The 56001-nt window shown below is 62.2% G+C and carries 52 protein-coding genes and 5 tRNA genes (2 of these 57 cut by a window edge); 46 read left to right on the top strand and 11 right to left on the bottom strand.

Going from position 1 to position 56001, the window contains the following annotated elements; translation table 11 throughout:
• The 4 genes from NGJ21_RS05215 to NGJ21_RS05200 form a co-directional block, all read left to right on the top strand.
• Nucleotides 1-67 carry the final stretch of an RHS repeat domain-containing protein gene (locus NGJ21_RS05215; RefSeq protein WP_251961907.1) on the top strand. The gene continues 3650 nt to the left of window position 1, outside the view, so only the last 67 of its 3717 coding nucleotides appear in the window; its start codon lies off the left edge, out of view; the stop codon is at nt 65-67.
• Nucleotides 68-340: 273 nt separating this feature from the next.
• Nucleotides 341-2341, top strand: coding sequence for a hypothetical protein (locus tag NGJ21_RS05210; RefSeq protein WP_115275604.1), 2001 nt, complete (start codon nt 341-343; stop codon nt 2339-2341).
• A gap of 170 nt (nt 2342-2511) precedes the next feature.
• Nucleotides 2512-4704, top strand: a complete 2193-nt coding sequence (locus NGJ21_RS05205) for an autotransporter outer membrane beta-barrel domain-containing protein (protein WP_119688510.1) — start codon at nt 2512-2514, stop codon at nt 4702-4704.
• Nucleotides 4705-4770: 66 nt separating this feature from the next.
• The gene (locus NGJ21_RS05200) at nt 4771-6234 is read left to right on the top strand and encodes a hypothetical protein (protein WP_251961906.1); all 1464 of its coding nucleotides are present in this window, start codon (nt 4771-4773) and stop codon (nt 6232-6234) included.
• Between the two features lie 14 nt (nt 6235-6248).
• On the opposite strand, the gene NGJ21_RS05195 is transcribed toward NGJ21_RS05200, so the two are convergent.
• The 3 genes from NGJ21_RS05195 to NGJ21_RS05185 all read right to left on the bottom strand — a co-directional run bounded on the left by NGJ21_RS05195 (nt 6249) and on the right by NGJ21_RS05185 (nt 8212).
• The gene (locus tag NGJ21_RS05195; RefSeq protein WP_174141829.1) at nt 6249-6986 is read right to left on the bottom strand and encodes a fimbrial biogenesis chaperone; all 738 of its coding nucleotides are present in this window, start codon (nt 6984-6986) and stop codon (nt 6249-6251) included.
• A 57-nt stretch (nt 6987-7043) separates the two neighbouring features.
• Nucleotides 7044-7583: a fimbrial protein gene (locus tag NGJ21_RS05190; protein ID WP_115275608.1), complete on the bottom strand. Its 540-nt coding sequence runs from the start codon at nt 7581-7583 to the stop codon at nt 7044-7046.
• A 218-nt stretch (nt 7584-7801) separates the two neighbouring features.
• The gene (locus tag NGJ21_RS05185) at nt 7802-8212 is read right to left on the bottom strand and encodes a PA2817 family protein (protein WP_115275609.1); all 411 of its coding nucleotides are present in this window, start codon (nt 8210-8212) and stop codon (nt 7802-7804) included.
• Between the two features lie 211 nt (nt 8213-8423).
• Between NGJ21_RS05185 and NGJ21_RS05180 the strand changes: the two genes are divergently transcribed.
• Nucleotides 8424-9953 carry a hypothetical protein gene (locus NGJ21_RS05180; protein ID WP_119688511.1) on the top strand — a complete coding sequence of 510 codons (1530 nt, stop codon included), beginning with the start codon at nt 8424-8426 and terminating at the stop codon, nt 9951-9953.
• Nucleotides 9954-10013: 60 nt separating this feature from the next.
• Here NGJ21_RS05180 and NGJ21_RS05175 read toward each other — a convergent pair whose 3' ends face one another.
• Nucleotides 10014-12461 carry an acyl-CoA dehydrogenase gene (locus NGJ21_RS05175; RefSeq protein ID WP_115275611.1) on the bottom strand — a complete coding sequence of 816 codons (2448 nt, stop codon included), beginning with the start codon at nt 12459-12461 and terminating at the stop codon, nt 10014-10016.
• A gap of 199 nt (nt 12462-12660) precedes the next feature.
• Between NGJ21_RS05175 and NGJ21_RS05170 the strand changes: the two genes are divergently transcribed.
• The 3 genes from NGJ21_RS05170 to NGJ21_RS05160 all read left to right on the top strand — a co-directional run bounded on the left by NGJ21_RS05170 (nt 12661) and on the right by NGJ21_RS05160 (nt 15125).
• On the top strand, nt 12661-13284 hold the full coding sequence (locus NGJ21_RS05170) for a glutathione S-transferase (protein WP_046786572.1): 624 nt from the start codon (nt 12661-12663) through the stop codon (nt 13282-13284).
• Nucleotides 13285-13416: 132 nt separating this feature from the next.
• Nucleotides 13417-14349, top strand: a complete 933-nt coding sequence (locus NGJ21_RS05165; protein ID WP_039601023.1) for an ABC transporter ATP-binding protein — start codon at nt 13417-13419, stop codon at nt 14347-14349.
• On the top strand, nt 14346-15125 hold the full coding sequence (locus tag NGJ21_RS05160) for an ABC transporter permease (RefSeq protein WP_012313417.1): 780 nt from the start codon (nt 14346-14348) through the stop codon (nt 15123-15125). Before NGJ21_RS05165 ends, NGJ21_RS05160 begins: the two co-directional genes overlap by 4 nt.
• Here NGJ21_RS05160 and NGJ21_RS05155 read toward each other — a convergent pair.
• Complete coding sequence (locus tag NGJ21_RS05155) at nt 15009-15635, bottom strand: DUF2062 domain-containing protein (protein ID WP_119688512.1); 627 nt, start codon at nt 15633-15635, stop codon at nt 15009-15011. The two genes, NGJ21_RS05160 and NGJ21_RS05155, sit on opposite strands and share 117 nt — an antisense overlap.
• A gap of 141 nt (nt 15636-15776) precedes the next feature.
• Between NGJ21_RS05155 and NGJ21_RS05150 the strand changes: the two genes are divergently transcribed.
• The 8 genes from NGJ21_RS05150 (at nt 15777) to murB (ending at nt 22649) form a co-directional block, all read left to right on the top strand.
• Entirely contained in the window at nt 15777-17990 is a 2214-nt protein-coding gene (locus NGJ21_RS05150; protein ID WP_119688513.1) for a DNA internalization-related competence protein ComEC/Rec2, read from the top strand.
• A gap of 111 nt (nt 17991-18101) precedes the next feature.
• Nucleotides 18102-18737, top strand: coding sequence for a flagellar polar localization protein PocA (pocA, locus tag NGJ21_RS05145; protein WP_039601022.1), 636 nt, complete (start codon nt 18102-18104; stop codon nt 18735-18737).
• Nucleotides 18734-19168 (top strand): flagellar polar localization protein PocB, encoded by a 435-nt coding sequence (gene pocB / locus NGJ21_RS05140; RefSeq protein ID WP_012313421.1) that lies wholly within the window; start codon nt 18734-18736, stop codon nt 19166-19168. The genes pocA and pocB overlap by 4 nt, the downstream gene beginning before the upstream one ends.
• On the top strand, nt 19168-20178 hold the full coding sequence (gene lpxK / locus NGJ21_RS05135) for a tetraacyldisaccharide 4'-kinase (protein ID WP_119688514.1): 1011 nt from the start codon (nt 19168-19170) through the stop codon (nt 20176-20178). The genes pocB and lpxK overlap by 1 nt, the downstream gene beginning before the upstream one ends.
• Nucleotides 20179-20222: 44 nt before the next feature.
• Nucleotides 20223-20408: a Trm112 family protein gene (locus tag NGJ21_RS05130; protein ID WP_003247142.1), complete on the top strand. Its 186-nt coding sequence runs from the start codon at nt 20223-20225 to the stop codon at nt 20406-20408.
• Nucleotides 20405-21169 carry a 3-deoxy-manno-octulosonate cytidylyltransferase gene (gene kdsB / locus NGJ21_RS05125; RefSeq protein WP_046786568.1) on the top strand — a complete coding sequence of 255 codons (765 nt, stop codon included), beginning with the start codon at nt 20405-20407 and terminating at the stop codon, nt 21167-21169. Before NGJ21_RS05130 ends, kdsB begins: the two co-directional genes overlap by 4 nt.
• Complete coding sequence (locus tag NGJ21_RS05120; protein ID WP_115275614.1) at nt 21169-21633, top strand: low molecular weight protein-tyrosine-phosphatase; 465 nt, start codon at nt 21169-21171, stop codon at nt 21631-21633. Before kdsB ends, NGJ21_RS05120 begins: the two co-directional genes overlap by 1 nt.
• Entirely contained in the window at nt 21630-22649 is a 1020-nt protein-coding gene (gene murB / locus NGJ21_RS05115; protein ID WP_115275615.1) for a UDP-N-acetylmuramate dehydrogenase, read from the top strand. Before NGJ21_RS05120 ends, murB begins: the two co-directional genes overlap by 4 nt.
• A gap of 81 nt (nt 22650-22730) precedes the next feature.
• Here the strand turns inward: murB and rne are convergent, their stop codons facing one another.
• A complete protein-coding gene (gene rne, locus NGJ21_RS05110) occupies nt 22731-25943 on the bottom strand; it encodes a ribonuclease E (protein WP_251961905.1) in 3213 nt (1070 codons plus the stop codon).
• 810 nt (nt 25944-26753) lie between these two features.
• Between rne and rluC the strand changes: the two genes are divergently transcribed.
• From rluC to NGJ21_RS05095, 3 genes are read left to right on the top strand one after another with little or no spacing between them, the layout of a single operon-like run.
• Nucleotides 26754-27710 carry a 23S rRNA pseudouridine(955/2504/2580) synthase RluC gene (gene rluC / locus NGJ21_RS05105; RefSeq protein WP_115275617.1) on the top strand — a complete coding sequence of 319 codons (957 nt, stop codon included), beginning with the start codon at nt 26754-26756 and terminating at the stop codon, nt 27708-27710.
• A gap of 3 nt (nt 27711-27713) precedes the next feature.
• Complete coding sequence (locus tag NGJ21_RS05100; RefSeq protein ID WP_046786563.1) at nt 27714-28394, top strand: HAD family hydrolase; 681 nt, start codon at nt 27714-27716, stop codon at nt 28392-28394.
• 2 nt (nt 28395-28396) lie between these two features.
• Nucleotides 28397-29422, top strand: a complete 1026-nt coding sequence (locus tag NGJ21_RS05095; protein ID WP_046786562.1) for a S49 family peptidase — start codon at nt 28397-28399, stop codon at nt 29420-29422.
• A 78-nt stretch (nt 29423-29500) separates the two neighbouring features.
• Here NGJ21_RS05095 and NGJ21_RS05090 read toward each other — a convergent pair whose 3' ends face one another.
• Nucleotides 29501-30079: a Maf family protein gene (locus tag NGJ21_RS05090; protein WP_115275619.1), complete on the bottom strand. Its 579-nt coding sequence runs from the start codon at nt 30077-30079 to the stop codon at nt 29501-29503.
• 96 nt (nt 30080-30175) lie between these two features.
• Here NGJ21_RS05090 and NGJ21_RS05085 point away from each other — a divergent pair, with 96 nt between their 5' ends.
• The 12 genes from NGJ21_RS05085 (at nt 30176) to NGJ21_RS05030 (ending at nt 39978) form a co-directional block, all read left to right on the top strand.
• Nucleotides 30176-30703 (top strand): YceD family protein, encoded by a 528-nt coding sequence (locus tag NGJ21_RS05085; protein ID WP_012313431.1) that lies wholly within the window; start codon nt 30176-30178, stop codon nt 30701-30703.
• 13 nt (nt 30704-30716) lie between these two features.
• On the top strand, nt 30717-30899 hold the full coding sequence (rpmF, locus tag NGJ21_RS05080; protein ID WP_010223221.1) for a 50S ribosomal protein L32: 183 nt from the start codon (nt 30717-30719) through the stop codon (nt 30897-30899).
• Nucleotides 30900-30902: 3 nt separating this feature from the next.
• Nucleotides 30903-31913 carry a phosphate acyltransferase PlsX gene (gene plsX / locus NGJ21_RS05075; protein ID WP_080952128.1) on the top strand — a complete coding sequence of 337 codons (1011 nt, stop codon included), beginning with the start codon at nt 30903-30905 and terminating at the stop codon, nt 31911-31913.
• 127 nt (nt 31914-32040) lie between these two features.
• Nucleotides 32041-32979: an ACP S-malonyltransferase gene (gene fabD, locus NGJ21_RS05070; RefSeq protein ID WP_046786559.1), complete on the top strand. Its 939-nt coding sequence runs from the start codon at nt 32041-32043 to the stop codon at nt 32977-32979.
• Nucleotides 32980-32995: 16 nt separating this feature from the next.
• Nucleotides 32996-33736 (top strand): 3-oxoacyl-ACP reductase FabG, encoded by a 741-nt coding sequence (fabG, locus tag NGJ21_RS05065; protein ID WP_008096412.1) that lies wholly within the window; start codon nt 32996-32998, stop codon nt 33734-33736.
• A 203-nt stretch (nt 33737-33939) separates the two neighbouring features.
• A complete protein-coding gene (acpP, locus tag NGJ21_RS05060) occupies nt 33940-34176 on the top strand; it encodes an acyl carrier protein (protein ID WP_039603098.1) in 237 nt (78 codons plus the stop codon).
• Nucleotides 34177-34350: 174 nt separating this feature from the next.
• Entirely contained in the window at nt 34351-35595 is a 1245-nt protein-coding gene (fabF, locus tag NGJ21_RS05055) for a beta-ketoacyl-ACP synthase II (RefSeq protein WP_046786557.1), read from the top strand.
• On the top strand, nt 35595-36410 hold the full coding sequence (pabC, locus tag NGJ21_RS05050; RefSeq protein WP_251961904.1) for an aminodeoxychorismate lyase: 816 nt from the start codon (nt 35595-35597) through the stop codon (nt 36408-36410). Before fabF ends, pabC begins: the two co-directional genes overlap by 1 nt.
• Nucleotides 36411-36414: 4 nt before the next feature.
• Nucleotides 36415-37545 carry an endolytic transglycosylase MltG gene (mltG, locus tag NGJ21_RS05045; protein WP_046786555.1) on the top strand — a complete coding sequence of 377 codons (1131 nt, stop codon included), beginning with the start codon at nt 36415-36417 and terminating at the stop codon, nt 37543-37545.
• Nucleotides 37546-37554: 9 nt separating this feature from the next.
• Nucleotides 37555-38187 (top strand): dTMP kinase, encoded by a 633-nt coding sequence (tmk, locus tag NGJ21_RS05040; RefSeq protein WP_046786554.1) that lies wholly within the window; start codon nt 37555-37557, stop codon nt 38185-38187.
• Nucleotides 38180-39166 carry a DNA polymerase III subunit delta' gene (locus NGJ21_RS05035; RefSeq protein ID WP_115275623.1) on the top strand — a complete coding sequence of 329 codons (987 nt, stop codon included), beginning with the start codon at nt 38180-38182 and terminating at the stop codon, nt 39164-39166. Before tmk ends, NGJ21_RS05035 begins: the two co-directional genes overlap by 8 nt.
• 29 nt (nt 39167-39195) lie before the next feature.
• A complete protein-coding gene (locus NGJ21_RS05030) occupies nt 39196-39978 on the top strand; it encodes a TatD family hydrolase (protein WP_125924768.1) in 783 nt (260 codons plus the stop codon).
• Nucleotides 39979-40251: 273 nt separating this feature from the next.
• Here NGJ21_RS05030 and NGJ21_RS05025 read toward each other — a convergent pair whose 3' ends face one another.
• Entirely contained in the window at nt 40252-41385 is a 1134-nt protein-coding gene (locus NGJ21_RS05025; RefSeq protein WP_174141821.1) for an aminotransferase class V-fold PLP-dependent enzyme, read from the bottom strand.
• Between the two features lie 71 nt (nt 41386-41456).
• On the opposite strand from NGJ21_RS05025, the gene NGJ21_RS05020 reads away from it, so the two are divergent.
• The 4 genes from NGJ21_RS05020 (at nt 41457) to NGJ21_RS05005 (ending at nt 44410) form a co-directional block, all read left to right on the top strand.
• On the top strand, nt 41457-42092 hold the full coding sequence (locus tag NGJ21_RS05020; RefSeq protein ID WP_046786550.1) for a TetR/AcrR family transcriptional regulator: 636 nt from the start codon (nt 41457-41459) through the stop codon (nt 42090-42092).
• A 107-nt stretch (nt 42093-42199) separates the two neighbouring features.
• Entirely contained in the window at nt 42200-43168 is a 969-nt protein-coding gene (locus tag NGJ21_RS05015; protein ID WP_046786549.1) for a GTP 3',8-cyclase MoaA, read from the top strand.
• A 65-nt stretch (nt 43169-43233) separates the two neighbouring features.
• Nucleotides 43234-43839: a DUF4823 domain-containing protein gene (locus NGJ21_RS05010; protein ID WP_012313444.1), complete on the top strand. Its 606-nt coding sequence runs from the start codon at nt 43234-43236 to the stop codon at nt 43837-43839.
• Between the two features lie 10 nt (nt 43840-43849).
• Nucleotides 43850-44410: a DUF1285 domain-containing protein gene (locus NGJ21_RS05005; RefSeq protein ID WP_046786547.1), complete on the top strand. Its 561-nt coding sequence runs from the start codon at nt 43850-43852 to the stop codon at nt 44408-44410.
• Nucleotides 44411-44471: 61 nt separating this feature from the next.
• Here the strand turns inward: NGJ21_RS05005 and NGJ21_RS05000 are convergent.
• Together NGJ21_RS05000 and NGJ21_RS04995 are read right to left on the bottom strand one after the other, a co-directional pair.
• Nucleotides 44472-44547 (bottom strand) — tRNA-Asn (locus tag NGJ21_RS05000).
• A gap of 74 nt (nt 44548-44621) precedes the next feature.
• Nucleotides 44622-45818, bottom strand: coding sequence for an amino acid aminotransferase (locus tag NGJ21_RS04995; protein WP_039604031.1), 1197 nt, complete (start codon nt 45816-45818; stop codon nt 44622-44624).
• 287 nt (nt 45819-46105) lie between these two features.
• On the opposite strand from NGJ21_RS04995, the gene uvrB reads away from it, so the two are divergent.
• From uvrB to NGJ21_RS04940, 11 genes are all read left to right on the top strand, one after another.
• On the top strand, nt 46106-48121 hold the full coding sequence (gene uvrB / locus NGJ21_RS04990; protein ID WP_251961903.1) for an excinuclease ABC subunit UvrB: 2016 nt from the start codon (nt 46106-46108) through the stop codon (nt 48119-48121).
• Between the two features lie 146 nt (nt 48122-48267).
• On the top strand, nt 48268-49749 hold the full coding sequence (gene gltX / locus NGJ21_RS04985; RefSeq protein WP_119688524.1) for a glutamate--tRNA ligase: 1482 nt from the start codon (nt 48268-48270) through the stop codon (nt 49747-49749).
• Between the two features lie 246 nt (nt 49750-49995).
• Nucleotides 49996-50071, top strand: a tRNA-Ala gene (locus NGJ21_RS04980).
• A gap of 72 nt (nt 50072-50143) precedes the next feature.
• Nucleotides 50144-50219, top strand: a tRNA-Glu gene (locus NGJ21_RS04975).
• Between the two features lie 52 nt (nt 50220-50271).
• A tRNA-Ala gene (locus NGJ21_RS04970) sits at nt 50272-50347 on the top strand.
• Between the two features lie 42 nt (nt 50348-50389).
• A tRNA-Glu gene (locus tag NGJ21_RS04965) sits at nt 50390-50465 on the top strand.
• Nucleotides 50466-50814: 349 nt separating this feature from the next.
• On the top strand, nt 50815-51354 hold the full coding sequence (locus NGJ21_RS04960; protein WP_115275628.1) for a TetR/AcrR family transcriptional regulator: 540 nt from the start codon (nt 50815-50817) through the stop codon (nt 51352-51354).
• 23 nt (nt 51355-51377) lie between these two features.
• Nucleotides 51378-52211, top strand: a complete 834-nt coding sequence (locus NGJ21_RS04955) for an alpha/beta fold hydrolase (protein WP_119688525.1) — start codon at nt 51378-51380, stop codon at nt 52209-52211.
• Nucleotides 52212-52254: 43 nt separating this feature from the next.
• Nucleotides 52255-52689: an acyl-CoA thioesterase gene (locus NGJ21_RS04950; protein ID WP_251961902.1), complete on the top strand. Its 435-nt coding sequence runs from the start codon at nt 52255-52257 to the stop codon at nt 52687-52689.
• 51 nt (nt 52690-52740) lie between these two features.
• Nucleotides 52741-53712 carry a tRNA dihydrouridine synthase gene (locus NGJ21_RS04945; RefSeq protein WP_046786541.1) on the top strand — a complete coding sequence of 324 codons (972 nt, stop codon included), beginning with the start codon at nt 52741-52743 and terminating at the stop codon, nt 53710-53712.
• A 149-nt stretch (nt 53713-53861) separates the two neighbouring features.
• On the top strand, nt 53862-54305 hold the full coding sequence (locus tag NGJ21_RS04940; protein WP_012313453.1) for an Hsp20 family protein: 444 nt from the start codon (nt 53862-53864) through the stop codon (nt 54303-54305).
• A gap of 119 nt (nt 54306-54424) precedes the next feature.
• Here the strand turns inward: NGJ21_RS04940 and NGJ21_RS04935 are convergent, their stop codons facing one another.
• Nucleotides 54425-56001, bottom strand: partial view of a PAS domain S-box protein gene (locus NGJ21_RS04935; RefSeq protein ID WP_115275631.1) — the 3' portion only. 1720 nt of this gene lie beyond the right edge of the window; 1577 of the gene's 3297 nt are visible here — the last part of the coding sequence; its start codon lies off the right edge, out of view; the stop codon is at nt 54425-54427.

Here is a 56001-nt window from a genome sequence, read left to right as displayed (position 1 = left end):
CGGTACAGCCAGCGCGAACTATGCGTATGACCCGCTGGATCGCCTGGCGATGCAGGAAACCCTTTGAGCGGTGCGCACGGTGTAACCGGTGTTTCTGGGCTTTGGCGATGCGGTTAGGCGCATATCCGGAGTGATCTGGTGCCCTTGAGATCGAGCGCCGCCCGCGCGGCGCTCGATCTTGTTGATAACTCGATAATTACTCGGCGGTTTAAAAGGCTGATGCAAGAAGTCAACTGTCAGTTCTGCCAGTTGTTCGTGTTGAACAGGGGCCTTTAAATAACGGTATGCAACTCGCTTAGTTTCGGCGTCCTTAACCCTCCAGCGCGACAGGATAAACGTAATGAGCACGTATGAAAAAAGGACCATGACGGCCGAGCAAACCCGCCAGGCCGTGCGTCAGCAGCGGGCGCAGGCTTCTGTGTCCACTGCATTGGAAGCCCCGTTGATCGACCCGAGCCTATTGGCCGATCCCGCTGATAACACGCTGAAAAGCCAAGTGTTGCTCAGCGCTGATGGGGAACTGACAGTCAGCATCCCGGCATGGGACACGTTTGCGCCGCCCGGCTTCGGCGTTTACGACACTTTATATATTTATCATTTAAGTGAGAACGGGGGGCGGGAAGAACTAATCAATAGGGAACTTGACGAAAGTAATAGAGACGAGTTCCCCCTGCCGTATACCGTGCCCAGGGAAAGAGTTGAGGCGTGGGGTGAAGGTACACAGACATTCACTTATGAGGTTTTACCTTACAGTGGGGGCACGAGGCTTCAGGGCGGAAGGCTCGCGCTGATCTTTGACCGCATTGCGCCCAACCGAGGTAACGTCCCGCCCGCTTTTGCGCCGATTGCAGATGTCACCGACGCCAACGTGGCAGATGTTGAGCTGACGTTGGGTTCGTACCCTGATCATGCCGCCGGCGACAAGGTTGCCGTCTACTGGTTGAAGGATGTACCCGAGGACCTCACCGCGGTATTACCTGCCGTGACTGTAGATGTCGGAACGTTACCACAGCAATTGAAGGTGCCCCGAACTGCCATCGAAGCCGCAGGCGATGGTGGCCTTTACGCCCTCTATCTGCTGGTTGACAAGGCCGGCAACATCAGCCGAATCGCCCCTCCTACCGCGGTGGGTGTTGCGCTTGGGCCATTGCCTTCGGGTTTGAAGGCTCCTGAAGTGCCGCTGGCTGGCGATGGAGTGATCGACCAGGAGGATGTGTTCACGGGTGTGTCGGTGCATATCCCGGCATTCGAGCACTTCAAGCCCACAGATGAGTTACAGGTGACCTGGGGCTCCCTCGAACTGGGTTGGCAGCCGATTGGCAACGCGCCATCTTTCCCACTGGCAATCAACCTGTTGCCGCTGCAAGTGTGGGGCGAGTATGCGGCCGCAGGCAGCGGGGCGATGTCGACACCTGTCAGCTATGCACTGCGACGGGGGGCGGTGCCAGCGGGCACCGAGCGGACGGCTGTGGACGTTAACCTTGAACGTATCGGGCCGGTCGATCCAGGCCCAGACCCAACCTGGCCAGACCCGGTCAACCCGAAGTTGGACAACGTCACGGTCAAAGGTGAGGTTTCGGGCAAAAACAATGAACTGACGCCCGACGATCAGTTCAAGCCTGCGACCCTGACGTTCGTGCTCGATAGCACCTTTATCGAGGGCGATAAAATTACCTTCCATTGGGGTGGAACCCATATCACTGAAGCGGATCATGAGGTGCTGGACACCGATCCCGGTGAGCAAGTCACGGCAACGATCCCTTGGGCTTACATCGAAGCCCACAAAAACGGCGTAGTGCCGGTGCATTACAGGATCACTCGGGACGGTGTTCCCAATGCCTCAGTGTCGCCATCGACCGATGTAACCGTAACGGCCATTGTCTTGGTCCCGGACGCCCCTGAGTTTCTTGGTGGCAATACCGAGGCTCCCGTGGGCTGGCTGACCTGCCGATCATTGTATGACCCGGATGACGATAGCGGTGCCGCAGCGGCCATTCGTGTTCAGGTGCCGGACCTGGCGGCATACGGTTTAGTGACGGGTGCCAAAGTTACGATGCATTGGACGGCAGTGCATGGCTTTACCGGTGAAACGCCAATACCGGACATTGACAAGGTCGAGGAAATTACCCTGACAGCGGAAAGTTTGAATGGGTTTGTATGGCGTGTGGAGCCCTATGACACACACATACTGCCCATACCTAACTTCAATGCTGCCCTTAAAGACGGGCGCGCCCGTGTTTGGTACACCTTCGAACTGGACGGTACGACGTACACGTCCGGTACTGAGGAACGCATCATTTCAATGCATCAACTGGGAGCAGCTTGCCCACTCAAACCGTAAGCAGGCAACGCATGAAGATGGCGTCAGCCATCTTCATCTCCCGTCAGATGTCTTTTGCTCAATTGACGAATATTCCTACAGAGGTTTCGGGTAGTGCCACGTAACTTGTACGAAATTTACCCCCTAATCCGTGGGTGATTTCAGTTAATACGACGGAGACCTTTGATTCAATGGCGACTGTGCTTAAAGAACGCTCGTACCCTTCAATGCAGGCGGTGCTCATGTTACCTGTACTCTTGCTGGCTAGCCCGGTTACCGAGGCGTTGACCGTCGTGGAGGGCAAGCGAGCGATCGACGCCACCACGCCGGTCGACAGCTATCAGCTCAACCCTGGCGCCTGGCTTGAGGCGGTCGATGCATCGACCCTGCAGTTGGATATCGGTAGCGGTGCGCAGTTGCAGATGCAACGCAGTAACGTGGATGCGCAAGGCGCTGATGGCATCGCCCTGCGTGGTGGGGCGAGGGTGACCATAGCGGACAACTCGCGTGTGGTCAGTGACCGCTATGGCCTGCGTTTGGAGTCTGACGGCACTGCGGGGGCTTCGGCCACGATCAGCGACAGTCATGTTGAAGGTGCCCGCGGCGGCGCATTGGTGTCATCAGCTGCCACCTTGAGCCTGCAACGCAGCGAGTTGATCGGTACCGGGACCGCTGCGGCAGCGAACATGTTTGGCGGTGCGACACTGACGGCTCAAGACAGCCGCTTGGTAGGTGCGCAAGCTGGGGTGCGTATCTTCTCCGATGCTGCTTTGCCGGGTACAGCCACGCTGAACCTGGTGGGCTCTGATGTGCAAGGGCTGGACGGCTCGGCCATCATTGTCGGCAATCCGTTGCTCGGCCCTGCCAATGGGGTAATAAACGTGGCAGGCGGCTCCACGTTGCGCGGTAGCAACGGTACCCTGCTGGAAGTGGTGGGCCGGTCGACGGCGAGCATGACTGTCGACAACAGCCAACTTGTGGGAGATGTACGCGTCGAAGCCGGCTCCAGTGCCTCGTTGACGCTGGACAACCAGGCCAGCCTGACAGGCCGCCTGGAGAATGTGTCCGGCCTGTCCATTAACGACCAAGCGCGTTGGAACATGGTCGAAGATAGCCAGGTCGGCAGCCTGGCTCTCAATGGCGGCAGTATCAGGTTCGGTGAACCCGACCAGTATCAACGTTTGGCCTTGGGGACTCTGGCAGGCAGCGGAACGTTCATCATGGACAGTGACTTCAGTACTGGCCAGACCGACTTCCTTGATATCACCGGAACTGCCACCGGTAGCCATAGCTTGCTGGTGGGCAGCAGCGGCGCTGATCCCTCGGTTGAAAACCAGCTGCATCTGGTGCACGCCGCGGCGGGTGATGCGCAGTTTTCATTACTCAACGGGCCAGTCGACCTGGGGGCTTTTTCCTATGACCTGGTGCAGCGAGGCAACGACTGGTTCCTCGATGGCTCGCGCAAGGTCATCAGCCCTGGCACTGCTTCTGTGCTGGCTCTGTTCAACACGGCGCCGACTGTGTGGTACGGCGAGCTGACGACGTTGCGTAGCCGCATGGGCGAGTTACGCCTGGATGAGGCAAGTGCCGGTGGCTGGGTTAGAGCCTATGGCAACAAATTCAACGTGTCCGATGCATCGGGTAGCCCTTACCGGCAAGTTCAGCAGGGTTTCTCGTTGGGTGCCGATGCGCCGCTTCCGGTAGGCGATGGCCAATGGTTGATCGGGGTGATGGCGGGCCACAGCGGTTCTGATCTGGACTTGGTCCGGGGCGCCTCGGCAGAGGTCAAGAGCTACTACCTGGGGCTTTATGCAACCTGGCTCGATGCCCAGAGTGGGTACTACCTGGACGGTGTGGTGAAGCTAAACCGTTTTGACAACTCATCAAAAATCGCCTTGAGCGATGGCACGCGGACCAAGGGCGACTACGACAACCTTGGCGTGGGGGCATCCGTGGAGTTTGGTCGGCACCTGGAGCTGGGGGCTGGTTACTTCATCGAGCCCTACACGCAATGGTCGGTGGTCAATATCCAGGGCAAGGACTACCAGCTGGACAATGGCTTGCAAGCCCAGGGTGATGATACCCGTTCGCTGCTCGGCAAGGCCGGTGCCACCGTTGGGCGGACCTTCGAACTGGGCGAGGGGCGATTGCTGCAGCCGTATCTGCGCGCAGCCTATGCGCATGAGTTCGTTCAGAACAATCAGGTGAAGGTCAACAATAATCGATTCGACAACGATCTGTCGGGTTCGCGAGGCGAGCTTGGGCTAGGGGTTGCCGCGACCCTTAATGATCGCTTGCAGCTGCATGCAGACTTTGATTATGCCAATGGTGAAAAGATTGAGCAGCCTTGGGGGGCTAACGTCGGGCTGCGTTACAGCTGGTAGGTCGGTCGCAACAGGGAAGGTTCAGCCTTCCCGTTTTTGTGCACGGTAACAAACGTAAGGGGAAGCATGATGCAACGATCAGCGAGAGGCCTGCCCACCGATACGCTCCTCGAACCGCCTGTTTCGCCAGATGTTCTGCCCAATATCCCAGGAGGGCAGGACAACTTGCTGCCCGTATCGGCGCTTGCACGTCCATTGCGGATTGAAGTGCCTATGTGGGACTACTCGAACCCTTCACCCGACTACCCGGAAAAGCTTTTCCTGTATTGGGGCGCGCAGTTGGTCGAGGAGAAAACCTGGTTCGACACCATACCGCCGCAAGACCTGTACGCCGATGTCCCGGTAGCGCTATTGGCTCACGGCCAGGTGCTTGTGAGCTACCGCGTCCATGGTTACAACGGAAGTCAGGTGGTGTCTGAGCCGCTGACACTGACGATCGACAAGATCGCGCCGTTGCTGGGGGGCGAGGACGGTGCCTTGATTGTTGAGGAGCAGGTCCTGGACGAGGGCGTTACGGTGAGCTACCTGGAGTCTCATGGTGATCGTTTGTTGGCCACTGTGCCGGGGTACGACAGCCCGGCAGTGGGCGATATGCTGACGTATTACTGGGACCGAGCGCCCTTTGCCAACGAGCAGGTTGCCGAGCTTGAGGTGACAGATCAGAACGTCGGGCAGCCGTTGGTACTCGAATTTCCCGGAGACATGATTCGCGAGCGTGAGGATGGTGCGCGTTATATCCATTATCGGGTACGTGATCGCGCGGGTAATGTCAGTGCACGATCGCAGCCCGTCACACTGGCGGTAACGGCCACGCCGGTGCCCAGGAGCTTGAGCCCGGTGCTGATCGCCCAGGCTGAGGGTTCAGGGCCACAACTGACGCTTGCGCTTGACGACTTTGACGCTCCCTTGTTGATCGAGGTTCCGGCCGAGGTGATGGTGTATCCCGGTGAAACGATCACTGTCGTGTGGGGGGAGCCGGGAAGCGTGGGGCACTATTCAACCCGGACCCCGTACGAGGGGCGCGACCGGCACTTTGAAATTCCGGTGCAGAAGGTTTTGGCGCAAAGCAAGCGGACCCTGCCGGTCATCTACCAAGTCGATGGTGGTGACAGTGCTCTGGACTCTGATCCGATCAGGTTGGAGGTGAGGGCGATGACGCAAAGGCTGCCTCAGGTAAACCTGGTGGGTGCCGACAGTACAGGCTTTCACTTGGCTTCTGCGCCTGCCCATGTACCGATCAAGCTGGACACGTGGCGGATGATCGCCGAAGGGCAGCGGGTCAGCATCCAGGTGACGGGCGTATTGCAAAGTGGCAATGAGGCGCCCGCCCATGATGCACTTGTCGCACATCCGGTATCGGCTACGCAAGCCAGGCAGGGGATTGGCATGGATAACGCTGTGACGGTGCCAAAAACCTATCTGGCAAGCCTCAGGCTCAATGAACGGTTTACTGTCAGCGTTCAGGTGAGTTTCGATGAGGGCGGCAACTGGGTCCGTTTCCCCTCCATCAACCTTACGTTGCGCGCCTGAGGGTATAGGTTGGCTCACTCTGGTTTCACCGGGCTGGAGCGTTCGGCTGTAATGCCGCTGTAGTCATTGATCGTGGTGAAGTTGACCTGAAGGCCCTGGGTTGTCGGTAACCGCTTCAGCGCATACGTCTGACGGCTCAATGGCAGGGCCATGTCGTGGGCCGTAATGGTTTCACTAAACCCAGCGCCGCTGATGACCAGTCGGTTGAAAGTGAAGTGGTAGGGCGAAGGGTTGTCGACAACCAGGTGCGGTTTGCCGTCTATCAGTTGTACCGACCATGCCAGGTCCTTGAGCCGGTCTTGCGGGCGGTCTTTCAGATGGCTGGGGCGATAGAACAGCTTGATGCGCGTACGCAGGGCAATGTTCAGAATATTTTGCCGGGTATCGGCCGTCGCCTGCGGAATTTCCTGCAAGTTGAAATAGAACAGCGACTCACGGTCTTGCGGCAGGTCATTGGGTAGTGCGTTGATCTGCACTGTCTGCTCATTGCCGGGGTCCAGACGGAACAGCCCAGGCGAGGTTATGAGGGGGACAGCAGTGGTTGCATCGTCGGCTTCGGTATTGACCCAAGCCTGAGCGGCGAACGCCGTTTTCGAAGGGTTTGCGACAATCACTGAGGCGCTGCGTTTGGCGCTCTCATGGACGATACGGGTATGGCTGATGGTAAGTGCCGCATAGGCAATTGGCGTGTTGGCGCCGAGCAGCAGCAGGCAACTGCACACAACAGCCAGGGGGTGACGGAAAAACAGCATGGCGTTGGACCGGGTGTAGTTGGAATCGACTCCAGGTGCAGGCACCTGGAGTGCGTGTCAAGGCAGGTTCACCACGAAAGAAACTTCCGCCTCGGCCAAGCCTTCGCTAACGGTGGCGGCAAAGGATTCATACGCCGCGTAGAACATCAAGTCTGTCGGGCGGGTTTCATACAGGTCGTATTCTTTGGATTCGGCATTGGGGTTGATCTTGGTGCGAGCCTGGTCCTTGATCACAAGACCCAGGCCCGTGGCGCCGCCGCCGCGAATACCGTAGAGGTTTGTGCCCACTACACCGTGCAATGGAGTAAAGGTGATCTTGGTTTTTGCGCCGGGTGCGATGGTGCAAGTAGCGCTAGGCGTTACGCGCAACGCAAATGCCACGTCTGGGGTAACGGTGCCGCTGGCGCTGAAGTACTTGGTGGTGAAGTTGCCGAGCGATACACGAGGGATAACGCTTCCGCCGGGGTTGACCACTTCGATCGGGCAGGTGCCGCCGCCATAGACCGTACCGTAGAAGTTGATCTGGCCGGTTTCGGGGGCTGCGAATACGTTGCTGCTGGCCATTCCCAAGGCAAGCATGAGTAAAGTCTTTTTCATTGGCAGTTCCTTGAATCCTGTTCGTATGTGGGGCAGTCCCGGAATGCTCCCAGACGGCTAAGCGCCTGTTGGGGGGAGCGGCGAACAGGTTAAAGGGGGGGGGATAAGCGGGATGTAGGAATAATTAGCAAGCCTGCATGGATTGCGGGATGGCAGCCGCCGCAAGGCGCGGCGCGTCGGCCTGTCGCGCCCCCCCCTGATGCGGCAGGGCGTATCGCTTAGTGCGCTGATCGTCGATTCGACAGGCTGAGCATTTCTTTGTGTTGATGCCAATCGAATGTTTCGCCCTGTTGTTCGGCTTCGTAGCGCATTTCTTCCAGCTGTTGATACAACTCGAGTTCTTCATCCGGCATGAAGTGCAGGCAATCGCCGCCAAAGAACCAGAGCAGGTCACGGGGTACCAGGTGGGCAATCTGCGGATAGCGCTGGATGACCTGGCAGATCAGATCCTGGCCCAGGTACTGGCTTTGCAGCGGATCGGTTGGCAGATGGGTAAGCAGCTCGTCGAAGCGTTCCAGGAACAGCACGTGGCTTTCTTCGGGAACCTGCTCGCTTTCTCCGAGCGCCACCAGAATGGTACGCAGGTGGTGCAGCAATTGCAGGTGGTGTGCCAGGTAGGATTGGGCCATGAACGTAACTCGATTGCGTAGACAGTGCTGAATCATACGCTCCCGGCCACTTCGTGTCGCGACCGAGCGCACACAGGCTATCTCCTGGCTGGAGGCTGGTTCGGCTCAAACCAGCTTCTGCAAGCGAGTGCACTGTCAACTGCAATTACTGCCAGTTGCCGCTGTACGTTCGGGATGTTCACATGAACCCATTGAAACAGGAGATATTGCAATGGCTGATGGTATACCCGACAGCGCGCAACCCCCGACCCGCGGCGATACGCTGAATACTGTTTTGGTCGACCCGCTCACACTGGTGGTCGGTGTCTTGAGTCGCCAGATCGTCAATGCGTCATGGGTTGACTACGCCCGGCGTAATTCGCGCCGCGTGAGTGAGCAGGTGCAGTACGACCGGATGGTCGAGGGCGCTATATGGCGCGTGGGCACCCTGAGCTTGGGTGCACCATGCGTTACCTACAACGAACAGCACATCACGATAACGAACACCATCGTAAAAGATTCACAGTTTGCTTTGCGCGCGGTGTTGGGGCGTGTTGGGCGACGAGTTCATGAAATGCTGGAAACATTACCGGCTTCGAGAACGGCATTCACAGTCAAGGTGCCACTTGCCAACGGCTACCTGCGTTACAAGTTGCTAGAGGGGTCGTTCCTTCGGCTGCAGTGGTCCGGTGAGGCACTGTTCGAACATACGGACGGTGACTTTAGTTGGGCAGCGCTTACCGAGCACTATAAAGAAACGGCGCGTGTCAACCTGTATGGAGTGTTGCCGCCTATCAGCCCGTTACTGCACGATGTGAAAGGCTCTTTCAAGCTTCGAGAAGCGTCATTGGACCTGACGTTGTCCAGTGGGTCGAGTGAACTTGCGCTGGGGGGGACCAACTCGCTGAGTGCCCCGGAAACGGCGGGGGATGCGGGCGTATTGTCTTTTTTGAGCGTTCTCTTTCCCGAGGTTTTACTGGGGTTGCCTCCGGTTGACAACGCTTGGCTCGCCGGTTTTTGCACACCGCCAGGATCGCTGCGTTTTACCGCCGGGCAATTGATTCCGGAGTTGCTACTGTATTGGGCAATGTACGACGCTAACAGCGTGGCTGACCAATACCGCCATCAGGCACACGTCGAACAACCGCTCGCCATTACCCCACGGCTTCGATTGGTTGGAGTCAGTGATGAGAAACAGGCATTGACGTTGGCGCCAGCCGCGGCAAATGTGCAATGGGCGTTCGAGGGTGCAGCATCAGGGCGCCTGATGAGCGAGAGGGATGAGATGTTTTATTATCCAGCCAGTGCACCTACGCCAGCATTCGCGCTTGACTCCAACAACAAGACCAAACGTGAGGTGGCACTACAATCTGGCCCGCGTACGCTTATCAGTGCAGATGTGATCAAGGCCACGGCAGGTAGTGAAACAGCCATATCCACCTTCGTTACGTTGCACACCATAGAATCCCACTACCTGAAAGCAGAACTGGTAAACAACAAAGTCAGGCTGCTGCTTTTTTATGACAGTTGGGAAGGTGAGGTGGAGGTGCGAGCCGCTGACACTCGATGGACTGTCATTAGTGGCAACGGCACAGTGTCCGCAACGGGTGTTTTTACGCCACATCCGACGGCGCCTTCACCGTTCACGGTGCTATTGGCTGAAGATACTCAAGACCAAGCCCGGTTTCATTATTGGGCCTCGATTGTAATACCCGTGCCAACACTGACTGCCGCCCGCTTCGTTGAGCTGACCAACGGTTGAATGTGGAGTATCGAAGAGCAACCCGAGGCCGGCGGCAGGCCCCGGGCGCTGACATTGACGTTAGCGAATATGCCCTTCAGCGCGCGTAAGCTGCGCTTTTTCAAAGGCATCCACATCGATGACCTGGCGGCGAGCGTGCTGCGCATCGAGCAAACGCTGGCCTTCGTGCGGCTGCAGTACGCCAGCATCCACAGCCGCATCGATGGGCGACTCCCCGGGTGCTGGTCGTACGGTACCGTCCTTCACTGACTGGTGCAGCGTTCGTTGCAGTGGCGCGACCTCATCGAGCAGGTCGCTGGCGCGTTGCAACGCAGCCACAGGGTCGCCTTCGGCCTGGGGCCGGAAGCACCCTGCCAGCAATTCTTCCAGCGCTGGGTCGCCTTTGCTTCTGCCAATCAGTTCGGCCACCTGCGCATCCAGTTCGTCGCTCGGCCCGGTATGCCTGCGACCGAACGGGAATACCAGCACCCGCAGGGCGCAGCCGACGAAGCGGTTGGGGAAGTTGTCCAACAGCCGGTCCAGGGCGTTTTCAGCCTGGCCAAGGCTTTCTTCCATGGCCCAGCGCAGCAGGGGGCGCATGTGCTCGGGCGAGCCAAGGTCATGGTAGCGCTTGAGTGCAGCCGAAGACAGGTACAGGTAGCTGAGCACATCGCCGAGCCTTGCACTGAGGCGTTCGCGGCGCTTGAGTGCGCCACCGAGCAGCATCATCGACAGGTCAGCCAGCAAGGCAAAGGCCGCAGCCTGGCGGTTCAGGCTGCGAAAATATCCCTGGCTCAGGGCGTCGCCTGGCACCTTCTCCAGATGACCCAGCCCCAACCCGTGCACCAGTGTGCTCGCCGCGTTACCTGCGGCGAACATGATGTGCTTCATCAGCAGTTCGTCGAACTCCTTCAGGGCCTGGCCGTGGTCCTCGCGGCCTGCCAGGGCCATTTCCTCGAGCACGAACGGGTGACAGCGGATGGCACCCTGCCCAAAGATCATCAGGTTGCGCGAGAGAATGTTCGCGCCTTCGACCGTGATGAAAATCGGCGCCCCTTGCCAGTTGCGCCCCAGGTAGTTGTTCGGGCCCATGATGATGCCCTTGCCGCCATGCACGTCCATGGCGTGCTGAATGCATTCGCGGCCCCGTTCGGTCAGGTGGTACTTGAGGATCGCCGACAGCACCGAAGGCTTTTCGCCCAGGTCCACGGCCTTGGCGGTCAGCAGGCGGGCGCTGTCCATCAGCCAGGCGTTGCCGCCGATGCGCGCCAATGATTCCTGGATGCCTTCGAAAGCCGCCAGTGGCACATTGAATTGCTCGCGGATGTTGGCGTACTGGCCGGTGACCAGGCTGGTGTATTTGGCAGCACCTGTGCCGACAGCAGGGAGGGAGATGGAGCGGCCCACCGACAGGCAGTTCATCAGCATCATCCAGCCCTTGCCAAGCATGGCCTGGCCGCCGATGAGAAATTCAAGCGGGATGAACACGTCCTTGCCGCTGTTGGGGCCGTTCATGAAGGCCGCGCCCAGTGGCAGGTGGCGTTTGCCGATTTCCACACCGGGGGTGTCGGTGGGGATCAGCGCCAGGCTGATGCCCAGCTCTTCTTCTTCGCCCAGCAGGTGATCCGGGTCGTAGGCCTTGAAGGCCAGGCCGAGCAGGGTGGCGACCGGGCCGAGGGTGATGTAGCGCTTTTCCCAGTTCAGGCGCAGGCCGATGACCTCCTCACCTTGCCATTGGCCTTTGCAGATGACACCGGTATCCGGCATTGCGCCTGCATCGGAGCCGGCCAGGGGGCCCGTGAGCGCGAAGCACGGAATGTCGTCGCCCCGGGCCAGGCGTGGCAGGTAGTGGTTGCGTTGCTCGTCGGTGCCGTAATGCAGCAACAGCTCAGCCGGGCCGAGGGAATTGGGTACCATCACCGTGGAGGCTAGGTCACCACTGCGCGTGGCGAGCTTCATGGCGACCTGAGAATGAGCGTAAGCGGAGAAACCTTTGCCGCCGTATTCCTTGGGAATGATCAGGGCAAAGAAACCCTGCGATTTGATATGGGCCCAAGCCTCGGGCGGCAGGTCGAGATCCTGACCGATTTGCCAGTCGCTGACCATCGCGCACAGCGCCTCGGTCGGGCCATCGATGAAGGCCTGTTCTTCTTCGGTAAGTGTTGGCGCAGGGTAGTCGAGCAGCGTGCGCCAGTCGGGGCGGCCGCTGAACAACTCGCCGTCCCACCATACGGTGCCGGCGTCGATGGCTTCGCGTTCGGTCTGCGACATGGGCGGCAGGGTGCGCTGGAACCACTTGAACACAGGGCCGGTGAATACCTTGCGCCTCCACTCGGGTAGTAACAGCAGGGCAGCCTTGGCGGCCAGAACCAGCCAGATCAACGCCAGCAGCCAGCCGGGCGCCGAGCTGAAGATGCCCATCAGCAAGGTATAGCCGGCAACGATGGCGAGTATCTGCAGCGGTGGCAGACGCCGGTGGGTGAGGTACGCCGTGCCGATCACCAGGACCAGCAACCACAACAGCAACATAATCCTTCCTCCTTGGAACCAGGGGCTTGGGCCGTCTCACAGAGCTTAGACGCAACACAGTGAACGGCAGTATCAGAACAGTGACAGGGTGTGGCTGTGGGAGTTTCAGCTCATTGTTCGTCTATATCGACCCACTCGCCGATGCAGGCGACAGAGGCCTGGAGTAGACTCACCCCTTCGCATTCATAAGGACGTCGTCATGCTGAAGATCTGGGGTCGCAAGAATTCGAGCAATGTGCGCAAGGCGCTGTGGATCGCCCACGAGCTGGGCCTGGATTTCGAATCCATCGACGCCGGCGGCGCCTTCGGTGTCGTCAACGAGCCGCACTACCGCACCCGCAACCCCAATGGCCTGGTGCCCATGCTCGAAGACGGCGACCTTACCCTGTGGGAGTCCAACACCATCGTGCGCTACCTGTGCGCCGAGTACGGCGCAGAGCAGGGCTGGTACCTGAAAGACCCGCGCCAGCGCGCCTTGGCGGACAAGTGGATGGACTGGACCACCTCGTCCTTTGCAGGGGCGTTCCGCCCGTTGTTCTGGGGCCTGCTGCGCACCCCCGAAGACCAGCGCGACTGGGTCGCGATCAATGCCGCGCACAAACAGTGCGCGCAGTTGCTGTCGATCGCCGATGAAACCCTGGCGCACCAACCGTACCTTTCCGGTGACCAGATCGGCATGGGCGACATCCCACTGGGGAGCTTCGTGTACGCCTGGTTCGAAATGCCCATCGAGCGCCCGGCCATGCCCCACCTGCAAGCCTGGTACGAGCGGCTGAAGCAACGCCCGGCCTACCAGGCGGCGGTGATGACGGCACTGACCTGAACCTGCTTCGATAGTCACTATCAATACACATGACTGTACTTGTGCGGCCAGGCCTTGCACCATGGCCGCACTCACTGCGCCAGTGACTTGCCCTGGCGTGTCCTGACCTTTTCACTCGGTACGTGACCCGCTATGAGTTCTGCCCTGTCCATCCGACAGCTGACCAAAACCTACGGCAACGGCTTCCAGGCCCTCAAAGGCATCGATCTGGACGTCGCCGAAGGTGACTTCTTCGCCCTGCTGGGCCCCAATGGCGCCGGCAAATCCACCACCATCGGCATCCTCTCGACCCTGGTCAACAAGACCAGCGGCACGGTGAACGTGTTTGGCCATGACCTGGATCGCGAACCCTCGGCGCTCAAGCGCTGCCTGGGCGTGGTGCCCCAGGAGTTCAACTTCAACCAGTTCGAGAAAACCTTCGACATCGTCGTGACCCAGGCCGGCTATTACGGCATCCCGCCGAAACTGGCCAAGGAGCGCGCCGAGCAATACCTGACCCAGCTGGGGCTGTGGGACAAGCGTGACGTGCAGTCGCGTTCGTTATCCGGTGGCATGAAGCGCCGCTTGATGATCGCCCGGGCGTTGATCCACGAACCGCGCCTGCTGATCCTCGATGAGCCGACAGCGGGGGTGGATATCGAGCTGCGCCGTTCGATGTGGAGCTTTCTCACCGAGCTCAACCAGAAGGGCATCACCATCATCCTGACCACGCATTACCTGGAGGAGGCCGAGCAGTTGTGCCGCAACATCGGCATCATCGACCACGGCACGATTGTCGAGAACACCAGCATGCGCAAGCTGCTGGGCAAGCTGCATGTCGAGACCTTCGTCCTCGACCTCAGGCAGGACCTGGCCCAGGCGCCCACGCTGCAGGGCTACCCATGCCGCCTGCTGACACCCCACACCCTTGAGGTGCAAGTGGACAAGGACATCGGCATTACCGCGCTGTTCGGCCAGTTGGCCCTGCAGAACATCGAAGTGCAGAGCCTGCGCAACAAGACCAACCGTCTCGAGGAGCTGTTCGTGTCCCTGGTTGAAAAGAACCTGTCGAAGGTGGCCGTATGAGTGTGGAACTGCGCACCAACTGGGTCGCCCTGAACACCATCGTTTACCGCGAAGTGCGGCGCTTCCTGCGTATCTGGCCGCAGACCTTGCTGCCGCCGGCCATCACCATGGTCTTGTACTTCGTCATCTTCGGTAACCTGATCGGCCGGCAGATCGGCGACATGGGCGGCTTCACCTACATGGAGTACATCGTTCCCGGGCTGATCATGATGTCGGTGATCACCAACTCCTACGGCAACGTGGTGTCGAGCTTTTTCGGCAGCAAGTTCCAGCGCTCGATCGAAGAGTTGATGGTGTCGCCGGTATCGCCGCACATCATTCTGGTCGGCTACGTGCTGGGCGGGGTGCTGCGAGGCCTGGCGGTGGGGGTGATCGTGACCATCCTGTCGCTGTTCTTCACCCACCTGCAGGTCCATCACCTGGGCGTGACGGTGGTCGTGGTGTTGCTGACGGCGACCATTTTTTCGCTGCTTGGCTTCGTCAACGCCGTGTTTGCACGCAACTTTGACGATATCTCGATCATCCCGACGTTCGTGCTGACGCCGCTGACCTACCTGGGTGGGGTGTTCTATTCGATCAACCTGCTGCCGCCGTTCTGGCAGACCGTGTCGCTGGCCAACCCGGTGCTGCACATGGTCAACTCGTTCCGCTACGGCATCCTAGGGGTGTCGGATATCAGCATTGGTACGGCGATCACCTTCATGCTGGTCGCCACCGCAGTGCTCTACGCGCTGTGCGTCCGCCTGCTGGTCAGTGGCCGCGGCATGCGCGCCTGAGACCCTGTGCTTGCGCCGGCGCCATTGCCGGCCAATCCACCAGCGCCAGTACAGAAGGGTGGTGAACCAGGCGATGATGCCCAGCACCACACCACACACTACCGAGCCCAGCAGGAACGGCTGCCAGAGCGTTGCCAGCTGGCCGGTGATCCATTCGAAGGTAAGGTCTTCGGGCAGGCTGCGCGGCGGCGTGCCCAGCAACCAGGCGCCGGTCATGTAGGTGACGAAGAACACGGGCGGCATGGTCAGCGGGTTGGTCAGCCACACCAGGCTGACGGCGATCGGCAGGTTGCCACGCACCGGTATCGCCAGCGCTGCCGCCAGCAGCATCTGCATGGGGACGGGAATCAACGCCGCGAACAGGCCCACACCCATGGCCCGGGCCACCGAGTGGCGGTTCAGGTGCCAGAGATTCGGGTCGTGCAGCAACTTGCCGAAAAAGCGTAAGGACTTGTGTTCCCGAATGCTGGTCGGGTCCGGCATGTAGCGTTTGAAAAGGCGGCGCGGCATGTAGGCTCCCCGAGCGGTCATCGGGGAAGTATGCCTTGATTCCATCTCAGCCTCGTTCAGAGTTTGTGACAATTGTTGAGCGAGCCTTGGCGTCATTTCGTCTATGCCTGAGGGGTAACTGCGTTTCTGGAGCTCTAACTCATGCGCACAGGGATGTTTGCGCTGGCGCTCGGGCTGTTGTGCTTGGGCGTTCTCCCCGAGTTGCCATCGGTCGGGTGGCTGTGGCTGCTGTTCGGCGGCGGCCTGGTTTGCCTGGGCACACGGCTGTGGCCGCTGGGCTGCTGCGTGCTGGGTATGTGCTGGGCTTGCTGGTCGGCGCAGCAGGCACTGGATGATCGCCTGGCCCCAGGCCTGGATGGCCGAACGCTGTGGCTGGAGGGCAGGGTGGTCGGCTTGCCGGCCCATACGCTGAGTGGTGTGCGCTTTGAGTTGGAGCAACCTCGCTCGCGCCGCGCTGCGTTGCCCCAGCGCCTGCAATTGCACTGGTTCGATGGCCCGCCGGTGCGGGCTGGCGAGCGCTGGCGCCTGGCCGCTACCTTGCAGCGCCCGGCCGGGCTGCTCAACCCGCATGGTCCGGACCGGGAGGCGCAGTTGTTGGCCAGGCGTATCGGCGCCACTGGCACGGTCAAGGCGGGCCATGTGCTGGACGCCGCGCAGCCGGGTTGGCGTGACGCACTGCGCCAGCGCTTGTTGAGCGTCGCCGCGCATGGCCGGGAAGCGGCCCTTGTCGCATTGGTGCTCGGCGATGGCGCCGGCCTGGCCCGTGAGGACTGGCAAGCGCTGCAGGCCACGGGCACGGTACACCTGTTGGTGATCTCGGGGCAGCACATCGGCCTGGTCGCCGGCCTGCTTTACGCCTTGGTCGCCGGCCTGGCGCGCTGGGGCCTGTGGCCACGGGCGCTACCCTGGTTGCCGTGTGCGTGCGGCCTGGCACTGGGCGCGGCGCTGGCCTATGGCTGGCTGGCCGGTGCGGGGGTGCCGGTGCAGCGCGCCTGCCTGATGCTGGCGGTGGTTCTGCTCTGGCGCCTGCGCTTTCGCCATCTTGGGGCGCTGTTCCCTTTGCTGCTGGCCCTCATCGGGGTGCTGGTCGCCGAGCCGCTGGCGCCGCTGCTGCCAGGGTTCTGGTTGTCGTTTGCGGCGGTGGCGACCCTGGTCTACTGCTTCAGCTCACGTCTGGGCCGCTGGCGGCCCTGGCAAGGATGGACCCGCGCCCAGTGGGTGATCGCCATCGGCTTGCTGCCGGTACTGATCGCCACCGGTTTGCCAGTCAGCCTGAGTGCGCCACTGGCCAACTTGCTGGCAGTGCCCTGGGTCAGCCTTGCGGTATTGCCCTTGGCGCTGCTTGGAACGTTGCTGCTGCCCTTGGCAGGGGTTGGTGAAGGCCTGTTGTGGTTGGCGGGTGGGCTGCTGGATGTCTTGTTCCGGTTGCTGGCTTGGGTGGCGCACTGGCGCCCGGCGTGGATACCGCCTGCTTTGCCGGTCTGGGCCTGGCTGATGGTCTGTTTGGGGGCGTTGCTGGTGCTGCTGCCGTCCGGTGTGCCCCTGCGCAGCCTGGGCGGGGCGATGCTGCTGGCGTTGTGGGTGCCCAGGGAGGCTGTGCCGCAGGGGCAGGTGGAGGTCTGGCAGCTGGATGTCGGGCAGGGCTTGGCGGTACTGCTGCGCACGCAAAACCATAGCCTGCTTTACGACGCCGGCCCGGCGCGGGGCGAGAGCGATCTGGGTGAGCGGGTGGTGTTGCCGACCCTGCACAAGTTGGGCGTAAAGCGCCTGGACATCATGCTGATCAGCCATGCCCATGCCGACCATGCAGGTGGCGCGCCGGCTGTCTACCGTGGGTTGCCGGTGTTGCGTGTGCTGGGCGGCGAAGTGTTGGAGGACCTTGCACTGCAGCCTTGTGCCAGTGATGAGCAGTGGGAATGGGATGGCGTGCGCTTTTCGCTGTGGCATTGGGCCCAAGGGCAGAGCAGCAACGACCGCTCTTGCGTGTTGCTGGTCGAGGCGCAGGGGGAGCGGCTGCTGTTGGCAGGCGATATGGAGGCGGGCGCCGAGCGCGCGTGGTTGGCGGCCCACGCGACGCCACGTATCGATTGGTTGCAATCACCGCACCATGGCAGCCGCAGTTCCTCGACAGAGGCATTCATCCGCGCTACGGCGCCGCGCGGCGTGCTGATTTCACGGGGGCGCAACAACGGTTTTGGGCATCCGCATGTGCAGGTGGTCGAGCGCTATCGGCGGCATGGGATGGCCATTCACGATACGGCGGTGGAGGGGGCGTTGCGGTTGCTGCTGGGCAACCATGGCGAAGTGGAAGGGGTGCGGGCGCAAAAGCGCTTTTGGCGGGGCAGCGCGCCGTGATGGTTGATGAGCCTGCCCTGGGTATAGCCACACAATTCCCTGACCTTCGGCAGATGAGCCCCCCGCGCGCCTATGTTAGAGTGGCGGCCTTTTTCCGAGGGGGCGTTTACTGTGTGGGAATTGGTCAAGTCCGGTGGTTGGATGATGCTGCCGATCATTCTGAGCTCCATCGCTGCCATGGCTATCGTCGTCGAGCGCCTGTGGACCCTGCGCGCCAGCCGCGTTACCCCGCCGCACCTGCTGGGCCAGGTGTGGATGTGGATCAAGGACAAGCAGCTCACCAGTGACAAGCTCAAGGCCCTGCGCGCCGATTCGCCGCTGGGTGAAATCCTCGCTGCGGGCCTGGCCAACTCGCGCCATGGCCGTGAAATCATGAAAGAGTGCATCGAGGAGTCTGCCTCGCGGGTCATTCATGAACTGGAGCGCTACATCAGCACCCTCGGTACCATCGCCGCGATGGCCCCACTGCTCGGCCTGCTGGGTACCGTGCTGGGCATGATCGATATCTTCAGCGCCTTCATGGGGTCGCAGATGACCGCCAATGCGGCGGTGCTGGCCAGTGGTATCTCCAAGGCCCTTGTCACTACGGCAGCCGGCCTGATGGTCGGCATCCCGGCAGTGTTCTTCCACCGCTTCCTGTTGCGCCGCATCGACGAACTGGTGGTGGGCATGGAGCAGGAGGCGATCAAGCTGGTGGAGGTCATCCAGGGCGACCGCGAAGTCGAAGTGGCCGGAGGCAAGGCGTGAAGTTCCGGCGCAATCGCCAGCGGGAGAACGTCGACATCAACCTGGCGTCGTTGATCGACGTGGTGTTTGTCCTGCTGCTGTTCTTCGTGGTCACCACCACCTTTACCCGTGAGACCCAGCTGCGTGTGGAGCTGCCCGAGGCCGTCAGCGCCGAACAGCCCGTCGCAGACCCGGAAAAGCTGGTGGAGGTCACCATCAGTGCAGACGGCGTGTATTCGGTGAACAATCACCTGTTGCCCAAGAGCGACCTGGCGACCCTGACCGAGGCGATCCAGCGCGAATCGGGCGGTGACAACACGCTGCCGCTGGCCATCAGTGCCGACGGCAAGACCCCGCACCAGGCCGTGATCACTGCGATGGATGCCGCCGGCAAGCTCGGTTTCAGCCAGCTGCGCATGACCACCGTCGAGGCCGCCCAGGGGACACCTTGATGGCGCTCGCTGACCGTCTGCTAGCCGCCTGGTACGCCGGGCACCCGGCCCTTGCCCTGCTGCGCCCGCTCGAGGCGCTTTACCGGCGGGTAGTGACGCGCAAGCGCGCACGGTTTCTCAGTGGCGAAAGCGCCAGCTACCGCGCCCCGGTACCGGTCATCGTGGTGGGCAACATCACCATTGGTGGCACCGGCAAGACGCCGATGATCCTCTGGTTGATCGAGCATTGCCGGCGCCAAGGGCTGAAGGTGGGGGTGGTCAGCCGCGGCTACGGTGCAGAACCGCCTCGCTTGCCCTGGCGTGTCGAAGCCTCGCAGAGTGCCGAGCAGGCCGGCGATGAACCGTTGCTGATCGTTCAGCGCACGGGTGTGCCGCTGATGATCGACCCCGACCGCTCCCGCGCCGTGCAGGCATTGCTGGCCAGCGAGCCGTTGGACCTGATCCTGTGTGACGACGGTATGCAGCACTACCGCCTGGCACGCGACCTGGAACTGGTGCTGATCGACGCTGCGCGTGGCCTGGGCAATGGCCGCTGCTTACCGGCCGGGCCCCTGCGCGAGCCTGCCGAGCGCCTGCAAGAGGCTGATGCGGTGCTGTTCAACGGCGCCAGCGCCGACCGCCCGGAGGGCTTCGCCTTTCGTCTGCAACCCAGTGCGCTGGTCAACCTGCGCAGTGGCGAGCGCCGCGCGCTCGACTTCTTCCCGGCGGGCCAGCGCCTGCATGCGGTAGCCGGTATCGGCAACCCGCAACGTTTCTTCAATACCCTGCTGGGGCTAAACTGGCAGCCGGTGCCGCATCCGTTCGCCGACCACGCCCAGTTCAGCGCTCAGAGCCTGGCTTTCAGCCCGCCACTGCCGTTGGTGATGACCGAGAAGGATGCGGTGAAGTGCCGCGCCTTCGCTGCCGATGACTGGTGGTACCTGGCCGTGGAGGCCCTGCCTACGCCGGCCTTCTGCGACTGGTTCGACAGCCAGCTGCAACGCTTGCTGCCTGGGCATCGAACGCCCTGAGCCCGTTTTTCAATTTCCGGCCATCTGGCCTCAAGGACGCTTCCATGGACACCAAACTGCTCGACATCCTGGCCTGCCCGATCACCAAGGGCCCGCTCAAGCTCAGCGCTGACAAGACCGAGCTGATCAGCAAGGGCGCAGGCCTGGCCTATCCGATTCGCGATGGCATCCCGGTGATGCTGGAAAGCGAGGCGCGTACCCTGACCGACGACGAGCGTCTGGACAAATGAGCTTGAACTTTACCGTGGTCATTCCCGCCCGTCTGCGCTCGACGCGCCTGCCGGGCAAGCCGTTGCTGCTGATCGCCGGCAAGCCGATGGTTCAGCATGTCTGGGAGCAGGCGCGCAAGAGCGGTGCCGGCCGTGTGGTCATCGCCACCGACGACGCCGGTATCGTCGAGGCTTGTCAGGCCTTTGGCGCTGAAGTGCTGATGACCCGCGCCGACCATGAGTCGGGTACCGACCGCCTGGCTGAAGTGGCTGCGCAGCTTGGCTTGCCTGCCGACGCCATCGTGGTCAACGTCCAGGGTGACGAGCCGCTTATTCCGCCGGTGATCATCGATCAGGTCGCAGCCAACCTGGCGGCGCATCCGGAGGCAGGTATCGCGACCCTGGCCGAGCCGATCCACGACCCTGAAACCGTGTTCAACCCCAATGCGGTCAAGGTGGTCAGCGACAAGAACGGCCTGGCCTTGAGCTTCAGCCGTGCGCCGCTGCCGTGGGCGCGTGACGCTTTCGCCAAGGACCGCGATCAACTGCCGCAGGGCGTGCCCTACCGTCGCCATATCGGCATGTACGCCTACCGCGTCGGTTTCCTTCAGGACTTCGTCAGCTGGGGCCCGTGCTGGCTCGAGCAGACCGAGGCGCTTGAGCAGCTGCGTGCGCTGTGGCATGGCGTGCGTATTCACGTGGCGGACGCCATCGAGGCGCCAGCAGTGGGTGTCGATACTGCACAAGACCTCGAGCGCGTGCGGCGCTTGCTGGAGGCCTGATGCGCGTCCTGTTCGTTTGCCTGGGCAATATCTGCCGGTCGCCCACCGCCGAAGGTGTGCTGCGTCATCAGTTGCAGGCCGCAGGCCTGGCTGGGCAGGTTCACGTGGCCTCTGCCGGTACCGGTGACTGGCACGTGGGCAAGGGGCCTGACAGCCGCACCTGCAAGGCCGCCCTGGCGCGGGGCTATGACCTGTCGCGACAGCGTGCCCAGCAAGTCAAGGCTGAGCACTTTGCCGAGTACGACCTGATTCTGGCCATGGATGAAAGCAACCTGGGCCACCTGCGCGCCATGCGTCCGTACAATGCGACTGGCGAGCTGGACCTGTTCCTGCGCCGCTATGAGGCGGCTGTGGATGAAGTGCCGGACCCTTACTACGGCGGTGCAGAGGGCTTCGAGCAGGTGCTGGACCTGATCGAGGCGGCCTGCCGTGAGCTGGTTGTCGAAATCAAGGGGCGGTTATGACGGCGCACTGGCAGGAGCAGGTTTCGCTCAAGCCTTACAACACCTTCGGCATCGATGTTAAAGCCCGCTACTTCGCCCAGGTACATACCGACGATGAGGTGCGCGAGGCCCTGGCGCAAGCGCGCCAGCGAGGGCTTGCGGTGATGGTGATCGGCGGCGGCAGCAACGTGCTGCTGACCCGTGATGTCGACGCGCTGGTGCTGCACATGGCCAGCCGTGGCCGCCACGTCCTTGGCGATGACGCGGGGTGTGTGCTGGTGGAGGCCGAGGCGGGTGAGCCCTGGCATCCCTTCGTGCAATGGTCGTTGCAGCAAGGCCTTTGTGGCCTTGAAAACCTCAGCCTTATCCCGGGCACGGTGGGCGCGGCGCCAATGCAGAATGTGGGTGCCTATGGGGTAGAGATCAAGGATGTGTTCGCCGGTTTGACGGCACTGGACCGGCAGACGGGCGAGCTGCGTGACTTCGGGCTTGAGGAATGCGCCTTCGGTTACCGCGACAGCCTGTTCAAGCGTAACCCTGGGCGTTGGTTGATCCTGCGGGTGCGTTTTGCCCTGAGCCACCGGCTGCAGGCCCATCTGGATTACGGCCCGGTGCGTCAGCGTCTGGCCGAGCAGGGCGTGCAGGAGCCGACGGCGCAGGCGATCAGCGACGCTATTTGCAGCATTCGCCGCGAGAAGCTGCCCGACCCGGCAGAGTTGGGCAATGCCGGCAGCTTTTTCAAGAACCCGGTCGTTGCCGTCGAACAGGTGGCGCGCATCCGCGCTGAGTTTCCAGGTGTGGTGGCTTATCCCCAGGCTGACGGGCAGGTGAAGCTGGCCGCAGGCTGGTTGATCGAGCAGGCCGGCTGGAAGGGTTATCGGGATGGCGATGCCGGCGTACACCGCTTGCAGTCGCTGGTGCTGGTCAATTATGGCCAGGCGAGCGGGGCGCAGTTGCATGGCCTGGCGCAGCGCATCCAGGCGGATATCCTGGCGCGGTTCGGGGTTGAGCTGGAGATGGAGCCCAACCTGTACTGAGGCCGGTGCAGGCACGACAAACGGCCAAGAAAAAGCCCCGCCAGTTCACACTGGCGGGGCTTTTTCATTCAGCCGTGGCTATCAACCGTGATGAGGCTTGTGCTCATCGGCGGTCTCCAGCGCTGGCGTGCCAGCAGCGGCCGCTTCCTGCGCAGCCTTGGCTGCCGCTTCGGCCTCACGCTTGCGACGACGCACTTCGCGTGGGTCGTTAGGGGCGCGGCCGTTAGGCAGCATGACGGTGGCCGCTTCGACCGCTGCCGGTGCTTCTACCGGGGCAGGCTCGGCGACTACAGGTGCTGCTTCAACTACGGTTGCTACAGGCTCGGCAGCCACTTCTGGCTGGGTTTCGACGACAGCAGAAGGCAGCTCGGCAGCCGGCGCTTGTTCAGCGGCGACCTGGGCTTTCTCTGCTTCACCTGCTTCGATGGCCGGTGCTTCGACAGGTGCCTCTACAGGCGCCTCGGCAACCACTACCGGCTCGACCGCAGGGGCCTGTTCGACTACCGGCTCAGGCGCAACTTCAACCACAGGCTCGGCACTGGCTTGGACCGCGGCGACCGGCTCGCTGAGCGGCTGCTCGACCACCGGTGCAATGGCGATTTCCTCGGCCTTGGCGACGGCTTCGACCTGCTCGGCCGGCTGAGCGACTTCGCTGTTGTCGGTGGTCGCGGCTTCGGCACTGGCGCGTTCAGCCTGCTGGTTGGCTTGCGCTTCGGCGCCGGCACTGATGTTGCTGCTGGCGACAGCGGCGGTGACGGCCAGGCCGGCAGCCAGTTCGGCACCCAGCTCGGTGGCCTGGTGCTGTTGCGGTTGCTCGTCGCTGCCTTCTTCCTCGCTGCCTTCGATCAGCTCGCCATTGGCGTTGCGCTGGCGCTCACGACGGTTGCTGCGGCGACGCTGGCCGCGGGAGCGGCGGCGCGGACGCTCGTCATCGGAACCTTCCTGCTCGTCCTGTTGCAGCTCCTCGTTCGGCAGTTGCTCATCGGCGAGCTCTGCAGCCTTCTCGGCAGCCTGCTCAGCTTCACGTGGCTGGCGCTCTTCGCGTGGCGGGCGAGGCTGACGTTCTTCGCGCGGTGCGCGTTCTTCGCGAGGTGCACGCTCTTCACGTGGAGCGCGTTCTTCGCGTGGGGCACGCTCTTCACGAGGCGCACGTTCTTCGCGAGGCGCACGTTCTTCGCGAGGCGCACGTTCTTCGCGTGGAGCACGCTCTTCACGTGGCTGGCGCTCTTCACGAGCGGCCGGTGCTGCATCCAGAGGCTCACGCAGTTCGCGGACGCGCTCTTCGCGGTTGCCGCGGCGGTCTTCGCGTGGCTGGCGAGGTGCGCGCTCTTCACGAGGTGCGCGCTCTTCACGAGGGGCACGTTCTTCACGAGGGGCGCGCTCTTCACGCGGCTGGCGCTCTTCACGCGGCGCACGCTCGGCGCGCTCTTCACGAGGTTTGCGCTCTTCGTCACGGCGGCCGTTGCGGTTGCGGCTCTGCTGGCGGCCGTTGCGACGCTCCTCGTTACGCTGAGTGCGCTCGGTGGCAGGCTTCTCGGCGGCGACCACCGGGGCGGCGGCAGGCTCTTCCTTGCCGGCGAACAGGCTGACCAGCGACTTCACCAGGCCTTTGAACAGGCTTGGCTCCGGTACGCTGGGTGCCGGGGCTGCCGGTGCGGCAGGCTGCTGTTCTTCGACAGCGCTCGGTACCGGAGCGTTGGCGCGGGCCGGTGCAGTCTTGACCGCTGCTTCCTGGCGCACCAGGGTGCGCGTGGCGGTCGGCTGCGGCGCTTCTTCGGTTTCGGTGGCGGCGATTTCGTAGCTGGACTGGTTGTTCAGCACTTCCGGGTTGTCGTCGCGCAGGCGCTGGACTTCGAAGTGCGGGGTTTCCAGGTGGTCGTTCGGCAGAATGATGATGCGGGCACGGGTGCGCAGTTCGATCTTGGTGATCGAGTTGCGCTTCTCGTTGAGCAGGAAGGCGGCCACCGGAATCGGTACCTGGGCGCGTACTTCGGCAGTACGGTCCTTCAGGGCTTCTTCTTCGATCAGGCGCAGGATGGCCAGGGACAGCGACTCGACATCACGGATGATGCCGGTGCCGGAGCAGCGCGGGCAGACGATGCCGCTGCTTTCGCCCAGCGACGGGCGCAGGCGCTGACGGGACATTTCCAGCAGGCCGAAGCGCGAGATGCGGCCGACCTGCACGCGGGCGCGGTCTGCCTCGAGGGCTTCGCGTACACGCTCTTCGACGGCGCGCTGGTTTTTCGCCGGCGTCATGTCGATGAAGTCGATGACGATCAGGCCGCCGATGTCACGCAGGCGCAGCTGGCGGGCGATTTCCTCGGCCGCTTCCAGGTTGGTCTGCAGGGCGGTTTCCTCGATGTCGCTGCCCTTGGTGGCGCGCGCCGAGTTGATGTCGATGGAAACCAGGGCCTCGGTCGGGTCGATCACGATCGAGCCGCCCGATGGCAGGTCGACGACGCGCTGGAAGGCGGTTTCGATCTGGCTTTCGATCTGGAAGCGGTTGAACAGCGGCACGCTGTCTTCGTACAGCTTGACCTTGCTGGCGTACTGCGGCATCACCTGGCGGATGAAGGTCAGGGCTTCTTCCTGGGCATCGATGCTGTCGATCAGCACTTCGCCGATGTCCTGGCGCAGGTAGTCGCGGATGGCGCGGATGATGACGTTGCTTTCCTGGTAGATCAGGAAGGGTGCAGCGCGATCCAGGGATGCTTCCTTGATGGCGGTCCACAGCTGCAGCAGGTAATCGAGGTCCCACTGCATTTCTTCGCTGCTGCGGCCAAGGCCAGCGGTGCGCACGATCAGGCCCATGTCGCCTGGCACGGTCAGGCCGTTGAGGGCTTCACGCAGTTCGTTGCGCTCTTCGCCTTCGATGCGGCGGGAGATGCCGCCAGCGCGTGGGTTGTTGGGCATCAGCACCAGGTAGCGACCTGCCAGACTGATGAAGGTGGTCAGGGCGGCGCCTTTGTTGCCGCGCTCTTCCTTCTCGACCTGGACGATGACTTCCTGGCCTTCGCTCAGGACATCCTTGATGTTGACGCGGCCTTCAGGGGCTTTCTTGAAGTACTCGCGGGAGATTTCCTTCAGCGGCAGGAAGCCGTGACGTTCGGAGCCGAAGTCGACGAAGGCGGCTTCGAGGCTGGGCTCGATCCGGGTGATCTTGCCTTTGTAGATGTTGGCCTTTTTCTGCTCACGCGCGCCGGACTCGATGTCCAGGTCGTAGAGACGTTGGCCGTCCACCAGGGCTACACGCAACTCTTCGGGTTGAGTTGCGTTAATCAGCATTCTTTTCATGTTGTACCGTCGGTTTCCGGGCTGCCGGAAACGGCGTTCGGCACACACGACTTCTCATGGTCGGTGCCAAGGTGCGCAAAGGGTGGCCGGGCCACCCCCGTGTCGAGCGACGTTCGGCACCAGCCGGTTTCCCAGCCTGCCGTTGTCGCGACGACGCGTCCTGTTTGCTGCGGTGCCAAGAGGCCCCTGCGGTATCTGCAGAGATATCCGAATCGATATCCGAATCAACCCAGCAGGCCTCGTGCACTCAGTCAGGAGGAGGAATCAACCGTCAGCCGTGGACGCCCATGGGGCATCTGTTCAGGACCTTATCCGCTCGCCGGCCATTCACTGGGCCGGTGGCCGGACGCGGTGCTACACGGTCTGAGGGCTGTGCATCTCCACCCTGCACGTATCCCTGATAATTCGGGTGCTGCCGCGCGCTGAATCCGCAACGGGTTGCATTTTTCGCCAGCGCAGTTTCCGCGCTGACGCCATTCATGTCCAAGGCAGGTATTTCCGAAGCATTCGCCGTGCGTTGCGTGCAAGCGTCGGGCGGGCAGAGGTGCAGCGAAAAGAAGCGGGTAAGCAGGTGAAACACCGCACTTGTCGTTTTTTTTCGGTCTTCTCTACACAGCGCTGGTGGCGATTCCAGGCAATTCGGTAAACTGGCGAAAACCCCGTAGGACGGCCTCGCGTCCTGCAGAATTGCGTTGGTCAGGGACCGGCCAAGGGCCTGGTTCCGCTGGCCTGCCGCTTTTGGCGGCGTTCGCGACTATAGCAGTAATGATTAAGTGCTTCAATTCCATAAAAAATTGTTATGATCCCTTGATGACGACCAATACCCCTCCGACTTCCGGCGTTCAGCTGATCGAAGTCGCGCCGGAGCTTGCCGGCCAACGCATCGACAATTTCCTCATCACGGCGCTCAAGGGTGTACCCAGAACGCTGGTCTACCGCATCCTGCGCAAAGGCGAGGTTCGGGTCAACAAGGGCCGTGTCAAGCCTGAGTACAAGATCCAGGCGGGTGACATCGTCCGTGTGCCCCCTGTGCGCCTCCCCGAGCGTGACGAGCCGGCCCCGGTTGCCCAGGGGCTGCTGCAGCGCCTGGAAGCTGCCATCGTCTACGAGGACAAGGCGCTGATCGTGATGAACAAGCCGGCCGGTATCGCCGTGCATGGCGGCAGTGGCCTGAGCTTCGGTGTGATCGAGGCGCTGCGCCAGTTGCGCCCCGATGCCAAGGAGCTGGAGCTGGTGCACCGCCTGGACCGCGACACCTCGGGCCTGCTGATGATTGCCAAGAAGCGCAGCATGCTGCGCCACCTGCATGCCGCGCTGCGTGGCGATGGGGTCGACAAGCGCTACATGGCGCTGGTGCGTGGCCACTGGCCTACCTCGAAGAAGCAGGTCAATGCTCCGTTGCTCAAGAGCAACCTGCGTTCGGGCGAGCGTATGGTCGAGGTGAACGAGGAGGGCAAGGAGGCGCTCACCCTGTTCCGTGTGCTTCGCCGTTTCGGCGAGTTCGCCACCATTGTCGAGGCGCGCCCCATCACGGGGCGTACCCATCAGATTCGCGTACATACTCTGCACGCTGGCCACATGATCGCTGGTGACAGCAAGTACGGCGACGAGGATTTCAGCCGCGAAATTCGTGACTTGGGAGGCAAGCGCCTGTTCCTGCACGCCTATGCGCTCACGGTGCCGCTGCCTGATGGTGGTGAGCTCAAGCTCGAAGCGCCTGTGGACGAAGTCTGGGCGAAAACCGTGGAGCGTCTGGGGGCGTCCTGATTCATGAAAAAGTCTTACGAGTTGCTGATCTTCGACTGGGACGGCACCTTGGCCGACTCGATCGGGCGGATCGTCGAGGCGATGAATGCCGCCGCCGAGCGCGCCGGTGAGGCGCCAAGCCCGGAGGAGGCGGTCAAGGGCATCATCGGCCTGGCGCTTGGTGAAGCCATTTCAACCCTCTATCCGCACCTCGATCCTGTGCAGGTCGAAACCTTCCGTCAGCACTATGCCGACATCTATACGGCGCTTGATCAGCAGCCTTCTCCGTTGTTCGAGGGGGTGGTCGAGTCGCTGGATGCCTTCCGGGTCGAGGGTTATCGCCTGGCTGTGGCGACCGGCAAGGCGCGTCGTGGTCTGGACCGGGTGCTCAAGGCCAATGGCTGGGAGCGGTTTTTCGACATCACCCGCGCCGCTGATGAGACCCGTGGCAAGCCGCACCCGCTGATGCTCGAGGAAATTCTAGGGCATTGCGGTGTCGAACCTGGGCGGGCGCTGATGGTCGGAGATTCGGCATTCGATCTGCTGATGGCCAATAACGCCGGTATGCATTCTGTGGCCGTGGGCTATGGTGCCATGTCGCTGCAGGCGTTGGCCGAGTTCGGTCCGCAAGTGTGCATCGATCACTTTTCCCAGCTGCGCGAGTGGCTGGCAGGTTCTGCGCAAATCCAATTCCAAGGTAGGTGAGCATGGTTGACGAGTGGAAAGCACCCGGTTCCGAGACTGAAGAAGAGCGCCTGGCGCGCGAAGACCGTCAAGAGGATGAGCGTGTAGAGCGCAAAAGCTGGAAGCTGCTGGAGAAGACCCTGCTGGCCGGTGTCCAGGAGCAGCGCAGGGCGCGTCGCTGGGGGATCTTCTTCAAGCTGCTGACCTTCGTCTACCTCTTCGGCGTATTGGCCCTGTTCCTGCCTTGGACGGATATGGACAAGGCCGCTTCGCGCAGCACCAGCCATACCGCATTGGTGGAAGTGCGCGGGGTGATCGCCGATCAGGAAGCTGCCAGTGCCGACAATCTGGTCAAGAGCCTGCGCGAGGCGTTCAAGGATCCAAAGACCAAGGCCGTGGTCATGCGTATCAATAGCCCCGGAGGCAGCCCGGTGCAGGCAGGTTATGTCTATGACGAGATTCGCCGGCTGCGCGGTGAGTATCCGGACATCAAGCTGTACGCGGTAATCGCTGACCTGGGTGCGTCGGGTGCCTATTACATTGCCAGTGCGGCGGACGAGATCTATGCCGACAAGGCTAGCCTGGTGGGGTCCATTGGTGTGACGGCGGCCGGGTATGGCTTTGTGGGGTCGATGGAGAAGCTTGGTGTGGAACGGCGCACGTATACCGCCGGTGAGCACAAGGCCTTCCTGGATCCGTTCTCGCCGGAGAAGCCTGAAGAGCGGGCGTTCTGGCAGGGCGTGCTGAATACCACCCATCAGCAGTTCATTGCCATGGTCAAGCAGGGCAGGGGTGATCGCCTGAAAGACAAGGAGCACCCTGAGCTGTTCAGTGGCCTGGTGTGGTCGGGTGAGCAGGCCAAGGCGCTGGGGCTTGTCGATGGCCTGGGCAGTGCGAGCTATGTGGCGCGTGAGATCGTGGGGGAGAAGGAGCTGGTCGACTTCACGGTCGAGGAGTCACCGTTCGATCGCTTCTCCAAGCGCATTGGTGCCAGCGTGGCGGAGAAGTTGGCCATGTACATGGGCTTCCAGGGGCCTGCCTTGCGCTGAGTGCTTGCCTGGCCCCATCGCCGGCAATTGCTGCATAAGGCTTGCGGGTGATGGGGCGCAAGACCGCCTCTGGTGGTCTCAGGGCACTGTCACGCCTTCCGTGCTCAGCATATCCACCAGCCGGATCAACGGCAGCCCGATCAGGCTGGTGGCATCGCACCCGTGGGTGCTCTTGAACAAGCTCACACCCAGCCCCTCGGCCTTGAAGCTGCCTGCGCAATCGAGCGGCTGCTCGGCCGTCACGTAGCGCTCCACGCGCTCCCGGTCCAGTTCCCGCATCGTTACGGTAAACGGCACGCAATCGACCTGGCATTGCCCTGTGGCGGTGTTCAGCAGTGCCACCCCGGTCAGGAAGGTGACGTGCTGTCCGCTGGCCTCCAGCAATTGCTCGCAGGCGCGCTCGAAACTGTGCGGCTTGCCCAGGATCTGCTCGCCCAGTACCGCGACCTGGTCGGAGCCGATGATCAGGTGCTGCGGGTGGCTGCCGGCCAGTGCCTCGGCCTTCTGCCTGGCCAGGCGTCGCACCAGCTCTGTGGCGGGCTCGTCAGCGAGCCGCCGCTCGTCAAGGTCGGGGCTTGCCCAGGTGAAGGGCAGGCGCAGGCGCGCGAGCAGTTCGCGCCGGTAAGGGGAGCTGGAAGCCAGCAACAAAGGCAGCATGGTAGACTCCTGATCAGTTGATCCCGATTCTAACATGCAACATACCGCCGAATTTCCTTTGACAGGTGCAGGGGGCATCCCTAGAATGCTGCGCCTATGTTGAATGACCCGATTCCACCTCACGTTGACCCGCGCAAATTAGCCGATCGTGGCGTAACCCTTAACGGTTCGCTGCAACTCGCTGATTTGGAAAGACTCTGCGACCCGCTTTCCGACAATGTCGGTACGGTGCAGGCGAAGTTCGATTTTGAACGAGATGAACAGCACGTGGTGGTTATCCACAGCGAGCTGGATGTCGAAGTCAAAATGGTTTGCCAGCGTTGTCTTGAGCTGGTCACCCTGCCGATTCACAGCGAATGCACTTACGCTGTGGTGAAGGAGGGTGCGAATACCCAGTCGTTGCCGAAAGGCTATGACGTGCTGGAACTGGGCGAAGATCCTTTGGATCTGCAGGCCTTGATCGAGGAGGAGCTTCTGCTCGCCTTGCCCATCGTGCCTGCTCATCATCCGGAAGAATGCCAGCAGCCGGCGGGCGCAGACGAGCCCGAATCGAGCAAGGACGAGGTATCGCGGTCCAACCCGTTCAGTGTTTTGGCGCAGTTAAAGCGTGACCCAAACGTTTAGGAGTTAATCAATTATGGCTGTTCAGCAGAACAAAAAATCCCGCTCTGCCCGTGACATGCGCCGTTCGCACGACGCTCTGTCGGAAAACGCGCTGTCGGTAGAAAAGACCACCGGTGAAGTACACCTGCGTCACCACGTATCGCCAGAAGGCGTATACCGTGGTCGTAAAGTGATCGACAAGGGCGCTGACGAGTAATCCTTGTCTGCTCAGATCATCGCGATCGACGCAATGGGCGGGGACTTCGGTCCCCGCAGCATTGTCCAGGCTAGCATAGCCTGCCTTTCGGCTACCCCCTCGCTGCACCTGACCCTCGTCGGTCAACCATCCCTCCTAGAAGATCTTGTCAGTGGCCTTGCGGCTGCGGATCGTGCGCGCCTGCAGATTGTCGCTGCCAGTGAGGTGATCGGTATGGACGAGCGGCCATCCCAGGCGCTGCGCGGCAAGCCGGACTCGTCGATGCGCATCGCCCTTGAACTGGTGCGTGATGGCAAGGCCCAGGCCTGCGTCAGTGCCGGCAATACCGGCGCGCTGATGGCGTTGTCGCGCTTGGTGCTCAAGACGCTGCCGGGTATCGATCGGCCTGCCATGGTCGCGGCTATCCCGACTCAGGCGGGGTACTGCCAGTTGCTCGACCTGGGTGCCAATGTCGACTGCAGTGCCGAAAACCTCTACCAGTTCGCTGTAATGGGCTCGGTGGCCGCACAGGCCTTGGGTGTCCAGCGCCCGCGGGTGGCACTGTTGAATATCGGCACCGAGGACATCAAGGGCAATCAGCAGGTCAAGCTGGCTGCCACGCTGTTGCAGAACGCTCGCGGCCTCAATTATGTCGGCTTCGTCGAGGGTGATGGCCTTTATCGGGGGGAGGCGGACGTGGTGGTGTGCGACGGCTTTGTCGGCAATATCCTGCTCAAGTCCAGCGAGGGCCTGGCGACGATGATCGCTGCGCGCATCGAAAAACTGTTCAAGGGTGGCCCGTTGTCACGTGTTGCCGGGGCCGTCGCGATGCCGCTGCTCAAGCGTCTGCAGGCCGACCTGGCGCCGGCGCGGCATAATGGGGCAAGTTTTCTGGGGCTGCAGGGTATCGTCATCAAGAGCCATGGCTCGGCCGGCGTGCAGGGCTTTCAAAGCGCCATCCAGCGTGCGCTGATCGAGATCCAGGAAAACCTCCCGCAGCGCTTGCACGGGCGCCTTGAAGACCTGTTGCCTTAGGCATTTCGCCGATGAAGTGCTTAAATGTGACCGCTTGGTCCGCGTTTCCATCCAAGTTTTCAGTTTCCGCGTCTAGTCTTTGGCTCGGCGCACCCTATCCGACGACAAGATCATAAGGGCTTGTTCAATGTCTGCATCCCTCGCATTCGTCTTCCCCGGTCAAGGTTCCCAGTCGCTGGGCATGCTCAAAGAACTGGGCGCTGAAAAGCCGGTGATCGTTGAGACCTTCAAGGAAGCCTCCGAGGCTCTGGGTTACGACCTGTGGGAGCTGGTCCAGGAAGGCCCGGAAGAGCAACTCAATCAAACCGACAAGACCCAACCGGCCATTCTCACTGCCTCCATCGCCCTGTGGCGCCTGTGGCTGGAGGAGGGTGGCGCGCAGCCGGCCTTCGTGTCGGGCCACAGCCTGGGCGAGTACAGCGCTCTGGTCGCTGCTGGCAGCCTGTCGCTCAAAGACGCCGTCAAGCTGGTCAAGCGCCGTGGCGAACTGATGCAGGAAGCCGTGCCGGCCGGTCATGGCGCCATGGCCGCCATCCTCGGCCTGGGCGACGATGATGTGAAGGCCATTTGCGCCGAAGCGGCCGAAGATGAAGTGGTCAGCGCAGTCAACTTCAACTCGCCGGGCCAGGTGGTCATCGCCGGCAACGTCGCGGCGGTCAATCGTGCCATCGAGCTGTGCAAGGCCAAGGGCGCCAAGCGCGCCTTGCCGCTGCCGGTCAGCGTGCCGTCGCACTGCGCCCTGATGAAGCCGGCTGCCGATCGTTTCGCCGAGCACGTCAATGCCGTCGAATGGAAGGCGCCGCAGATTCCGGTAGTGCAGAACGTTACTGCCGCCGTCGCCGCCGACCTCGACACCCTCAAGCAGGATCTGCTGGCGCAGCTGTATCAGCCGGTTCGCTGGGTTGAATGCGTGCAGACCCTCGCCGCGAACGGCGCGGTCAACCTGGTCGAATGTGGCCCGGGCAAGGTGCTGGCCGGCCTGAACAAGCGTTGCGCCGACGGTGTGACCACCTACAACCTCAACACCCCCGACGCCGTCGCCGCCACCCGTGCGGCGCTGGCCTGAATTTGGAGAAGCTTGCATGAGCCTGCAAGGTAAAGTTGCACTGGTTACCGGCGCCAGCCGGGGTATCGGCCAGGCCATCGCCCTCGAGCTGGGCCGCCAGGGCGCTACCGTGATCGGTACCGCCACCTCGGCTTCCGGTGCCGAGCGCATCGCTGCCACCCTGAAAGAGCACGGTATCACCGGTACCGGCATGGAGCTGAACGTCACCAGCGCCGAGTCGGTGGAGGCGGTACTGGGTGCCATCGGCGAGCAGTTCGGTGCCCCGGCCATTCTGGTCAACAACGCTGGCATCACCCGCGACAACCTCATGCTGCGCATGAAGGACGACGAGTGGTTCGACGTGATCGACACCAACCTGAACAGCCTCTACCGTTTGTCCAAGGGCGTGCTGCGTGGCATGACCAAGGCGCGTTGGGGTCGTATCATCAGCATCGGCTCGGTCGTCGGTGCCATGGGTAACGCTGGCCAGGCCAACTATGCGGCCGCCAAGGCCGGCCTGGAAGGCTTCAGCCGCGCCCTGGCGCGTGAAGTCGGCTCGCGCGGCATCACCGTCAATTCGGTGACCCCAGGCTTCATCGATACCGACATGACCCGCGAATTGCCAGAAGCGCAGCGCGAAGCCCTGCAGACCCAGATTCCGCTGGGCCGCCTGGGTCAGGCCGAAGAAATCGCCAAGGTGGTTTCCTTCCTGGCATCCGACGGCGCAGCCTATGTCACCGGCGCTACCGTGCCGGTGAACGGCGGGATGTACATGTAACACTGCAACTCAATGTGACGGATTGCTTAAAAAAAGAGTCATACTCCCAGCCTAAAATCCGTTATAAAGCTGCAACCAGATTCCAGGCAGGGGGCAGGGTGACTGAAGCGAAGGTGCGTTCCGCTTGAAAAGCGAACGTCTTTCTATAAAATTGGTCACCGGCCAGCTGCCTGACATATATCCATTAGGAGTGAAAACTAGGTATGAGCACCATCGAAGAACGCGTCAAGAAAATCGTCGCCGAGCAACTGGGCGTCAAGGAAGAGGAAATCAAGAACGAATCTTCTTTCGTTGATGATCTGGGTGCCGACTCGCTTGACACCGTTGAGCTGGTGATGGCTCTGGAAGAGGAATTCGAGACCGAAATCCCTGACGAAGAAGCCGAGAAGATCACTACCGTTCAAGCTGCCATCGACTACGTCAACGCCCACCAGGCTTAAGACGCTGTAGTCGACGCTTCTTGTCGAGAAGAACCGCACTGCCTTTGCCGGCGTGCGGTTTTTTCTTTGCGAAGGTCCTGCAATGATCCGCGGGCTTCGAGAGCCTGTTGCCATTTCATTCCATTGCCTTGAATGCAATGGCAAGAGACTCTGTTATTAGAAAAGGAGAGTACTGTGTCGCGTAGACGCGTCGTGGTCACTGGTATGGGTATGCTGTCGCCACTGGGTACGGATGTACCGAGCACCTGGCAGGGCATTCTGGCTGGCCGCAGTGGCATCGGTCCGATCGAGCATACGGACCTTTCTGCCTACTCCACCCGTTTTGGCGGCTCGGTGAAGGGCTTTGAGGTCGAGCAGTACCTGTCGGCCAAGGAAGCTCGCAAGCTTGACTTGTTCATCCAGTACGGCCTGGCGGCCGGTTTCCAGGCGGTACGCAATGCCGGCCTGGAAGTCACCGACGCCAACCGCGAGCGCATTGGCGTGGCCATGGGCTCTGGGATCGGCGGCCTGACCAATATCGAAGAAACCAGCCGCACCTTGCACGATCAAGGCCCGCGCCGCATTTCGCCGTTCTTCGTGCCAGGCTCGATCATCAACATGATCTCCGGCTTCCTGTCGATCCATCTGGGGTTGCAGGGCCCCAATTATGCCATTGCCACTGCCTGCACCACTGGCACCCACTGCATCGGCATGGCTGCTCGCAACATCGCCTACGGTGAAGCCGACGTGATGATCGCCGGTGGCGCCGAAATGGCCGCTTGCGGCTTGGGCATGGGTGGCTTCGGTGCTTCTCGCGCACTGTCGACCCGCAACGATGAGCCGGCCCGTGCCAGCCGCCCGTGGGACAAGGGGCGTGACGGTTTTGTACTCTCCGACGGCGCCGGTGCGCTGGTGCTCGAAGAGCTGGAGCATGCCCAGGCCCGTGGTGCGACCATCTATGCCGAGCTGGTTGGTTTCGGCATGAGCGGCGACGCTTACCACATGACTTCGCCACCCGACAGTGGCGAAGGCGCTGCGCGCTGCATGGCCAACGCCTTGCGTGATGCTGGCATCCAGCCGGCTGAGGTCAGCTACATCAACGCCCACGGTACCTCGACTCCGGCTGGCGATATCGCTGAAGTCGCGGCGATCAAGCGCGTGTTTGGCGAGCACGCCTACAAGCTGGCTGTCAGCTCGACCAAGTCGATGACCGGTCACCTGCTGGGGGCTGCGGGCGCTGTAGAGGCGATCTTCAGCGTGCTGGCGATCAACAGCCAGATGGCACCGCCAACCATCAACCTCGATGAGCCGGACGAAGGCTGCGACCTCGACTTCGTGCCCCATCAGGCGCGCAGCATGCCGATCGACGTAGTGCTGTCCAACTCGTTCGGCTTTGGTGGCACCAACGGCTCGCTGGTGTTCCGCCGGTTCGCCGGCTGATGCACAGCTGGATCGACGGCCAGCCCGCGACTGCGGTCAACCTGCAGAACCGTGGCCTGGCGTACGGCGATGGTCTGTTCGAGACCATCGCCGTACGCAGTGGCCGCCCCAGCATGCTGGACGGTCACCTGGCGCGTCTGGCCCTGGGCTGCCAGCGCCTGGCAATCGATGCCGACCTGGCGTTGGTGCGCGATGAAATCCTGCGTTATGCCAGCCAGCTGGGTGACGGTGTCGCCAAGCTGATCCTCACCCGGGGCGACAGCCAGCGTGGCTATGCGCCGTTGGCAGGTGCCGCGCCGCGGCGCATCCTGCTGGGCAGCCCGCTGCCCGGCTACCCTGCCGAACATGCCGAACACGGTGTGCGTCTTTTCCCTTGCCAGACCCGGCTTGGGGAACAACCGTTGCTGGCAGGCCTCAAACACCTCAACCGCCTGGAGCAGGTGCTGGCCCGTGCCGAATGGCAGGACAGCGAACATGCCGAAGGCTTGATGTGTGATGGGCAAGGCAGGCTGGTCGAAGGTGTTTACAGCAATCTTTTCCTGGTGCGCGGCGGCGTGTTGCTTACTGCCGAGCTCAGCCGTTGCGGCGTGGCAGGGGTGATGCGCGGTGCGTTGCTGGAACAGGCGCAGGCACTGGCCATTCCGGTGCAGGTGCGTGACCTGCCGTTCGACGAGCTTGCGCTGGCCGATGAGGTATTCATCTGCAACAGCGTTTATGGGGTCTGGCCGGTGCGGGCTTTTGCTGCGCTGAACTGGTCGCCGGGCTCGCTCACCCGTAAACTGCAGGCCTTTGCCCGTACGTTACTGGATACCTGAATTCGTGAGACGCAAAATCCTGCTGCTGCTGGAAATGGGCTTGATCCTGGCCGGCCTGGCATTGGGCTGGTCTGCCTGGAAGGTCAACTCGGTGCTGGAGCAGCCCTTGCGCGTGACGCAGGAGCAACTGCTCGACGTGCCCAGTGGCACCAACCCCAATCGCATGTTCTACCGCATGGAGGGCGAGGGGTTGCTCGATGACGCCTTCTGGTTGCGCCTGTACTGGCGCTTCAACATGGCCGGCACACCCCTGAAAACCGGCGAATATCGCATCACGCCGGGCATGACCGTCGAAGCGTTGTTCGACGCCTGGCGCCGTGCCGATGTGGTGCAGTACAACCTGACCCTGGTGGAGGGTTGGACGTTCCGCCAGGTGCGTTCGGCGATCGCCAGGCACGAGAAGATCAAGCACACCCTCGATGGCCTTACCGACTCCGAAGTCATGGACAAGCTTGGCCACACCGGCGTGTTTCCGGAGGGCCGCTTCTTCCCTGATACCTACCGTTTCGTGCGGGGCATGAGTGACGTCGAGCTGCTGCAGCAGGCCTATATGCGGCTGGACGAAGTGCTGGCCAAAGAGTGGGCCGAGCGCGCCACCGACTTGCCTTATCGTGACCCGTACCAGGCGTTGATCATGGCCTCGTTGGTGGAGAAGGAAACCGGCATCCCCCAGGAGCGCGGGCAAATTGCCGGGGTGTTCGTTCGTCGCCTGCGGCTGGGGATGATGCTGCAGACAGACCCTACGGTCATCTACGGCATGGGCGAACGCTACAACGGCAGAATCACCCGCGCCGACCTGCGTGAGCCAACGCCTTACAACACCTATACCATCTCTGGCCTGCCGCCCACGCCAATCGCCATGGTCGGGCGAGAGGCGATCCACGCTGCGCTCCATCCAGCCGATGGCACCAGCCTGTACTTCGTCGCCCGGGGTGATGGCAGCCATGTGTTCTCCGATGACTTGGACGATCACAATTCTGCAGTGCGCGAGTATCAGCTCAAGCGCCGTGCGGATTACCGGTCAAGCCCCGCTCCCCAAGCGTCGCCAGAGTCTGGCGAACCCTCTGCCCAGGACCCGGCACCGGCCAGCGACCCCGCGCCGGCCGACGCGCCTGCGGCTGACGAACAACATTAAGGACTGCCTGTGAGCGGCTTGTTTATTACCCTGGAAGGCCCCGAAGGCGCGGGCAAAAGTACCAACCGTGATTACCTGGCAGCACGCCTGCGAGAGCAGGGGCTGGATGTGGTGCTTACCCGCGAGCCTGGCGGTACTCCGCTGGCTGAAAAGGTCCGCGAACTGCTGTTGGCACCGAGTGATGAAGTGATGGCTGCCGACACCGAGCTGTTGTTGGTGTTCGCCGCGCGCGCTCAGCATCTGGCGCAGGTGATCCGCCCGGCGCTGGAGCGTGGGGCCGTGGTGCTATGTGATCGTTTCACGGACGCTACCTACGCCTACCAAGGCGGTGGCCGCGGCCTTTCGGTAGAGCGGATCGCCGTGCTCGAGCAGTTCGTTCAAGGCGAGCTGCGCCCCGACCTGACGCTGGTTTTCGACCTGCCGGTGGAAGTAGGGTTGGCCCGTGCTGCCGCCCGTGGGCGGCTGGATCGTTTCGAGCAGGAGGGCCAGGCCTTCTTCGAGGCCGTGCGCCAGGCTTACCTGCAGCGCGCCCGGCGCGAGCCGCAGCGCTACGACCTGCTGGACGCGGCGCAGCCGCTGGAAGCCGTGCAGCGCGCCATTGACGCGCTGTTGCCGGGCATCCTGGAGCGTTGCCGTGGCTGAAGCCTACCCTTGGCAGCAGGCGCTGTGGCAGCAGTTGGCGGGGCGTGCGCAGCATGCCCACGCCTACCTGCTGCACGGGCCGCAGGGTATCGGCAAGCGCGCCTTGGCCGAGCGCCTGATGGCCCGCTTGTTGTGCCAGCAGCCACAGGGGCTTGATGCCTGCGGGCAGTGCAAGTCCTGCTTGCTGCTCAAAGCGGGCAGCCATCCGGACAACTTTGTGCTGGAGCCTGAAGAGGCTGACAAGCCGATCAAGGTCGATCAGGTGCGCGAACTGGTGTCGTTCGTCGTGCAGACGGCGCAGTTGGGCGGGCGCAAGGTCATCCTGATCGAGCCGGTCGAGGCGATGAACGTCAATGCGTCCAACGCCCTGCTCAAAAGCCTGGAAGAGCCTTCCGGCGACACCGTGCTGCTGCTGGTCAGCCACCAGCCCAGCCGCCTGTTGCCGACCATCAAGAGCCGCTGCCAGCAGGTCAGCTGCCCGCAGCCTAGCCTTGCCCAGAGCCAGGCCTGGCTGGCCACCGCGCTGGCCGGCAGTGACGAGGCCGAGCGTGACGAGCTGCTGACCCTTGCTGCCGGCTCGCCGTTGATGGCGGTGAACCTGCAGGCCCAAGGTGTGCGCGAGCAACGTACGCTGGTGACCGATGGGGTGAAAAAGCTGCTCAAGCAGCAGCAATCACCCAGTCAGCTGGCCGAGGCGTGGAGTGGTGTGCCCTTGTTGCTGCTGTTCGACTGGTTCTTCGACTGGTCGCACCTGATCCTGCGTTATCAATTGACCCAGGACGAGGAGGGGCTAGGCTTGGCCGATATGCGCAAGGTGGTGCAATACCTTGCGCAGAAGAGCCGGCAGGCCAAGGTGCTCGAGGTGCAGGCGTGGATTCTCGAGCAGCGCCAGAAGGTGCTGGGCAAGGCCAACCTCAACCGCGTGCTGCTGCTGGAAGCCTTGTTGGCCCATTGGGTGCAGTTGCCCGGCTCCCGCTGATTTTTCATTTTTCATGTGTGACGTCTCCCATGCTCGTAGATTCTCATTGCCACCTCGACCGTCTTGACCTCAGTGCCCATCAGGGCTCCCTCGATGCCGCCCTGCAGGCGGCCCGCGAGCGCGGGGTCGGGCATTTTCTGTGTATCGGTGTCAGCGCCGAAAATGCCGGGGCAGTGAAGGCGCTGAGCGAGCAGTACGCCGATGTCGACTGCTCGGTGGGCGTGCACCCGCTTGACCTGGCCCCCGGCGAGACCCCAGCGCTGGAATGGCTCCTGCGCGAACTGGCGCACCCGCATGTCGTCGCGATCGGTGAAACCGGGTTGGACTACCACTACGAGCCGGAGGCGGCCGAGCTGCAGCAGGCGTCGTTCCGCCTGCACCTGGAGGCGTCGCGCCAGACCGGCAAGCCGGTGATCGTGCATACGCGAGCAGCCAAAGCCGACACCTTGGCGCTGCTGCGTGAGGCCAGCCTGCCGCAGGCCGGCGTGCTGCATTGCTTCACCGAGGACTGGGAAATGGCCAAGGCGGCCCTGGACCTGGGCTACTACATTTCGCTGTCCGGTATTGTCACCTTCCGCAATGCCGATGCCTTGCGCGAGGTCGCGCGACAGGTGCCGGTCGATCGCTTGCTGGTGGAGACCGACTCGCCGTACCTGGCTCCGATTCCTTACCGTGGCAAGCCTAACCTGCCGCAGTATGTGCGTGAGGTGGCCGAGTACGTGGCTTCCTTGCGCGGCGTCAGCTATGAGCAGTTGGCCGGGCAGACTACCGACAACTTCAAGCGGTTGTTCCCTTTGGCCCGGGTGGCCTGAGCCGGGCGCTGACTTTCAAGGGCGCTGCAAATCTGCCCGTGGCCCCAGCTGCGCCATTGAGGCAAAAAAAACCCGGGTTCTGGGGGAGGAATCCGGGTTAAGACCATTAGGAGTAAAACAAAGGTACGCGGTCCGTGAGCACCTTTATCGACGCGCCACTGGGGGGGATGCGCCGCGCCAACACTTCAAGTATTGGTCAGGTTTGGCGCAGTGCCAGTGCCAATTGTTCGTTTTTTAAACAGATTTGGAATACGCGCGGGCCCGCTTCCTTCCTCAGCGCATGGCCAGGCGCCGTACTTGCTGCACAGCTTCGTCGATAAGCTGCTCACTGGTATAGAAGTGCGGCGAAAAGCGCACACCTGGGCCTCGTAGAGCACAGATCGTCCGCTCTGCGGTCAGGCTGCGGTGAATGTCTGCGCTGTTCTGGCCGCAAATACTGAATGTGACGATTCCACCCCGTCGCGCCGGGCTATCCGGGCTGTGCAACTGGACCCCGGAAATACCCGCCAGCCCTTGGTGCAACTGCTCGACACGTTGCTGCAATTGCCGGGCAACTTCGTCCATGCCGACTTCCTCGAGCAGCGACAGGCTGGCCTCCAGCGCGCAGGCGCCGAGCATGTTCGGGCTGCCGCATTCGAACCGCCGTGCGCTGCGGGCGGGCTGCCACTGGCGGCGTTCGAAGTCACCCATATTATCCAGCATGTGCCAGCCATAGGCGTTGAGCCTTAGCTGCGGGCGCAGCGCGGCCCTGCAGTAAAATACCCCCAGGCCTTCAGGGCCCAGCATCCATTTGTGCCCGTCAGCCATGGCGAAATCACACTCATAGCGCTGCACGTCGAAAGGCAGGGCGCCAATTTGCTGAATGGCATCGACGCAGAACAGTACCTTGCGTGCCCGGCACCCCTGGCCCAGGCGCGTCAGGTCCAGGCGCAGGCCGCTGCCGAACTGCACGGCGCTGACCGCCAGCAGGCGTGTGCGCCGGTTGCAGGCCGCCAGTAGCGAAGCCTCCGGATCGGCCCCGGCGAGGCTTGCCTGAACCACCTCGACGCCGCGATCGGTCAGCGCCTCCCAGACAACCCGGTTGGAGGGGAACTCCTCGTCGCTGATCACCACCTGGTCGCCGGGCTGCCAGTCCAGGCCGAAAGCTACCAGTGACAGCGCCTCGGAAGTGTTCTTGACCAGCGCGATATCGCCGCGTGAGGGTGCGTTGAGCAGGCGCGCGAGCCGCTCACGCAGGCGTCGCTCGGTGGCCAACCATGCCGGGTAGTCACTGGCGCCCAGGTTCACGTTTTCCCGCGCAAAGCGCGCCACGGCTTCGCTGGCCCTGCGTGGCCAGGGGGCGATGGCCGCGTGGTTCAGGTAGCGCAGCCCCGGAGCCTGGTCAAACTCATCGTGAAACATAGACATGGTTGGATGATCCGTGCAATTTGCTGCAAGTTAGGCATAATAAACCGCTTCAATGTCATCCAGTCCTTCCCATGCAGAAAGAACCTCGTAAGGTCCGTGAGTTTCGCCGTCGCGAACAGGAAATCCTCGATACTGCGCTCAAGCTGTTTCTCGAACAGGGTGAAGACAGTGTCACCGTCGAGATGATCGCTGACGCTGTAGGTATCGGCAAAGGTACGATCTACAAGCACTTCAAGTCCAAGGCGGAGATCTACCTGCGCCTGATGCTCGACTACGAGCGTGACCTGAATGCGCTGTTGCATTCGGCCGATGTCGATCGCGACAAGGAGGCGCTGTCGCGCGCCTATTTCGAGTTCCGCATGCGCGACCCGCAGCGTTACCGGTTGTTCGATCGCCTGGAAGAAAAGGTGGTCAAGGGCAACCAGGTGCCGGAGATGGTCGAGGAGCTGCACAGCATCCGTGCCTCCAACTTCGACCGGCTGACCCAGCTGATCAAGGGCCGCATCAGCGAAGGCAAGCTCGAAGACGTGCCGCCATACTTCCATTACTGCGCCGCCTGGGCCTTGGTGCACGGTGCCGTGGCGCTCTACCACTCGCCATTCTGGAGCAATGTGCTCGAGGACCAGGAAGGTTTCTTCCAGTTCCTCATGGACATCGGCGTGCGCATGGGCAACAAGCGCAAGCGTGACCCGGAACCCGCGAACTGAAGCGCTCCGTCCCGCTCGGTTGAATCCGGTGTGGAACGGGGGCTTGCAAAAACCTGAATTTTGAGTCAGGTTTTGCCGGCCCCGTTTCATCCATGCCGGAGTCATTCATGATTGTCGATCGTCAAGGCAGGCGTTTTCGCAACCTGCGCGTCAGCCTGACGGCTGCCTGCAACTATGCCTGCAGCTACTGCGTGCCCAACGGCAAACGCCTGGTTGCGGCGCAGGATGAGCTGTCCGCCGAGGCGCTGGCCCGCGGGGTGGCCTATCTGATCGAGGCAGCCGGTATAGAGCGCCTGCGTATTACCGGCGGTGAGCCACTGGTCAGCCCCAGGCTGGATGCTTTTTTGGCTGCAGTGGCCAAGCTCGAGCTCCAGGACATCACCCTGACTACCAATGGTCAGTTGCTCGGGCGCAAGTTGCCGCAGTTGCAGGCGGCCGGCATCCGTCGTCTAAATGTGTCCCTCGATACGCTCGACCCCCAGGCATTTCGGCGCATCGCCCGTGGTGGCGACCTGGCCAGCGTTCTCGCGGGCATGCAGCAGGCCAGTGCCAGGGGCATGCAGATCAAGGTCAACATGGTACCCATGCGTGGGCAGAACCTGGACCAGGTTGTACCCATGCTCGACTACTGCCTGGCCCGAGGTTTCGAACTGCGTTTCATCGAACTGATGCGCATGGGCCATCTGGCCCGTGATCACAACGCATTCCTGCAGCAGTTCGTGGGGCTGGACCAACTGCTGGATCTGATTGGCCACGCGCATGCTTTTGAGAGGGCCGATGCGCCGCTGGATGCCACTGCGCTGCGTTACCAGGTGCCGGGCAAGGGCCATTTCGGTGTGATCGCCAACGAGAGCGTACCGTTCTGCCGGAGCTGCTCGCGCCTGCGCCTGTCATCTACCGGCTGGCTGCACGGGTGCCTGTCGTCGAGCAACCGTCACTTTGTCGGCGATCTGCTGGAGCAGCCCCGTCATCAGGCGCTCCCAGCCCTGCAGCGGTTGCTGGTCAAGGCGTTGGCCGACAAACAGGCGCTGGCGTTTTCCGGTGACGTGATGGTGATGAAGGTGATTGGCGGCTGATCTGGCGCAAAAGCTGCATCCGCCGGCTATTCGCCGGTTTTTCGTCGCCGGTCACTGGAGGAAAGATGCGTAGCCTGGTCTTGCTGCTGGCGCTTATGGCGCTGGGCGGCTGCATGAATGTCAGCGATATGGGCGAGGGCGTCCGTTACCACATGAGCGATGCCGGCCTGCTGGATCACAGCGACACACGCCGCACGCTGTCGATTCGCCTGCAGCCCGATTCGTTCATCTTCATCGGCCAGGGCGCCTTCATGCCGCCAAGCAAAGGGCCAGTACCGAAGCAGAACGTGGTTGCCGAGGAGGCCTTCAAGAGCTTCGTCGAGTATTTCCCGCTGGTACGGCGCGCCCAGGGCCCGCTGGGCCTCGAAGAGGCCATCGCCGAGGCCCGGTCGGTCGGCGCCGACTATGTGCTGTATACCCGTTTTGCCCGCACCGACGACCGTATCGGCAATGGCGATGAGTGGTACGACGAGCAGGCTGTCGACCGCCTGGGCTGGGACACCGGTGTGGTGCAGATGATGCTGATCGAAACCAGTACCCGCTACCTCATCGACACTGCGCGAATCAAAAGCCGTGGCGGTTTGTTGACGTTCCACGACAATGCTCCGCAGGATTTGCTCGCAGCGCCGATGCGCGAGTACGCTCGTAGCCTTCTGGGCATGAGTGAGTGAGGGCAGGGTGATGACAGATTCCGGCAAGGCCAATGATCTTCTGGCGCAGTTACCCAAGCACAAGGGCCTGCCGCCGGTGCATCTGTGGAATCCGGACTTCTGTGGCGATATCGATATGCGTATTGCCCGTGATGGTACCTGGTACTACCTGGGTACGCCGATCGGGCGCAAGCCGATGGTGCGCTTGTTTTCTACCATCATCCGCCGGGATGGCGACGACTACTTCCTGGTCACGCCGGTAGAGAAAGTGGGTATTCGGGTCGACGATGCGCCGTTCGTTGCCGTTGCGCTGGATGTGCGGGGCACGGGCGAGCAGCAGGTGCTGAGTTTTACCAGCAACGTCGAGGATCAGGTAGAGGCCGGGCCGCGCAATCCGCTGCGGGTAGAGGTTGACCCTGTCACTCAGGAGCCTTCGCCTTATGTGCTGATGCGCAACAATCTAGAGGCGTTGATCCATCGCAATGTGTTCTACCAGTTGGTCGAGCTGGCGGTGCCTCGTGAGATCGATGGCGAGCAATGGCTGGGCGTCTGGAGCCATGGGCAGTTCTATCCCATCGGGCGCAACTGCTGAATACCTCGGCGTAGCAATAAAAAAACCTCCAGTGCTTGCGCATCTGGAGGTTTTTAGTATTTGGCTCCGCGACCTGGACTCGAACCAGGGACCCAATGATTAACAGTCATTTGCTCTACCGACTGAGCTATCGCGGAATCTGCGCATATCTTACCGATTGCCAGGGGCAAGTCAACCCGCCCCCAGCGAATCAGCCAGCCAAATCAAGCAGTTACAGCACTTCTACGATAGCCTTGGTGACCACGTGGATGTTGCTCTGGTTGAGTGCGGCCACGGCGATGCGGCCTGTGTCCAGTGCATAGATGCCGAACTCGTTCTTAAGGCGTGCCACTTGCTCTACGGTCAGGCCCGAATAGGAGAACATGCCCGCTTGGCGGCCAACGAAGCTGAAGTCGCGCTTGGCGCCGTACTCGGCCAGCAGTTCGACCATCTGCTTGCGCATGCCGTGGATGCGCTGGCGCATTTCACCCAGCTCGGCTTCCCACATCTGGCGCAGTTCGGCGCTGTTGAGTACGGTGGCAACGATGGTTGCGCCGTGGGTCGGCGGGTTGGAGTAGGTGGTGCGGATCACGCGCTTGACCTGCGACAGCACGCGGGTGCTTTCGTCTTTGTTGCCGGTCACGATCGACAGTGCGCCAACGCGCTCGCCGTACAACGAGAACGACTTGGAGAACGAGCTGGAAACGAAGAAGTCCAGGCCCGACTCGGCGAACAGGCGCACGGCGAAGGCGTCTTCGCCGATGCCCTCGCCAAAGCCCTGGTAGGCCATGTCGAGGAACGGCACGTGGCCCTTGGCCTTGACTACTTCCAGAACGTTTTTCCAGTCGTCCAGGCCCAGGTCGACGCCTGTCGGGTTGTGGCAGCAGGCGTGCAGGACAATGATCGAGCCAGACGGCAGGTTGTTCAGGTCTTCGAGCATGCCGGCGCGGTTGACGTCGTTGCTCGGGGCGTCGTAGTAGCGGTAGTTCTGTACCGGGAAGCCGGCCGTTTCAAACAGGGCGCGGTGGTTTTCCCAGCTCGGGTCGCTGATGGCGACCACGGCATTGGGCGACAGGCGCTTGAGGAAGTCGGCGCCGATCTTTAGTGCACCGGTACCGCCAACGGCCTGCACGGTAACCACGCGGCCAGCGGCCAGCAGTGGCGACTCGGCGCCGAAGATCAGTTTCTGCACGGCCTGGTCGTAGGTGGCGATGCCGTCGATCGGCAGGTAGCCGCGCGAAGCGTGCTGGGCGGCACGCTGGGTTTCGGCTTCGATCACGGCGCGCAGCAGCGGAATGCGGCCTTCCTCATTGCAGTACACGCCCACGCCCAGGTTGACCTTGTCGGTACGGGGATCGGCGTTGAATGCTTCGTTGAGGCCCAGAATGGGGTCGCGGGGTGCCAGCTCGACAGCGGAAAACAGGCTCATTGTTACCTTGGCTCTGAATGGAGAGTGATAGGGCGTACACGCTCCAGCCGAATGCACTGAAGCGGTGCACAAACGGGGAGTCAGTATAGTGATACCGACCGGTCACTGCGACAGTGTGGCGCAGCTTTTCCGGCTATTTGCGCAAATTTTTTTCAACCATTGGTCGAATTGCCGGGTCCACCGCAGGGAGCGTTCACACCGCCGCCTTGAATGCGCCCCCAGGCGGGCACATTTGGGTATAGACTACTGGCTAAATTTACAGTTGCTGCGTTAGCGCGAGGTCCGACATGTCCGAGTTCCAGCTCGTCACCCGTTTCCAGCCGGCCGGCGACCAGCCCGAGGCCATCCGCCAGATGGTAGAGGGCATCGAGGCGGGTCTGTCGCACCAGACCCTGCTCGGTGTGACCGGTTCGGGCAAGACCTTCAGCATTGCCAACGTCATTGCGCAGGTGCAGCGCCCGACCTTGGTGCTGGCGCCCAACAAGACGCTCGCCGCGCAGTTGTATGGCGAGTTCAAGGCGTTCTTCCCGAACAACGCCGTCGAGTATTTCGTTTCCTATTACGACTATTACCAGCCCGAAGCCTACGTGCCTTCCTCGGACACCTTCATCGAGAAGGACGCTTCGATCAACGATCATATCGAGCAGATGCGGCTGTCTGCGACCAAGGCGCTGCTGGAGCGTCGCGATGCGATCATCGTCACCACGGTTTCTTGCATCTACGGCCTGGGCAGCCCCGAAACCTACCTGAAGATGGTCCTGCACGTCGACCGCGGCGACAAGCTTGACCAGCGCGCGCTGTTGCGCCGCCTGGCCGATCTGCAGTACACGCGCAACGAGATGGACTTTGCCCGTGCCACCTTCCGGGTACGCGGCGACGTCATCGATATCTTCCCGGCTGAATCGGACCTCGAAGCCATCCGCATCGAGCTGTTCGACGACGAGGTGGAGAACATCGCTGCGTTCGACCCGCTCACCGGGGAAGTCTTCCGCAAGTTGCCGCGTTTCACCTTCTACCCCAAGAGCCATTACGTTACCCCGCGGGAAACGCTGCTGGAGGCGGTGGAAGGGATCAAGGATGAACTCAAGGGCCGCCTCGAGTACCTGCACAAGGCCAACAAGCTGGTCGAAGCCCAGCGCCTGGAGCAGCGTACCCGGTTCGACCTGGAGATGATTCTCGAACTGGGTTACTGCAACGGCATCGAGAACTACTCGCGCTACCTGTCCGGGCGCCCGGCCGGTGCACCGCCGCCCACCCTCTACGACTACCTGCCGGACGATGCGCTGCTGGTGATCGACGAATCCCACGTCAGCGTTCCGCAGGTCGGGGCGATGTACAAGGGCGACCGCTCGCGCAAGGAAACGCTGGTCGAGTACGGCTTTCGCCTGCCATCGGCGCTGGACAACCGGCCGATGCGCTTCGATGAGTGGGAGTCGGTCAGCCCGCAAACCATCTTTGTCTCGGCAACGCCCGGGCCTTACGAAGCCGAGCACGCCGGGCGGGTGGTCGAGCAGGTGGTGCGCCCGACCGGGTTGGTCGACCCGCAGGTCGAGGTGCGTCCGGCGCTGACCCAGGTCGACGACCTGCTGTCGGAAATCCACAAGCGCGTGGCGCTGGGCGAGCGGGTGCTTGCCACCACGTTGACCAAGCGCATGGCTGAGGATCTCTCCGACTACCTGGCCGATCACGATGTGCGGGTGCGCTACCTGCACTCGGACATCGATACCGTGGAACGGGTCGAAATCATCCGTGACCTGCGCCTGGGCACTTTTGATGTACTGGTGGGCATCAACCTGCTGCGCGAGGGCCTGGACATGCCCGAGGTGTCACTGGTGGCGATCCTGGACGCCGACAAGGAAGGGTTCCTGCGCTCCGAGCGCTCGCTCATCCAGACCATCGGGCGTGCCGCGCGCAACCTCAATGGCCGCGCGATTCTCTATGCCGATCAGATAACCGGCTCCATGCAGCGTGCTATCGATGAAACCGAGCGCCGCCGCGAGAAGCAGATCGCTTTCAACCAGGCCAATGGCATCGTGCCCAAGGGCGTGGTCAAGGACATCACCGATATCATGGAAGGCGCCACCGTGCCGGGGTCGCGTAGCAAGAAGCGCAAGGGCATGGCCAAGGCCGCCGAGGAGAGCGCCCGTTACGAGGCCGAACTGCGCACGCCGGGCGAGATCACCAAGCGCATCAAGCAACTGGAAGAGAAAATGATGCAGTTTGCCCGCGACCTGGAATTCGAGGCGGCGGCGCAGTTGCGCGACGAGATTACCAAGCTGCGCGAGCGGTTGATTACCAGTTGAAGCCTGGTTCGGTCCTTGGGGAGCGGCATGATGTTTGGCGGTCTCCAGGCGTCCGATAGCCCAATAACCCACCTCCCGCGCTGGAGCGCGGTGCCCGCACCCTGCTAACATCGTGCCTTTGTTTCATCTTTCGTTCGAGACCCTCCATGACCACCGTACGCACGCGTATCGCGCCATCGCCCACGGGCGACCCCCATGTCGGCACCGCCTACATCGCCCTGTTCAACTACTGCTTCGCCAAGCAGCATGGCGGTGAGTTCATCCTGCGCATCGAGGACACCGACCAGTTGCGCTCGACCCGCGAGTCGGAGCAGCAGATCTTCGACGCCCTGCGCTGGCTTGGCATCGAATGGAACGAAGGCCCGGATGTGGGCGGCCCGCACGGCCCGTACCGGCAGAGCGAGCGCGGCGAGATCTACGCCCAGTACGCCAAGCAACTGGTCGATGCCGGCCATGCGTTCTACTGCTTCTGCACCGCCGAAGAGCTGGAGCAGATGCGCGCCGAGCAGATGGCCCGTGGCGAAACCCCGCGCTACGATGGCCGCGCGTTGCTGCTGAGCGACGAGCAAGTGCAGCGCCGCCTGGCCGCTGGCGAGCCCCATGTGATCCGCATGAAGGTACCGAGCGAAGGTATCTGCGTGGTTCCGGACATGCTCCGTGGCGATGTCGAGATCCCATGGGACCGCATGGACATGCAGGTGCTGATGAAGAACGACGGCCTGCCGACCTACTTCCTGGCCAACGTGGTCGACGACCACCTGATGGGCATCACCCACGTACTGCGCGGTGAAGAGTGGCTGCCATCGGCACCCAAGCTGATCAAGCTGTACGAATACTTCGGTTGGGAGCAGCCCAAGCTGTGCTACATGCCGCTGCTGCGCAACCCGGACAAGAGCAAGCTCTCCAAGCGCAAGAACCCGACCTCGGTGACCTTCTACGAGCGCATGGGCTTCATGCCTGAGGCCATGCTCAACTACCTCGGCCGCATGGGCTGGTCGATGCCGGACGAGCGCGAGAAGTTCTCCCTGGCCGAAATGGTCGAGCACTTCGACCTGTCGCGTATCTCTCTGGGCGGCCCGATCTTCGACATCGAGAAGCTGTCGTGGCTCAACGGCCAGTGGCTGCGCGAACTGCCGGTGGAAGAATTCGCCGCGCGCGTGCAGAAGTGGGCGTTCAACAGCGACTACATGATGAAAATCGCCCCGCACGTGCAGGGGCGGGTCGAAACCTTCAGCCAGGTTGCTCCGCTGGGTGGTTTCTTCTTCGAGGGCGCGCTCAAGCTCGACGCCAAACTGTTCGAAAGCAAGAAACTCTCCGCCGACCAGGTGCGCCAGGTGATGCAGTTGATCCTGTGGAAACTGGAAAGCCTTCGCCAGTGGGAAAAAGAGCGTATCACCGGCTGCATCCAGGCAGTGGTCGAAGCGCTGGAGCTGAAGCTGCGTGACGCCATGCCGCTGATGTTCGCCGCCATCACCGGCCAGGCCAGCTCGGTGTCGGTGCTCGATGCCATGGAGATCCTCGGCCCTGACCTTACCCGCTATCGCCTGCGCCAAGCCCTGGACCTGCTCGGTGGTGTGTCGAAGAAAGAAAACAAAGAGTGGGAAAAGCTGCTGGCCAACATCGCTTGATGCGGCTTTGACGCGGGGCCATTGCCAGCGGGCTATGCCGCTGGCAATGGTTCAAGTGCTCAAAAGCAGAGTGCGCAAATCAGGGCAGGGTGGTAAGTGGTTGTTATCTGTGAAAAAACTTTTGGATATTTTCAAAATTTCGTTTGACAGCCCTGCAATCCGAACTTAATATGCGCCCCGTCCACAGCGATGAACGAAACGAAGCGCCAGGCACCCAGCCGGTGATTCAGTTCAAAGCGACATTGTGGGGCTATAGCTCAGCTGGGAGAGCGCCTGCATGGCATGCAGGAGGTCAGCGGTTCGATCCCGCTTAGCTCCACCAAATTCCGCTTAACAGCTTCGGCTGATAAGCAAGACCGGGTCCAGCAACCGGGTCTTGAAGGTAAGAAGGTTCGTCCCCTTCGTCTAGTGGCCTAGGACACCGCCCTTTCACGGCGGTAACAGGGGTTCGAGTCCCCTAGGGGACGCCAGTTTTGCACAAGCGATGTTCAATGCGTCGCTGGGCCGAGAGGCTAGAAATCCGGGGCTATAGCTCAGCTGGGAGAGCGCCTGCATGGCATGCAGGAGGTCAGCGGTTCGATCCCGCTTAGCTCCACCAATTTAGCCAGGGTTCGCAGCAGCGAATCTTCGCGAAGGTTACGTCCCCTTCGTCTAGTGGCCTAGGACACCGCCCTTTCACGGCGGTAACAGGGGTTCGAGTCCCCTAGGGGACGCCACTTTACCCGCGTTTTGCGGGACTTAAAGAGGCTCATTCGCATATTGGATGAGCCTTTTGTTTTCGGGGCTATAGCTCAGCTGGGAGAGCGCCTGCATGGCATGCAGGAGGTGCGGTTCATGCTCCACACAGCGACGCAGCTTCGCGAAGTATGTCCCCTTCGTCGTGGTGGACACTGCCCTTCGGCGGTAACTTGGTCCCCAGGGACGCCATTTCCGCGTTTTGCGGACTTTAAGCTGATTATTGAATGGGCTTTGTTTCCTCCTGAAAATGCACCGACGACGGTGGTCGATTCTGCCAAAAAATTTGAGATAATATTTCGATCATCATATTCTGATCGTGAGCCGGCCATGAGCGACAAGAAGACCAAGACCCGCGAGCGGATCCTTGAGGCTGCGCGAAGCGCGTTGATCCAGCACGGCCCCGCCGAGCCAAGCGTCAGCCAGGTCATGGGTGCTGCAGGGCTTACTGTGGGAGGCTTCTATGCGCACTTCGACAGCAAGGACCAGCTCATGCTCGAGGCATTTCGCCAATTGCTCAGCGAGCGCAGGGCCCTGCTGGCTCACGTTGACCCGAGCCTGGACGGGGAAGGGCGGCGGGCGCTGGTGAGCGCGTTCTACCTGTCGCGCAAGCACCGCGATGCGCAGGTGCATGCCTGCCCGCTGCCCAATTCGATCGGCGAGATGCAGCGCCTGCCAGACGTGTTTCGCGAGGTACTGGCCGAGCACATCGAATTGATGACGGCGGCGATGGTTGACCGCCCTGAAGATGCCGACAAGGCCCTGGCTGATCTGGCCCTGATGATAGGCGGCCTGGCCCTGGCGCGTGCCTTGGGCACGGGCGAGCTTTCTGACCGCATCCTGCGTGCCGCCAAATCGGCGGTTATCTAAGCTTCTGACCCTGGAGCAAGGCGATGACTACCCTGAGCTGGATTCGCGGCGTGAATGGCACCCTGGGGCGTCTGGCCCCCGAGCATGTGGCCGGCAAGATGCGCCGGGCCTTCATGACCCCGCGCAACCTGCCGCCAAGGCAGTGGGAGTTGCCATTGCTGGCGAGCGCCGAGCGCATCACCCTGCGCTTCGGGCTGTCGGCATTGCGTTGGGGGCAAGGCCCGACCGTGTTGCTGATGCACGGCTGGGAAGGGCGTGCGACCCAGTTTGCCGCGTTGATCGAAACCCTGGTAAAGGCCGGGCATACCGTGGTCTCTCTGGAGGGGCCGGCCCATGGCTGTTCGCCTGGGCAGCAAGCGCACGTGGTGCTGTTTGCCCGTGCGCTGCTGGAGGCTGCCGCCGAACTGCCGCCGTTGCGTGCCGTGATAGGCCATTCCATGGGCGGTGCCAGTGTCTTGCTGGCACTGCAGATGGGGCTTCGGGCCGAGGCTGCGGTGAGTATTGCAGCGCCGGCCCAGCTGCTTGGTGTGCTGCGCGGCTTCGCCCGCCACCTTGGCCTGCCGGCGCGAGCCAGGGCCGCGTTCATCCGCAAGGTCGAACAGGACGTCGGCATGCAGATCAACCGCCTGGATGTCAGTGGTTACCAGTTGGAGCTGCCAGGGCTGGTCGTGCATGCCGCCGATGATGCCTTGGTGCCCGCCGGTGAGGCCGAGATCATCCACAAGGCCTGGTTCGACAGCCGCCTGCTGCGGCTGGAGGAGGGTGGCCACCAGCGCGTGCTCGCCGACCCGCGCGTGAGCGAGGCGGTGCTCGAATTACTGGCGCGTGTCAGTGCGCCCGCCCGGCAAAGCGCTTGAACATCCGATACACTCTGCCCGTTCACTGACATTGGGAGCGGGCATGAGTTGGGACCTGGCAACGCCATTCATCATCGACCTGCGCGTCGGCAGCGAGGACATCGACGGCCTCGGGCACGCCAATAACGCGGTCTACGTCACGTGGCTGGAGCGTTGCGCCTGGCGCCACTCCCAGCGCCTGGGGCTGGACCTGGCCGAATACCGGCGCCTGGACCGGGCCATGGCGGTGGTGCGCCATGAAATCGACTACCTCGCTGCAGCCTACGAAGATGACGAGTTGCAACTGGCAACCTGGATCATCGATTGGGATCAGCGCCTGCGCATGTCCCGGCGCTTCCAGCTCAGGCGCCCGCGTGACGGTGTGACGCTGCTGCGCGCGCAGACCACCTTTGCCTGCATCGAGTTGTCCAGTGGCAAACCCAGGCGCATGCCGGCGGAGTTCATCGACGGGTACGGTCCTGCGCTGATCGGCGCCTGAATACCCGGCATTTTTTGGTAGACTGCCGGCTTTTCCCGCCGAGACCTCGAAATGCAAATTGCCCTGGCCCCTATGGAGGGGCTGGTCGACAACATCCTGCGCGACGTTCTGACCCGAGTGGGCGGCATCGATTGGTGCGTCACCGAGTTCATCCGCGTGTGCGACCGCCTGTTGCCTGCTTCTTCCTTCGACAAGCTCGCACCTGAACTGCGTCAGGGCGCGCGCACGGCTGCCGGTGTACCCATGCGTGTGCAGTTGCTGGGCTCGGACCCCGTCTGCCTGGCCGAAAACGCTGCGCTGGCCTGTGAGCTGGGGGCGCCGGTGATTGACCTTAATTTCGGTTGCCCGGCCAAGACCGTGAACAAGTCACGCGGCGGCGCAGTGCTGCTCAAGGAGCCCGAACTGCTGCACGCCATCGTGCGTGAAGTGCGGCGCGCAGTGCCGGCGCACATCCCGGTCACCTCCAAGATGCGCCTTGGCTTCGATACCCCGGACGGTGCGCTCGATTGTGCGACCGCGCTGGCTGAGGGCGGCTCGGCGCACCTGGTGGTACATGCACGCACCAAAGTCGAGGGCTATAAGCCGCCAGCGCACTGGGAGTGGGTGGCGCGGGTGCAGGATGTGGTGAAGGTGCCGGTGTTCGCCAACGGTGAGATCTGGACCGTGGACGACTGGCGGCGTTGCCGCGAGGTGAGCGGCGCCGAGGACATCATGCTCGGGCGGGGGCTGGTGTCGCGGCCGGACCTGGCCTTGCAGATTGCGGCTGCGCGGGACGGGCGTGAGTACCAGCCGATGAGTTGGGAGGCGTTGTTGCCTTTGCTGCGCGAGTTCTGGCGCCAGGCCCAGGCCAAGCTGTCGCCGCGCTACGCACCGGGGCGGATGAAGCAGTGGTTGGCGATGCTGACGCGTAGCTACCCCGAGGCGGTGCTGCTGTTTGCCGAGCTGCGCAGGGAAGATGATTGCCAGCGGATCAGCCGGTTACTGGGCGTTGAAGTGCAGGCATTCGAGGAATGTGTCGCGTGATCAGTTCTGCCTGGGGCCGGTAAAGCCGCCGCAAAATTTTTTGTTTTTGCCCCTTGAAAGCCATCTCCTGAGCCCTATTTATTCAGTACGCGATGCCGAAGCCGGGTCGCGTAGTGACTTTACTTGCTGAATCTCAGGAGTTTATGACCATGACCACCGCTTTCTCTCTTGCACCTCTGTTCCGCCATTCCGTTGGCTTCGACCGTTTCAACGACCTGTTCGAGTCTGCGGCACGTAACGAGGCGGGTAGCAGCTACCCTCCCTACAACGTTGAAAAGCATGGCGATGACCACTATCGCATCGTCGTTGCCGCAGCCGGTTTCCAGGAGCAGGACCTCGACCTTCAGGTCGAGAAAGGCGTCCTGACCGTGATCGGCGGCAAACGCGAAAACGGCGCCGCAGAAGTGACCTACCTGCACCAGGGCATCGCCCAGCGCGCGTTCAAGCTGTCGTTCCGCCTGGCGGACCATATCGAGGTCAAATCGGCAGGCCTCGCCAATGGGCTGCTCAGCATTGACTTGCTGCGCATTGTGCCGGAAGAAGCCAAGGCCAAGCGCATCCCGATCAATGGTGACAAACCAGCACTCAACTGAGGCTGGCGGCGTTATCAGGGCTGCTACGCAGCCCATCGCCGGCAAGCCGGCTCCTACCCTGTGGGAGCCGGCTTTCCTGCATTGGGCCGCCTGGCGGCCCCAAATCCCTTTTTCCTTGCTCAGAAATCGGCGGGGGCCTCCAGCAGCATCTGCCGGAACTCCGGTAGCGGCAGCGGCCGGCTGTGCAGGTAACCCTGGTACAGGTGGCACCCCAGCCGCTCCAGAAATTCCAGTTGCTCTGTCAGCTCAACGCCTTCGGCGATCACCGCCAGGTCAAGGCTGCGCGCCATGGCGACGATGGCGCGGACAATCTCGGCGTCGTTGGAGTCTTGCGGGGCGTCGCGCACGAAGGTCTGGTCGATCTTCAGCGCGTCCACCGGCAAGCGCTTGAGGTAGGTCAGCGAGGAATAGCCCGTACCGAAATCATCCATGGCGAAGCTCACCCCATAGCGTTTGAGCTCGCGCATCTTGCTGATGGTGTCTTCCAGGTTCTGGATCACGATGCCCTCGGTGATTTCCAGCTTGAGCATGTGCCGCGGCAGACGGTAGTCGTCCAGGCTGCGCAGCACCCGTTGGACGAAGTCGTTCTGGCGGAACTGCCGGGGGCTGATGTTCACGCACAGGCTGAAATCATCGGCATCGATCAACCCGTCTGCGAGCATGCGCGAACAAGCGTCGCAGGCTTCGTCGAGTATCCAGCTGCCAACTTCCAGGATCAGGCCGCTTTCCTCCAGCACCTGGATGAACTGAGCCGGCGGTTGCTGGCCCAATTGCGGGTGATGCCAGCGCAACAGTACCTCGGCCCCGACAATGCGGTTGTCGCGGGCATCCACCTGGGGCTGAAAGTGCAAGGCCAGCTCGCCCCGTGCCAGGGCCAGGCGCAGGTCGCTTTCCATGCGCAAGCGCTCGCTGGCGGCCTTCTGCATGGTGGTATGGAACAGCTGGGTGGTGTTGCGCCCTGAGTCCTTGGCGCGGTACAGGGCGATATCGGCGCGTTTGAGCAGGTCGGCGGGGGTGGTGCCGTGGTCGGGGATCAGTGCCACGCCAATGCTTGGGGTTACCTGCAGACGCTGGCCGTCCAGCGACATGGGTTCGGCCAGCAGTTCGCGCAGGGTATCGGCCAGCTCCCGAACCTTGTTCTCCACCGCTTCGCGGCTGCCTTCCAGGCCACTGAGCAGTACCACGAATTCATCACCACCCAGGCGTGCCACCGTGTCTTCCAGGCGCACACTGGCTTCCAGGCGGGCGGTGATGATCTTCAGCACCGTGTCGCCCACCGGGTGGCCGAGGGAGTCGTTGATGTGCTTGAAATGGTCGAGGTCGAGGAACAGCAGGGCGCCGCGCAGGTTGTGCCGGCGCAGCAGGGCGATCTGTTGGCTCAGGCGGTCCATCAGCAAGGCGCGGTTGGGCAGGTTGGTCAGCGGGTCGTGGTAGGCCAGGTGGCGGATCTGTGCCTGGGCATTCTTCAACTGGCTGACATCGCGCGCAGTGAGTAACAGGCAATCGGCCTCGTTGAGGCTGATCGGCTCAACCGATACTTCTACAGTGAGAATGTCGCCACGCTTGTTGCGCCCGAGCATCTCCCGGTGGTGTACCCGGCCACGCTCCTTCAGCTCCACCAGCAACGCGTTGCGCTGCTTGTCGTCGGCCCAGATACCCAGCTCATAGACGCTGCGGCCGATCACTTCGGCGGTGC

Source organism: Pseudomonas sp. Marseille-Q5299 (assembly GCF_943737035.1).
Lineage (GTDB): Bacteria > Pseudomonadota > Gammaproteobacteria > Pseudomonadales > Pseudomonadaceae > Aquipseudomonas > Aquipseudomonas putida_E.
The sequence above is the reverse complement of the archived record's forward strand: the minus strand, read 5'-3'. Positions and strand labels throughout refer to the sequence as shown.

Excerpts from the sequence above, each read along its gene's own strand:
- NGJ21_RS05130 (WP_003247142.1), top strand. The coding sequence starts at position 20,223 with ATGGACACCAAACTGCTCGACATCCTGGCCTGCCCGATCACCAAGGGC.
- NGJ21_RS04950 (WP_251961902.1), top strand. The coding sequence starts at position 52,255 with ATGAGTTGGGACCTGGCAACGCCATTCATCATCGACCTGCGCGTCGGC.
- NGJ21_RS05205 (WP_119688510.1), top strand. The coding sequence starts at position 2,512 with ATGGCGACTGTGCTTAAAGAACGCTCGTACCCTTCAATGCAGGCGGTG.
- NGJ21_RS05200 (WP_251961906.1), top strand. The coding sequence starts at position 4,771 with ATGATGCAACGATCAGCGAGAGGCCTGCCCACCGATACGCTCCTCGAA.
- NGJ21_RS05190 (WP_115275608.1), bottom strand. The coding sequence starts at position 7,583 with ATGAAAAAGACTTTACTCATGCTTGCCTTGGGAATGGCCAGCAGCAAC.
- NGJ21_RS05010 (WP_012313444.1), top strand. The coding sequence starts at position 43,234 with ATGCGTAGCCTGGTCTTGCTGCTGGCGCTTATGGCGCTGGGCGGCTGC.
- kdsB (WP_046786568.1), top strand. The coding sequence starts at position 20,405 with ATGAGCTTGAACTTTACCGTGGTCATTCCCGCCCGTCTGCGCTCGACG.
- NGJ21_RS04940 (WP_012313453.1), top strand. The coding sequence starts at position 53,862 with ATGACCACCGCTTTCTCTCTTGCACCTCTGTTCCGCCATTCCGTTGGC.
- NGJ21_RS05160 (WP_012313417.1), top strand. The coding sequence starts at position 14,346 with ATGAGTGTGGAACTGCGCACCAACTGGGTCGCCCTGAACACCATCGTT.
- NGJ21_RS05095 (WP_046786562.1), top strand. The coding sequence starts at position 28,397 with ATGGTTGACGAGTGGAAAGCACCCGGTTCCGAGACTGAAGAAGAGCGC.
- NGJ21_RS05030 (WP_125924768.1), top strand. The coding sequence starts at position 39,196 with ATGCTCGTAGATTCTCATTGCCACCTCGACCGTCTTGACCTCAGTGCC.
- pabC (WP_251961904.1), top strand. The coding sequence starts at position 35,595 with ATGCACAGCTGGATCGACGGCCAGCCCGCGACTGCGGTCAACCTGCAG.
- NGJ21_RS05085 (WP_012313431.1), top strand. The coding sequence starts at position 30,176 with ATGTTGAATGACCCGATTCCACCTCACGTTGACCCGCGCAAATTAGCC.
- NGJ21_RS05210 (WP_115275604.1), top strand. The coding sequence starts at position 341 with ATGAGCACGTATGAAAAAAGGACCATGACGGCCGAGCAAACCCGCCAG.
- NGJ21_RS05185 (WP_115275609.1), bottom strand. The coding sequence starts at position 8,212 with ATGGCCCAATCCTACCTGGCACACCACCTGCAATTGCTGCACCACCTG.
- NGJ21_RS05155 (WP_119688512.1), bottom strand. The coding sequence starts at position 15,635 with ATGCCGCGCCGCCTTTTCAAACGCTACATGCCGGACCCGACCAGCATT.
- fabD (WP_046786559.1), top strand. The coding sequence starts at position 32,041 with ATGTCTGCATCCCTCGCATTCGTCTTCCCCGGTCAAGGTTCCCAGTCG.
- NGJ21_RS04955 (WP_119688525.1), top strand. The coding sequence starts at position 51,378 with ATGACTACCCTGAGCTGGATTCGCGGCGTGAATGGCACCCTGGGGCGT.
- NGJ21_RS05025 (WP_174141821.1), bottom strand. The coding sequence starts at position 41,385 with ATGTCTATGTTTCACGATGAGTTTGACCAGGCTCCGGGGCTGCGCTAC.
- NGJ21_RS05120 (WP_115275614.1), top strand. The coding sequence starts at position 21,169 with ATGCGCGTCCTGTTCGTTTGCCTGGGCAATATCTGCCGGTCGCCCACC.
- NGJ21_RS05165 (WP_039601023.1), top strand. The coding sequence starts at position 13,417 with ATGAGTTCTGCCCTGTCCATCCGACAGCTGACCAAAACCTACGGCAAC.
- NGJ21_RS05090 (WP_115275619.1), bottom strand. The coding sequence starts at position 30,079 with ATGCTGCCTTTGTTGCTGGCTTCCAGCTCCCCTTACCGGCGCGAACTG.
- NGJ21_RS05020 (WP_046786550.1), top strand. The coding sequence starts at position 41,457 with ATGCAGAAAGAACCTCGTAAGGTCCGTGAGTTTCGCCGTCGCGAACAG.
- uvrB (WP_251961903.1), top strand. The coding sequence starts at position 46,106 with ATGTCCGAGTTCCAGCTCGTCACCCGTTTCCAGCCGGCCGGCGACCAG.
- NGJ21_RS05005 (WP_046786547.1), top strand. The coding sequence starts at position 43,850 with ATGACAGATTCCGGCAAGGCCAATGATCTTCTGGCGCAGTTACCCAAG.
- murB (WP_115275615.1), top strand. The coding sequence starts at position 21,630 with ATGACGGCGCACTGGCAGGAGCAGGTTTCGCTCAAGCCTTACAACACC.
- NGJ21_RS05180 (WP_119688511.1), top strand. The coding sequence starts at position 8,424 with ATGGCTGATGGTATACCCGACAGCGCGCAACCCCCGACCCGCGGCGAT.
- lpxK (WP_119688514.1), top strand. The coding sequence starts at position 19,168 with ATGGCGCTCGCTGACCGTCTGCTAGCCGCCTGGTACGCCGGGCACCCG.
- NGJ21_RS05175 (WP_115275611.1), bottom strand. The coding sequence starts at position 12,461 with ATGTTGCTGTTGTGGTTGCTGGTCCTGGTGATCGGCACGGCGTACCTC.
- NGJ21_RS04995 (WP_039604031.1), bottom strand. The coding sequence starts at position 45,818 with ATGAGCCTGTTTTCCGCTGTCGAGCTGGCACCCCGCGACCCCATTCTG.
- rne (WP_251961905.1), bottom strand. The coding sequence starts at position 25,943 with ATGAAAAGAATGCTGATTAACGCAACTCAACCCGAAGAGTTGCGTGTA.
- NGJ21_RS05195 (WP_174141829.1), bottom strand. The coding sequence starts at position 6,986 with ATGCTGTTTTTCCGTCACCCCCTGGCTGTTGTGTGCAGTTGCCTGCTG.
- NGJ21_RS04945 (WP_046786541.1), top strand. The coding sequence starts at position 52,741 with ATGCAAATTGCCCTGGCCCCTATGGAGGGGCTGGTCGACAACATCCTG.
- rluC (WP_115275617.1), top strand. The coding sequence starts at position 26,754 with ATGACGACCAATACCCCTCCGACTTCCGGCGTTCAGCTGATCGAAGTC.
- NGJ21_RS05015 (WP_046786549.1), top strand. The coding sequence starts at position 42,200 with ATGATTGTCGATCGTCAAGGCAGGCGTTTTCGCAACCTGCGCGTCAGC.
- rpmF (WP_010223221.1), top strand. The coding sequence starts at position 30,717 with ATGGCTGTTCAGCAGAACAAAAAATCCCGCTCTGCCCGTGACATGCGC.
- NGJ21_RS05170 (WP_046786572.1), top strand. The coding sequence starts at position 12,661 with ATGCTGAAGATCTGGGGTCGCAAGAATTCGAGCAATGTGCGCAAGGCG.
- NGJ21_RS05100 (WP_046786563.1), top strand. The coding sequence starts at position 27,714 with ATGAAAAAGTCTTACGAGTTGCTGATCTTCGACTGGGACGGCACCTTG.
- NGJ21_RS05150 (WP_119688513.1), top strand. The coding sequence starts at position 15,777 with ATGCGCACAGGGATGTTTGCGCTGGCGCTCGGGCTGTTGTGCTTGGGC.
- gltX (WP_119688524.1), top strand. The coding sequence starts at position 48,268 with ATGACCACCGTACGCACGCGTATCGCGCCATCGCCCACGGGCGACCCC.
- NGJ21_RS04960 (WP_115275628.1), top strand. The coding sequence starts at position 50,815 with ATGAGCGACAAGAAGACCAAGACCCGCGAGCGGATCCTTGAGGCTGCG.
- acpP (WP_039603098.1), top strand. The coding sequence starts at position 33,940 with ATGAGCACCATCGAAGAACGCGTCAAGAAAATCGTCGCCGAGCAACTG.
- fabG (WP_008096412.1), top strand. The coding sequence starts at position 32,996 with ATGAGCCTGCAAGGTAAAGTTGCACTGGTTACCGGCGCCAGCCGGGGT.